The organism is Aquimarina rubra (assembly GCF_042684305.1).
Lineage (GTDB): Bacteria > Bacteroidota > Bacteroidia > Flavobacteriales > Flavobacteriaceae > Aquimarina > Aquimarina rubra.
In genome coordinates this window covers 473,716-531,386 of record NZ_JBHULE010000002.1, presented here as the reverse complement: position 1 = coordinate 531,386, position 57,671 = coordinate 473,716, and the positions used below count along the sequence as shown (strand labels likewise).

Below are 57,671 nucleotides of genomic sequence, written 5' to 3'. Positions count from 1 at the left end.
GAAGAGGTAGCTTCTGAAGAGGAAGAATAAAATTTAATTTTATAGTATTAAAATCCTGTCTTTATGAGATAGGATTTTTTTATTTAGAATGTTATGAATTCATTTTCAGTTTTTTACACTGTTAAAGAATTATGGATAAGTTATATGAATATTGCAATGTTTTGAATGTACTGTTTGGGTTCTTCTTTGTATTTTTGCGCAAAATTTAAACACAACCGAACTAATAGTTAAGTTTACATGGCTAATACCAAATATGTTTTTGTAACCGGAGGCGTATCTTCTTCATTAGGAAAAGGAATTATAGCAGCTTCTTTGGCAAAATTGCTTCAGGCAAGAGGATACAGAGTTACGATTCAGAAACTGGATCCATATATTAATGTTGATCCGGGAACATTAAATCCTTATGAGCACGGAGAATGCTATGTAACTGATGATGGCGCAGAAACAGATCTTGATTTAGGACATTACGAGCGTTTTCTTAATACGCCCACGTCACAGGCAAATAATGTAACTACCGGTAGAATTTACCAGAGCGTTATTGAAAAAGAACGTCGCGGCGAATTTCTAGGAAAAACAGTTCAGGTAGTACCGCATATTACAAATGAAATTAAAGAAAGAATTCAGATTCTGGGAAAAAGTGGTGATTACGATATTGTAATTACCGAGATAGGAGGAACTGTTGGTGATATAGAATCTTTACCATATATAGAAGCTGTTCGTCAGCTTAAATGGGAGCTTGGAGATACTAATGCCTTGGTAATTCATCTTACCCTGATACCTTATCTTTCTGCTGCTGGAGAATTGAAAACGAAGCCAACACAACATAGTGTAAAAACCTTAATGGAAAGCGGTATAAAAGCTGATATTTTGGTATGTAGAACAGAACATGAATTATCAGAAGATCTGCGCAGAAAGCTGGCTTTGTTCTGTAATGTAAGGCAAGAGGCCGTTATAGAATCTATTGATGCTTCTACTATTTATGATGTTCCTAATTTGATGTTAGAAGAAGGACTGGATGCGGTAGTATTAAAACAATTAGTACTAAGAGATGATAATGTTCCAGATTTAGATAAATGGAATGATTTTCTGAAGCGACATAAAAATCCAAAATGTGAAGTAACTATCGGTCTTATCGGAAAATATGTAGAATTACAAGATTCTTATAAATCTATTTTAGAAGCTTTTATACATGCCGGCGCAGAAAATGAAGTAAAGGTAAATGTAGAGAGCATACACTCAGAATATATTGATGATGATACTATTGCTAACAAAATTGCACATCTGGATGGTGTGTTAGTGGCTCCTGGATTTGGAGAAAGAGGTATAGAAGGAAAGATAAAAGCAGTACAATACGCAAGAGAAAATAAATTACCTTTTTTTGGTATTTGTTTAGGCATGCAAATGGCGGTTATAGAATACTCACGTAATGTTTTAGGCCTTAAAGATGCCTGTTCTGTAGAAGTTGATGAAAATACAGCTAACCCGGTTATTAGTTTAATGGAAGAGCAGAAGAACATCACGGATATGGGTGGTACAATGAGGCTGGGAGCGTGGGATTGTGAATTAGTCGAAAATAGTAAGGTGTCTGAAGCTTATGGAGTATCTTTAATATCTGAACGCCATCGTCATCGTTATGAATATAATGATCAATATAAAGAACAATTAGAAAAAGCAGGACTTAGAACCACTGGAATTAATCCTAAGACCGGATTAGTGGAGATTATTGAAATTCCAGAACATCCTTGGTTCGTGGGAGTGCAGTATCATCCAGAATATAAGAGTACCGTTGCCAATCCTCATCCACTTTTTGTTGCTTTTGTGAAGGCAGCAGTAGAATATTCTGATTGTAAGAAAGATGCCAAAGTGGCACAAGGATCGTAACTGGCTAGATAATTGACAATAAAAAAAGTATTATAATTTTGGAAAGCCTTTCTTAATAATCATATCTAGGCTTTTTTATACACATATCAATGGAAGAAAAGAAATTTGACCTTAATACAGTAATTGGATTTGTACTGATATTTGGAATTTTTGCGTGGATGTTTTACGTAAATAAACCTACACCCGAAGAGATTGAGGCAGAAAAGGCAAAACAAGAACAAGTTAAAGCTGAACAAAAGACCGAAGAAAATAAAACAACAGAGTTTATAAAAGAAAGTGAAGCTATAGTTGCTAATCCGCAAGATTCGTTAGCATTGGTAGCTGCAAAGTCTCAGTTAGGAGCATTTGCATATGCTGCAAGTTTACCTTCGGCAAAAGAAAATGTTACCAAAATAGAAAACGAAGTTTTAAGTTTAAAGATAAATAACCGCGGTGGTTATATTGAAGAAGCTTTGCTTAAAAATTTCAAAACCTATGATTCAGTTCCTTTGTACTTAATCAAAGATGGAAAAAATGCTTCTTTCAATCTTAATTTTGGAACGACAGACAACAGAATACTAAATACAAAGGATCTGTTTTTTGAGCCGTCAGTTACAAAAAATGGCGACAATACGGTTTTATCTATGAAGCTTAAGGTTTCAGAATCTAAATACCTAGAATATAGATATGAGTTGAAGCCCAATGATTATATGCTAGATTTTACTATAAAGTCGCAAGGCTTACAGCAAGTCTTTAATAGTAGTCAGACAGTTAATTTGGATTGGAAACTACAAGCCATCAGACAAGCAAAAAGTGCTTCTTATGAGAATAGATATACTGATATTCACTATGAGTATGAAGGTGATAAGGATGATTTTACGGGACAAGGTGATTTTGACGAAGATCAAGAAGAACAGGTAAGTTGGGTTGGTTTTAAACAACACTTCTTTACTTCCATATTATTGACGGATACTCCTTTTAAAACAGCAACCTTAGCTTCGAAAAATATAGCTAATACAAGCGAATTAGATGACAAGGATATAAAAGTTACTAAAGAGTTTGCTGCATCAATGCCTTTGGAACTTCAGGGAGGCGAATTGAATTATACTATGAATTGGTATTATGGTCCTACGGATTATAAAATTTTAAGTTCTTATGATCGCAATTTAGATGAGATTGTGCCCTTGGGATGGGGGATTTTTGGAGTGATAAATAGATACATTTTTATTCCGTTTTTTAGTTTTCTAAGCGGTTTCCTTCCGTATGGAATTGCTATTATAGTAATGACCATTGTGGTAAGGATCGTATTATCTCCTGTAACATATAAGTCATACGTTTCTCAGGCCAAAATGAAAATTTTAAGGCCCGAAATAACCGAGATTAATGAAAAGTATAAGGATAATGCTATGAAAAAGCAGCAGGAAACCATGGCTTTATACAGTAAAGCAGGCGCAAGCCCGATGAGTGGTTGTTTGCCGGCTTTAATGCAGATTCCGGTTTTCTATGCATTATTTAACTTTTTCCCAAGTGCTTTTGATTTAAGACAAAAAAGTTTCTTGTGGGCAGATGATTTATCCAGTTATGATACCATAGCAAAATTACCTTTTGAAATTCCTTTTTATGGTGACCATATTAGTTTATTCCCAATTTTAGCCTCTGTAGCGATATTTATTTATATGATGATGACTACGGGTCAGACAATGCAACAACAACAGCCTGGCATGCCTAATATGAAGTTTATCATGTATCTATCTCCGTTGATGATGTTGATTTTCTTTAACAATTATGCGAGTGGATTATCTTTATATTATTTTATTTCGAACTTAATTACTATTGGTATTATGTTAGTGATAAAGAATGTAATTATTGATGAGGATAAAATTCATGCTAAGATTCAGGAGAATAAGAAAAAGCCTAAAAAGCAAGGTAAGTTTCAGACCAAAATGAAACAGTTAATGGAACAGGCCGAACAACAGCAAAAGGCGAAAAAATAATAAATTTGAGATAAATAAAAACCCCGTTTCTAATCAGAAACGGGGTTTTTATTTGGATTGTTCTTATATTAATTCGGAATTATGGTTGGGATAGTTAACAAAACTTTATCAATCACATGAATAACTCCATTTGTAGCCTGCACATCGGTCGCTATAATATTACTGGCATTTGCTGCGTCTGCTCCCTCTGGTCTTACCGTTTTAGCTGATGCATCTATAGTAATTTCTCCCATAAGAGTAGTAACATTGCCATCAGTCAAATCCGCTTCCCTAACGTTAGTACTAGGAATAACGTGAAGATTTAATGCGTTTTGCAAAACGACTTCTGGAATATCTCCAGGAACAGTCCACATATCATTTGTGGCAAGTAACTCGTCAAAAGCGGTATTGTTTGGTGCAAATACTGTGAAAGGTCCATCTCCTTGTAATGTATTTACGTAATCAAAACTATAGGCGGTTAATCCTTCTACAAGTCTTGAGAAATTAGGGTCAGCCGTTGCAAAAGTTGTTACGTCCGGTAATCCTATTACCGCATCTATTTTATGTATAATACCATTTGATGCGGCGATATCTGGTGTCGTTACCGTTGCTCCTCCGTTAAAAACTACTCCGTTGGAGGTATTATAATACATACTTATAGTACTACCATTTGGGCCCGCAGTAGAAGATGTTTGCGTGTAACCAGCTCCATTGTTGGTAAGCATAGTCGAACTTACTTCACCTGGGATTACATGGTTTAATAAAATTTGTTGTAACTGATCCGTTGGAACCGCATTAATGTCGGCATAATTATTTGCAGTAAGAAATGCTTGCACTGCGGCATCCGTAGGAGCTAATACAGTAAAAGGCCCAGCTCCACTTAACACAGATACTAAATCCCCATCAGCTGCAGCAAGTGCAGATACTAATAATGATAAGTCTGTATCTGCTGTAGCAGTCACCACTATGTTATCACCGGGAATAATGATATTACCGTCATCATCATCACTACAAGATGAGACCCCTAATACTAATGCAGCAATAATAGCTACATTGACAATCTTTGAAATAATTTTCATGTTTTTGAGTTTTAAAAGTTATTATTTGTTCAGGTGTTTAACGTAATTCTCTTTTTACATATTTCCAATAATTTGTTAAACAAAAGTTAACAATGAGTAGTTTTAATATAGCTTAATTGTTTTTTATGAAGTTTTAATGATTTTTTTGTAAGATTTTTTTCATAAAATAGATTTGAAATTTTCTTTTGATTGTATTTTTTTAGAATATTGGTATGCTTTTTGGAATATGAAGTTATCAAATAATTAGAATAAACTATGCGAAATAGATTTTTGTTTTTCTTTTTCTTTTTTGTTTGTGGGATTACAATGGTTAATGCTCAGCAGTTTAATCTGTTTGATGCTGAAGGTAAGAGACATGGAAAATGGCAAAAGAAGTATCCAAATAGTGACCAATTGCGCTATGAGGGGACTTTTGATCATGGAAAAGAAATAGGTGAGTTTAAATTTTACAAGCCTAGTAGTGGAAAATCTCCCACAGCGATTAAAGTATTTTCCAAAAACACGGATACAGTAAACGTAAAATATTTTACTGAGAAAGGCAAGGTAATTAGCGAAGGTAATATGATTGGCAAAGAAAGAGTTGGTGTATGGACATATTATCATAATGGATCGACTAAAATAATGATGACCGAGGAGTATAGTCTAGGAAAATTACATGGAGAACAAAAAACATATTTCGAAAATGGACAGTTAACCGAAAAGACAACATATCAAGAAGGTAAAAAAGAAGGTAAACGATTTATGTACTCAGATAAAGGTACGGTTATTAAAGAGTTTACATATGAAAATGACCAATTACACGGAATTACTAAATATTATGATGCGCAGGGAAAGGTGAAAATTGAAGGGAATTATAAGCGAGATCGTAAAGATGGAATTTGGAAATACTATGAAAATGGTAAGCTAAAGGAGCAAAAACGATTTCCTGTTAGTAAGAGAGGTTCTTAATATCAATTTTAAATAGAAACAGATAGAAAAAGCTTTAAGCAATGCATTAGCATTGCTTTTTTTATTTGTTATTTTTGTACACAATTTAAAAACGGTGATGCTGTTATTTTTGGTTTTAAACCAAAGTTAAAAATACAGACAAAATAATAGTAATGAAAAGAGTTATTGTAGGTTTATCGGGTGGAGTGGATTCTAGTGTAGCAGCATATCTATTAAAAGAACAGGGATATGAGGTGATAGGTCTTTTTATGAAAAATTGGCATGATGATTCGGTAACGATCTCGGATGAGTGCCCCTGGTTAGATGATAGTAATGATGCTTTGTTGGTTGCCGAAAAATTAGGGATTCCGTTTCAGACCGTAGATCTAAGTGAAGAGTATAAAGAACGTATTGTAGATTACATGTTCAATGAGTATGAAAAAGGCAGGACTCCAAATCCGGATGTTTTATGTAATCGTGAAATCAAGTTTGATGTTTTCTTAAAAATAGCATTGTCTTTAGGAGCAGATTATGTAGCTACCGGACACTATTGCAGAAAAGATACGATCATCAAGGAAGGTAGAGAAATTCACCGCTTGTTGGCAGGAAAAGACCCTAATAAAGACCAATCATATTTTTTATGTCAGTTGTCACAGGATCAATTGGCAAAAACACTTTTCCCTGTTGGAGAGTTGTTAAAACCTGAAGTTAGAGAAATAGCAAAACAGCAAGATCTTGTAACCGCTGATAAAAAGGATTCTCAGGGATTGTGCTTTATCGGAAAAGTTCGGTTGCCAGAATTTCTACAGCAAAAATTACAACCTAAACAAGGAGATATTATTGAGATTCCTGCTACAGAAGAAATATATAATAAAACGTTTCCAAAGTTTAATTCTAAAAGGGAAGAGTTAGCATTTCTATCTTCAAAATACACCTATGATATCAATGATGGTAAAGTAGTAGGTAAACATCAAGGTGCACATTATTACACAAAAGGACAAAGAAAAGGTCTTGCTGTCGGGGGAACGCCAGAACCACTTTTTGTTATTGAAACTGATGTAAAAACAAACGTTATTTATACGGGACAAGGTAAAAGCCATCCTGGTTTGTATAGAAAAGCACTTTTTATAAGTAATGAAGAATTACACTGGGTACGAGAAGATCTAAAGCTAGATGTAGATGAAGAATTGACTGTTATGGCCAGAATACGATATAGACAACCTTTAGATAAAGCAACCTTATATCAAGTAGATTCAGGTATGTATGTAGTTTTCGAAAATGATCAGAGTGCCATTACCGAAGGTCAATTCGTTGCCTGGTATATAGAAGATGAATTAGTAGGATCTGGAGTAATTTCATAATTTTTAAACAGATACCTCACCTAACATAGTTAAGACATCAAAATACTAATGAATAAAGTCAAAGAACTCTTTAATATACAATATCCTATTATTCAAGGTGGGATGATTTGGGCAAGTGGATGGAAACTTGCAAGTGCAGTAAGTAATTCTGGTGGTTTGGGCCTTATCGGGGCGGGTTCAATGTACCCGGATGTTTTACGAGAGCATATACAGAAATGTAAAAAAGCAACAGATAAGCCTTTTGGGGTTAATGTTCCTATGTTATATCCCAATCTTCAGGAAATTATTGAGATTATTATAGAAGAAGGAGTAAAGATTGTTTTTACGTCTGCAGGAAATCCAAAAACCTACACCTCTTACCTAAAAGAGAAAGGAATCACTGTAGTTCACGTGGTCAGTAGTCTGAAATTTGCACTAAAAGCACAAGATGCTGGCGTAGACGCGGTGGTTGCCGAAGGTTTTGAAGCTGGAGGTCATAACGGAAGAGATGAAACTACTACTTTGACCTTAATTCCGATGGTTGAAGAGAAAATAAATATACCCCTAATTGCTGCTGGTGGTATTGCATCCGGAGCATCTATGTTTGCAGTGATGGCTTTAGGAGCAGATGGAGTTCAGATAGGGAGTAGATTTGTAGCAAGCGAAGAAGCTTCTTCTCATATAGACTTTAAAAAAATGGTGGTGGACGCTAAAGAAGGAGATACTCATCTTACATTAAAAGAGCTAGCACCTGTAAGAATGCTTAAAAATAAATTTTATCAGGATGTAGCAGCTTTATATGCTAAAGGAACATCTATAGAAGAGCTTAAAACGTTATTAGGACGTGCCAGAGCAAAACGAGGAATGTTCGAAGGTGATTTGGTTGAAGGCGAACTTGAGATTGGACAAGTTTCTGGTTTAATTCACGATATTAAACCTGCAGCGAAAATCATAGAAGATTTAATGAATGATTTTGAAACGACCCGACAAAAAATGAGTGAAGTCAAATTTTGACCCACAGTTACTGAGATATAAGATTTTGGATATGTTGTTCACATATTTTTAAAGTATCATAAGTAGCAAGCTTCCTTTGGATATTTTTAATATTTATATGGTAGGATTTTGTATTCATAATTTTGTTAACAGCATTTTGAATTGAAACCACTCGTGGTTTTTCTGTATTTAGATTAATAGCTATTTCAGAATAATCCATGCGTGCACAAATTTCATTTTTCCCTTCATTAATTCCCGCCATGACCATTGGTAACCCATTTTTGATACTTTGCATTGTACTTCCATAACCTCCATTAGTAATAAAAATATCGGCAAGTGGCATAACAGTATCATACGATATGTAGTCTTCGATATAAATATGGTTTTGAGGATAAGACATTTTTAAGGATTTGGTATCGTTATATCCTGTTGCTACAAGAATATTGTAATTAGAATCTTTAAATGCTTCTAATGTTGGTATGATTAATTTTTTGTTGTTTTTATCAACAGTTCCCTGAGATACTAGGATGGTCTTTTTTGATAAATCCAGAATATTTTTCCAATCTTTCTTTGCTTTTTTAGATTTGCTATTCCAGGTATTTAATGCTCCTACATACTTTATAGATTCAGGGATAAAATGTCTTGGGTAGTCTAGTTCTGGTATACCACTTTGTAAAAATAAATCAGATTTTAAAGGAGCCGCATCAAAAATATTATGGTTCTCTTCTGGCAAGCCTAAAGATTTTAATAGATTATTATAAGAAATCTTAATATCATTAAAAATAAGTTTATCCGCCATTAACTTGATGAAGTTTTGTTTTCTTTTAGCTAAAAAAGTAGATGCAGGTTGGTGACCTAATCCATATTGTGGTAGATCTGGAGATGAAAGCGTTAAAGGGTCAACCCCGATACTCACCGCTAGGGTATTTAGTTTGTCCTTGATTATTGTACCAGGAAAAGCATTGTCACATATCACTATATCAAAAGGGAAGGATGTTGATAGTTCTGCTATATCTTCATAATAATCTTTAATTCTATTAATAAATAAGTTAATGATATCGAATTTGATATGAGATACACCTTTTAATTTTTTACGCTCAGGATATGCTTCATCTAATTCAGAAATTTTAATTTCTTTTGCTTTTCGGAAAGGGATATATGGGACACCCATTTGTTTTAGTTTACCCTCATAAGCCTTGCCGGTATACCATCGTACATCGTGACCTTTCTCTTTGAGATATACTGCCAACTCAGTCATTGGATTAAAATGTCCGTCTGCAGGGATACTTGCAAAAAGAATTTTTAGTGAAGCCATCTGATAAACTTATTTTATTTCATTTTTAAAAAGTCAAAGCTATACTTTTTTCTAATAAAATTACTTTTATTATCAAATTATAGGTTGCATCTTGTTATCCTTATTTTTATACAAACAACGGCTATGAATTCAAGAGAAAATCAACTAAAGGCTTTTGATCGATTACTTACTATAATGGATGAATTGCGTGAGCAATGTCCTTGGGATAAAAAGCAGACCCTACAATCATTACGTCATCTTACTATAGAGGAAACCTATGAATTAGGAGATGCCATTTTGGATAATGATCTTGATGAAGTTAAAAAGGAGTTAGGAGATCTGTTGTTGCATATTGTTTTTTATGCCAAAATTGGAAGCGAAACAAAGGATTTTGATATAGCCGATGTGGCTAACGAAATATGCGAAAAACTTATAAGTCGTCATCCACACATTTATGGGGATGTCAAAGTAATTGACGAAGAAGATGTGAAGCGAAACTGGGAAAACTTAAAACTGAAAGAAGGTAAGAAAAGTGTTTTGGAAGGAGTTCCAAAATCTTTACCAGCTTTAGTAAAAGCCAGCAGGATACAAGACAAAGTTGCCGGAGTAGGATTTGATTGGGAAGAACCGCAACAAGTATTTGAGAAATTACAAGAAGAATTGGCAGAATTACAACACGAAATTGAGGAGCATAATCAAGATAAAATTGAATCAGAATTTGGAGATGTCTTGTTCTCAATGATCAATTATGCCCGTTTTTTGAAAATCAATCCCGAAGATGCATTGGAGCGAACCAATAAGAAGTTCATTAAGCGATTTCAATATTTAGAAGAAAAGGCGAAAGAAAAAAGCAAAAGTTTAAAAGAAATGACATTGGCAGAAATGGATGTCTTTTGGGAAGAAGCCAAAAAATTATAGTACATTTCGATACATTGGTTCAGGTTTTTATTTTTCAAATGAAATAGTAATAAAAATATCTTAGAAGAGCCATTATTGACATTTTTTTACAGTTTAACGTCTCATTAGTATCGATTTTTCATAAAAATTTTACGGTAATACCATAGCTTTCACAAATTATTTATCACTCTGGATACCCTATTTTTACTGGAATTTTAAGTAAGATATTATCGGGAAATCCGTTGTTGTGAAAAATTTATGAAAAAGTTATCGTAAATTAGGAAGTATAATTATTTAGTAATAATTGTGTGGCTAACTCAAAAAAAAATAAACTAAAGACTCTATTGAGTGTTCTTGTTTTATTGTTTGTTTCATCGAATATATATAGTTCGAATTTTGAAATAACAATAGACAAGGATAATAATAGTGAACTCTCTTTTTTATCTTCTCAAGACGAATATGATTCTAAACAATACCAAACGGTTATTGAAAAGTATCTTAAAGAATTAGAAGAGAAAAAAGCAGATTCTTTATCTATACTTAAAAAATTAGCCTTTACCTATGCAGAAATAAATAGACCTGAACGTTCGGTAGAGTATATTAATAGGTATGTAAAGGCAAGTTTAGATGTTGCGTTTGTCGGGCATAGTTTTTTTGACAAAATTAGCGATTCAGAGCCGTATCAGCTTTTGGCAGATCGCTATCTGAAAAAAGTGAATCTATGGTCAGTTTTCTGTTTGTATGCTGGTTTTATTGGATTTTTTGTAGCAATAGTATTAAATCTCAGAAGAAGATCTGATAAAGTAGCAAATCTTTTGATGAGTTCTTTTGTTTTATTGCATTCCTTTTTTATTCTGCACATTTGTGCTTTGTTGACTAATTATCAATATTATTTTTCTCACAGTTTATATATCTCTACATCATTTTCATTTCTATATGGACCACTTATATATTTTTATTTCAAAAGAGTAATCCTAAAATATAAATTTAGAACCATTGATCTGTTGCATGTAGCACCCACCATCTTCTTAGTTGTATTCTTATTACTGCCAGTTTATATTTTGTCAGGAGAGGAAAAATTAAGAATGATGTTACATGATACAACACCGCACGGAACATTGATTACTGTGGTAAAGTTAATATCCTTGGTTGTTTATGGGGTTTTGGTGATTCAGTTATATCTGAAATCTCTAAAGACCGGCAGATCCTTACAAAAAGTAGAATACCTTTGGCAAAGAAATATCGTGGCATTTTGTTCCATTTATATAGTGACCTATAGCATTTACGCTTTCTTAATCATGTCTAAAATTTATAGTGGTTTCCTATTTAATATGCAAGTAGGGGCAATGGCATTATTGGTGCTCTATGTGAGTTATACCGCTTTTGTTCAGCCAAGTATTTTTGGAAGCTTGAAAATTATTAAATCAGAACCAAAAAATAAACCATCAGGAAGTAAGTATGTGAAATCTGGTCTTACAGAAAGCCTATCTGTAGAGCTTAAAGAGAAGTTATTACATTTACTAAATCAAGAAAAGGTATATAAACAAAATAATATCACACTTCAGATACTTTCTGAATTGATGGATACCACAAGACACAATGCTTCACAAATTATTAATGAGCATTTTAATCTTAACTTTTTTGAATTGATCAATAAGTATAGAATTGAAGAAGCAAAAGAACTGCTCAAAGGCGAGACACATAGGAATTTTAATATCATTGATATCGCCTATGAAGTAGGTTTTAATAACAAGGTTACTTTCAATAAGTCTTTCAAGAAGTATAATCAGATAACTCCATCAGAATACGTAAAATCTCTTGTAGCCTAATTTCCCTAACATTTTTAGTAAGTTTTCTTCGGAAAAAGTAAAGTTTATTCGGTAAAGGTAAACCTTGATAAGGGTTGCCCAGCTTTATGATTTCTATTACTTCTTTTACACCGTAATCATAAATAGGATGGGCAATTTCTGTATAGACTTTGTTCAAGTTTTATGAAATGTAATATTTGAGTTAGCCATCAAGATATTCTTGCCATCCTTTTATGATTGCATTATTTCATTTAATGTAATTAAATTATTAGAAGTTTAATTCATTAAGTTATGCGGATAAGATGCTTAACTATAGAAGATATGCTATGCTAATCATTAATATAATGTTAATTAACACTCTTGTGTGTTAAATAAATTAACAATACTCTTTAGGTCAAGAAATTGATATTCATTGTTTTGTATTTTTAGAAAGGATTTAATTTAGTTCTGTAATCTCTAATGTGTTGGATTAATTTTATGAAAACAATTGTATGTAAGTAGTATTTTTAACAATACTTATTTTTTCAGATTATTATGTATCAAACTCAACGAAACACAATAGCTTCGTTTTTTCAGATTCTACTTCTTTGTATTTTTTGCAATGCAGGTCTATTTGGGAATGAAAGCCGGATTACTGCCATATCTAATGATTTTTCTGAAACTGAATATATACTAAGAAAAGCAGATAATTATTTTAACTTAAATAAATATAATGAGGCAATTTCCTGTTATGAACTATTATTCGATCAACAATACGAAGACTCTACGTATCTATATAAAAAAATTGCTTTTTCTTATGCTAAATCCAATCAGCCAGAACAGGCCATTGTTTATGTCGAAAAATACATTCTGGCTACATTAGATGTTTCATTTGTAAATCATAGTTATTTTGATTCTATTAAAAACGAAGAAAACTTTAAAACATTACAGAAGAGATATCAACAGAAGATTAGTGTCTGGGCATTGTTTTGTTTATATGTAGGTTGTATAGGTGTATTTATCTCTACTATTTTGATATTCAGGCAAAGGAAAGACCGAATTGCTAATTTTTTAATTGGTTGCTTCCTTTTATTACATTCTCTTTTTATTTTAAGAGTTAGTATTCTTATTACAAACTACGAATTCTATTTACCTCACTTATTATATGCATCAGCGTCTTTTTCTTTTTTATATGGACCACTTATTTTTTTCTATTTTAAAAGAGTTTACCAACAGCATAGGTTCAATAAAATAGACATATTACATTTGTTGCCAACATTGGTATTTATTGCTTTTATGATGCCTATATATTTACTATCAAGTACAGAGAAACTCCATATGATTATTCATAATGAACGACCTTATGCTAATTTGATAATGATGGCGAAATTGATCTCCTTAACAATTTATGGTATTTTGATAATTTTTATGTACTTAAAAAAAGAGGACTTCAATAATAATATAGCTAGATTAGAAAAAAACTGGATAAGAAACTTAATAATTTTTTACAGCCTTTCCACTTTGTTTTATGCTATTTATGCCTTTATCTTTAAACAATATGAAATGGGAAGTTCCCTTTTTAATCTTCAGATTTTTATTATGACCTTATTGGTATTGTATATTAGTTATAATACATTTTTTAATTTAGCGCTTGTTAGAGATAAAAATATTAGAATATTAACAAATACAGAAAAATCAGATTCATTTAAATACAGTTCTTCAAGTTTAACCTCAGAGCTGTCTGTTGAGTTAAAAGACAAACTTATAGTTTTAATGAATCAAGAAAAGATATATCGAGATAACGATATCACTTTACAAAAGTTGGCGGATCGATTAAATACTAACAGACATAATACTTCGCAAATTATCAATGAACATTTTGGGCTTAATTTTTTTGATCTTATTAATTCATATAGAATCAACGAAGCAATGTCTATTTTGAAAAAGGATAAATCCAAAGGAGTTAATATCATCGATGTTGCCTATGAGGTAGGATTCAATAATAAAGTTACTTTTAATAAATCTTTTAAAAAGTACAATCATATTACCCCTTCAGAATACTTAAGAAGTTTCGGTATTTCATAATTTTTGCCTTATTTCTACTCTTAACTCCTGATAATTAGTTTTATCGTAAGAAATCAAATTTTATGATCTGATTTTTTTGACCAAACCCTTGCCAATAAAAGAAAAGTAAAGAAGTAAAATTTCTTCGGAAAAAGGGTAAAACTTGATCAGTATTAACTATTTCAAGTCCATTTATCAGTTGTTTTGTAATAAATTGTTGGAAAGAGATAGGGGATCATTTAATCTAACAAAACTTGAACTAGTTTTCACAGAAATCATCAAATAGATTGAATTAGCCATCATTACTATACCTTCCCTTTCTCTTTCCACAATTTCTAACGGATGTCTAATTTTTATGAAATTTAATTTATGAAACAACTTAATTACAAACTGTTGTTGTTTGTGTTTTTTGTATCAGGTATTGTGTTTGCTCAGCAAAAAACAGTTACCGGTACAGTTACAGATAATGAAGGAATACCATTACCTGGAGTAAATATTGTAATAAAAAATACTTCTAATGGTACTCAAACTGATTTTGATGGAAAGTATAGTATAAGTGTAGACCGAGGCGCTGTACTGTCATTTAGTTATGTAGGCTTTGCTGACAAAGAAATTGTAGTAGGTGATTCAAACAATATCAGCGTACAACTAGAAACTGCAGCAGCGGAGCTAGAGGAGGTTGTGGTAGTTGCCTACGGATCAAAGAGTGAAAAAAAGATAGTAACCAGTATCAGCACAGTTTCAGGGGATGATATTCAAGATATTATTGCTGATTCTCCTCAAAATATACTACAAGGTCAGGCAGCTGGAGTTCAGGTGTTTTCCAGTTCTGGTGGATTGGGGGCATCACCAACCATTAATATAAGGGGTACTAACTCAATTGGTAGTAATAGTAGACCATTGTTCGTTATTGATGGAGTAGTTTTAGGAGATAATTTTACAACCTTTGGTCAAGGTTCTGGACAGGGGATTAATCCTTTGGCCAACATTAACCCTAATGATATTGAAAATATATCAGTCCTAAAATCAGCTGCGGCAGCGGCATTGTATGGTTCTCGTGGAGGTAACGGAGTGGTATTAATTACAACTAAAAGTGGCAGAAAAGACGGAAAAGTGACCGTGGATATAGATATCAACACTTCTTTTGCTTCAATAACTGATTCACCCGATTTATTAAATTCAGACCAGTTTATTGATTTTACTACGCTAGTAAGAAATGGCTCTGCAGTAGGAGCAAATCCATTAACTGATGTGGGAGGTGAGTTTGACGCATTAGATGCGATTTTAAGAACAGCTTCTACACAATCTTATAACTTTAGTGTACGAGGTGGTACCCAGAGAACAAATTATTTTATCGGAGCGACTAGGGAAGATCAAGAAGGTATAAGAGTAGGTGATAATCTTGAGAGAACTAGTTTTAGGTCTAATATCCAGACCACAGCCGGTGATTGGTTAACAGCAACTTTAAATGCCAATATATCTCATAATCGATTCGATAGAGTTCCTGCAGAGAATGCTTTTGCTTCTCCATATACGATAGCTTTATTACAAAGACCAGACGTGGAGCCATTTGATGATCAAGGTAATTTTACTACAGCAGGTAATGTGGGTGGAGGTAATGTGATAGCCCAAGAGCTATTAAACCTTAACCTTTCCACAACTACACGTATTGTAGGGAATGGATCATTAGAATTTAACCTATCTTCTTTAATAGATGGATTGAGTTTTAAACAAGATTTGGGAATTGATAGGACTTTTACAGAAAATCAACAAAGAAATGTAGAGCTATTAACCCCAGGTGGATCTGCTGCGAATTCGGTTTTCCAGCAAAACAGATACATACTTAACAGCTTACTTTCTTATAACAAAAGTTTTGGAGATTCCCACAACTTGAGTCTATTAGCGGGATATTCATTTGAAGATAATGCTTTTAGAAATGTACAAACACAAGGTACTGGATTTCTATCTGATGCGCAATTGAATATAGAATCGGCTGCAGAATTTCCTTTAACCTCATCTAGTGGAGATGCAACTAGGCTGATATCTTATTTAGGTAGGGTCTCCTATGACTATGCAAATGGAAAGTATATTTTAGAAGGTTCTATAAGAAGAGATGGCTCTTCTAGATTTGGTTTAAATAACAGATTTGGAACATTTTGGTCGGCAGCTGTAGGATGGAATGTTTCTGATGAAGCATTTATGCAGAATGTAGATTGGATCCAAGGGCTAAAATTAAACGCAAGTTATGGTACAACAGGAAATGATAGAATAGGAACTTTCCCAGCATTAGGGCTATTTACAGGAAATAATTATAATGCTACCCCTGGTTTAACTCCTTCAACCTTAGCAAATCCCGATTTACGTTGGGAAAGCACTACCACCTGGGATGTAGGATTGACAGCTGCTTTTTTCAACCGTAGATTATCTTTCAATGTAGAGTATTATCAAAGAGTTACCGATGACTTAATTTTATTCGTGCCGGTAGATCCGACATTCAATGTTGGACTAAACGGGAGGAACGAAAACATTGGAGAATTAGAAAACAGGGGTGTTGATTTCTCTATGGATGCTGTAATTTTCGATGGCGCAAACGATGGTTTCAAATGGACTTCCAGTTTAAATCTTGGATTTAACGAAAATGAAGTTACCAGTTTGCCTGAATCGTCTAGTGTAGATGAGCTAGGGAACAGATTCGTTGCTCAGGCGGGTGGATCTTTAGCATTTTCAGGGCAGAGAGCTATAGAAGGTTTTTCGGCAAATTCTTGGTATTTAATTCCATATTTGGGAGTGAATCCTCAGACAGGAGATGCAGAATGGCTGGATGCTGCCGGTAATCCTACTACAACACCTACGGATGCGGATCGACGAATCGTGGGTCAAGCCAATCCAGATGTAATCGGAGGTTTTTCGAATGTGTTTACCTATAAAAATTGGTCGTTGAATACATTATTTAATTTTTCTTTTGGGAACGATATTTTATTGACCTCAAGAACATTTACAGAAAACCCAATAAGTGGATTTAATAAATCAACTCGAGTTTTAAGTGTATGGCAGCAGCCGGGTGATCAGGCTTTCATACCAAGTCCCGATAGCCCTACTATTAATAATTTTAATCAAAACTCAACTGCACAGCTCGAAGATGGATCTTTTGTTAGATTGAAAAATGTAACGTTAGCGTATACACTATCTGATAATTTTCTGGACAAGACATTTATTAATAAAATAAGATTGTATGCTACAGCTACAAACTTAATAACTTTTAAGAGTGACGGATTAGAAGGCTATGACCCGGAAGTATCCAATGGATCCAACGGTGCAGGCGCGGTTGGGCAGGATTTCTTTACCTTACCACAAGCATCAACCTATACTTTTGGAATTAATTTTTCTTTCTAAACAGTTTAACGATATAATATATACGTATGAAAACAAGTATAATAAAAAATAATAAATTTAGTTTACTACTCATTTTGTTAGTAGTACTGTCATCTTCGTGCGAAGATAGAATAGAATTATTACCAGAAGATGACCCTGTTAATGAAGTTGTATTTTCAAATCGTGCTTTAGCATTAGGAGCTGTTACTGGTATGTATAATCGAGCCCAACAGGATGATGTATTGAATGGTACACTACAGTTTAGTTCAGAATGGCAAGCGGATAATGTAGATTTCATAGGCACATTTACAACATTTGCAGAGATACGAGATTATGCAACATTGTCCGCTAATACTTCAATCTTTGGTATGTGGGATGACAATTACGAAGTGATCGGAGCTGCAAATTTGGTTATTGATAATGTTCCTTTAGTTCCGGATGAGAGTTTTACAGATCAGGAGCGTATACAAGCTGTAGCAGAAGCTCGATTTTTAAGAGCTTTAGTATATCTTAATATTTCCACAGTTTTCGGGCAACCTCTACAAGTTGAAGATGGTGCGAACAATTTAAGCGTACCTCTTGTAACTACATCAGAACTTGGTATAGAGTTACCAAGGGCAACTTTAGGACAAGTGTATGATTTTGTAGAAACTGAACTATTAGATATTATTCCTGATTTGGCTCCTAACACCAGAATATTAGCTAATCCTGGTGCTGCCAGAGCATTGTTAGCGCGCTTATATCTATACCAAGAGCGTTGGAGTGAAGCTGCAAATTTTGCAAACGACGTGATCAACGATCCTTTTTATAGTTTAGCGGCAGATTACACGTTTTATGATTCACCAGATTCACCAGAACATATATTTACTTTAATAAATGATGCGGTTAACGGTCAAGACTCAGGACAAGGCTTTTCTGGGTTAAGTAATCCAGTACCAGAGGGTAGAGGCGATGTCCCATTCAGCCAAAATTTATTAGACGCGTATGCAGAAGAACCAGGAGATCTTAGGTTTGTTAATCTAAATCAGACAGGAGCTGGAGCAGAAGGTGCAGACAGAATATTTACCAATAAATTTCCTGATGGTGTTAATAATTCTGACGACGCACCTGTGATGAGGGTTACTGAAATGTACCTAACTAGAGCAGAAGCTAATTTCAGAGGTAGCTTATCGATAGGCGCTACACCGCTTGAGGATATTAATACTCTTAGAGATAGAGCAGGTTTACCTGATTTAACAACTGTTGATTTAGATATTATTTTAAATGAACGAAGAAAAGAGTTGGCTTTTGAAGGACAAAGAAGGATGGATCTTTTGAGAAATAACCTAAGTTTGAGAAGAACCGGACAGCCAAACGAAGCTGCATCGGCTCCCGGTGCGGATAAAACAATATATCCTATACCTCAGGGAATTAGAGATTTATCTCCTTTTCTTGATCAAAACCCTGGTTACTAATAATAATAAAATATTTTATAAAACTATAGGTCTACTGAGAAGTAGGCCTTTTTTATTAAAATAGATTTCCGACTTTGTAGTAATAATATTGTTACCATAGAAAAAATCTGCCTATTTTACCATCTTCTCATCTATTGTTTTTTTTTAAACTAGCTGTAATACGGTGCAGTAGTAGCGCCTGTATGAATCATAAAACACTCTTCTTTGACTCTGTAAGGAAATGTTTATCGGTATAGGTAAACGTTTATAGGCTTTACCCATTTTTTTAACTTCTATAGTTTCCTTTACAATACAATCATAAAAAGAATGGGCAAGAGATTGCCGATAATAATCGTGTAGTTTATTCTTATTGGTGATGTTATTGAGTTAGCCTTCAATATACTCTTGCCTTCCTTTTTTGTTGTGACTAATTATTGGAGTATAAATCTTGAAAAATTTTATTTATGAAAGTAAGCCATTACAAACTGCTGATACTTGTGTTTTTTATATCAAGTATCGCACTAGCCCAACAAAGATCGATATCCGGAACTGTTACGGACAGTAACGGAATACCATTGCCCGGAGTTAATATTATTATCAAAGACACCAATAGGGGAACGCAAAGTGACTTTGATGGAATATACGCTATTGAAGTATCAAATGGAGAAATTATTATGTATTCTTTTCTTGGTTATGTTACACAGGAAATTAGTGTTACAAATCAAAACAAAATTGATGTAGTATTAGAAGAGGATGTAAGTGCTTTAGAAGAAGTTGTTGTTGTAGGATTTGGAACACAATCCAGAAGGAAAATAACAGCGAATATTGCTTCTATTTCTTCTGATGAGATTAACGAAATTCCTACACCAAGTTTACAAAGTACACTAACAGGAAAAGCTGCCGGTGTACAGGTTACCCAATTAAATGGTAAAGTTGAAGGTGGTGTAAAAGTTCGAGTTCGGGGAATCTCGACCATATCATCTTCTCAGGAGCCTCTCTATGTAGTAGATGGAATACCAATTACCAATGCAGATGAATCTATAAACAATTCGCCAATCAACCCTCTTATTGCATTAAATCCGAATGATATAGAATCGATTGATATTCTTAAAGATGCGTCATCTGCTGCAATTTATGGAGCACGAGGTACGAACGGAGTTATTATCATTACCACCAAACAAGGAAAGCAAGGAAGAACAAAAGTCTCTCTAAATTCATCATACGGGCTTAGTACTGCGACCAATACAAGAGATTGGCTGAACGCCGACCAGTACGTAGAGTTACTAACCGAGTCTGCTTTGAATTCAGGTTTTAGTCAGGCAGGTATTGAAGGACAGTTTGATTTTTATGCTAACGGATTGGATTGGAGAAATGGAGAAGTAGATACAGATTGGCAAGAACTTGCCTTGGTAGATGGATCTGTTCAAGATTTTGGTGTATCCGTTTCCGGAGGAAGTGAAAAGACCAGATTCTTTATTTCCACAGCGTACAACAATACTGACGGTATTGTGCGTGGAAATCAATTAGAACGTTATTCTTTTAGAACGAATATTGATCATAACCTCTCAGAGAAATTCAGAGTGGGAACAAACGCAAGTGTTTCAAAATCGATCATAGATAGAATCTCTAACGATAATGCGTTTGCAACACCACTACAGGCAATTGCCCAAACACCTTTGTCTCCGGCTTATTTGGCAGACGGAATTACTCCAAATAATAACACTACAGAATACTATAACTTTTTAACAGAAGAGTTTAATGGAAGTTTTAAAACCAATATTTGGAGAGTATTAGCAAATGCGTATGCAGAATATCAAATTATTCCTGATTTAAATTTTAGATCTGAAATAGGATACGATTTGCTTTCACAAGTAGCAGAACGATTTTCAGGAAGCCTTACAGAATCAGCTTCAGTTGGAGGTTTCGGTACCACAAATGCCGTTCAAACAGAAAAATATAATCTGAATAACTATTTTACATATAATAGGGTTTTTGATAATGCTTTTGATGTAGAGGCAACTTTAGGGATGAGTTATGAAGATAGCTTTAGGAGATTACAATTTCTACAAGGACAGGGTTTCCCGTCTGATGATTTGCAGACATTAAATAGTGCAGCAGAGATTGTTGCAGGAGGATCTAGTCGTACTAGATTTAACTTTCTCTCTTATTTTGGTAGGGCGACTCTTTCGATTGCTGATAAATATCTGTTAAACGCAAGTATACGATATGATGGTTCATCAAGATTTGGTGAGGAGAATAGATTTGGATGGTTTCCGGCAGCTTCTATAGGGTGGATTATTTCAGAAGAATCTTTTCTTAATACTTCAGAAGTAGTTTCGTTACTGAAATTACGCGGAAGTTGGGGGGTTACAGGTAATGCCGGTATCGGAAACTTTGCAAGTTTAAGTTTATTTCAAGGATCACCCTATAACCAAAGAGCAGGATTGGCTCCAACACAATTAGGTAATCCTGCATTGAAATGGGAAAGAACTACCCAGGTTGATGTCGGATTAGATTTTGGTTTCTTAAATAATAGAATTTCCGGAGAAATAGATTACTATGTTAAAGACACAGAAGATTTGCTATTAAATGAACCTATTCCTGGGACCTCAGGGTTTCCTAACATCACCAGAAATGTGGGTGAAATGCAAAATAAAGGGTTTGAGTTTATTATAAACACAAAAAATATTGTTTCTCGGGATGCAAGTTGGAGTACATCAATAAACCTCTCTACGATTGATAATGAGGTAACTAAATTGCCAGGTGGTGATATCATTGCAGGAAGAAACATTGTAAGAGAAGGCGAAACTGTATCTTCATTCTATTTGGTGGAATTTGCAGGCGCTGATCCGGCGAATGGAGATGCTTTATTCATTAGGAATACTGTAAATCCTGATGGTTCAATCGATAGAAGTACCACAAATAATTTTAACGAAGCTGATAGAATTATAGCAGGAAAACCGTATCCCGATTTTATTGCTGGATTAACGAATAATGTTACGTTTAAAGGAATTGATTTCTCTTTTACTTTTCAGGGTGAATGGGGAGCTTCTATATATAATAATGCAGGACGTTTTCAATCCGGAAATGCAAGATTTTTTGATAATCAAACTACAGATCAATTACGAAGATGGCAGCAACCAGGTGATATTACAGATGTCCCTCAAGCAAGATTGTTTAGTACCAATGGTCAACAGGCTTCTACTCGATACTTACAAGATTCAGATTTTATAAGGTTAAGAAACTTGACTTTGGGGTATACCATACCAAAAGAGGTGACAAAAAAGTTTTATATGGAACGGGTTAGAGTTTATTTTACCGGGTTTAATCTATTGACTTTTACAGATTTTGATGGTTATGATCCAGAGTCTACGGCAGATTTTAACGGTAATAATAATATTCAGGTAGGAGAAACTTTTTATTCTGCGCCGCCGGCTAAAACGTATACATTAGGTATAAACATTGATTTTTAAAAAAAACATGGATATGAAAACATTAAAATATATAATACTGACATTGCTGATAACGGCAGTTTCAATTACAGGATGCGAGGATAATTTGGAGTTAGAACCAGAGCAAAGTTTATTACCGGAAGTTGCGGTGTCCAGTCCTGCAAATTTACAGAACATATTAACGGGTATTTATGATGAAGCGGGACAAGTTGTTTCTTATGGAGGACAAATAAATCTAGCGTCAGAGTTACTGGGTAATGACACCGATCTTTCCTGGAATGGTACTTTTGAGCAACCCGCTCAATTGATCGAAAAACAATTAGTACCAGACAATACGTTTGTACGAGATTATTGGCTAAATGCTTACGAAGTTAATAATCAGGCTAATATTGTAATAGCGAACCTGAATGTATTTGATGATCAATCAGAAAGAGATCGGGTAGAAGGAGAAGCTAAATTTCTTAGGGCTTTAGTTTATTTTGATTTGGCCCGATTATTTGGTCAATCTTATGAAAGTGGCGGAGGAAACTCTCAGCTTGCAGCTCCAATTATTCTAGACGCTGTGCTTGATCCGAGTGATATTACATCTCCTTCGAGAAACACCGTTGAAGAAGTGTACGCTCAGGTAATTATCGATCTACAGGATGCCGTTAGTTTATTGCCTGACACAAATGGAATATTTGCAGATAGATACGCAGCCCAAGCGCTTTTAGCCAGAGTATATTTACAACAGGGTAATTATGCGGGAGCAAGAGATGCTGCAGATGATGTTTTACAAAATAGTGGTCATTCACTAACGGCTACTTACGACGGAGCCTTTAATAATGATGGGGATTCTAGTGAGGATATTTTTGCATGGCAAATTACCAGCCAGGATGGTGTAAATCAAATGAATACTTTTTGGGCAGGTCAGGCTTTTGGTGGTAGATCAGGTAATCCGGATGTTTCTATCAATGGATCATTTTTTAGCATTTTTGATGATGCAAATGATGACAGATCCCAGTTTTTCTATAATACTTCAGGAGGTACAGCTACTACAAAATGGCAATCTCAATTTGCTAACATTCCTTTTTTGCGTATTGCAGAAATGCATTTGATAAGAGCAGAATCTAATTTTAGATTGACTACCTCTATTGGATTAGATCCGTTAGTAGAAATTAATGCTTTACGTGGTAGGTCTAATGCCGGAGCGCTTGGTGCTATTACTTTACAGGATATTATCGATGAGCGTAAACGAGAGCTGGCTTTCGAAGGTTTTACGTTACATGATATAAAGCGTCTACAAGGCACCGTTGGTACATTAAATTATGATGACAACTTTTTGGTAATGCCTGTTCCCCAGAGAGAACGAGATGCAAATCCTAATTTAATGCAAAATCCAGGCTATGGGAATTAATTGTTGAGTTTTTTATACTTTTCCAAGACTGCCTGGAAATTGGATTAGATTTCATCTTTAGAGTGGAATGAAAATAATCAATCCAAAAGTACTTTTCAGGCAGTTTTAATTTATGATAAAGTATAATAAATTGATCTTGAATCCTTTTTCTATCTTAAAAAATTACCTGCTTAAATATTGTATTTAAGCAGGTAATTTAATGTTAAATTCAGCTTTTAGTATTACAAATTATTGCTTTAGTATTTTTCGAGTGGAAGATTTTCCATCTATAGTAATTTTACAGAAGTAAATACCGCTTGCCAAAGCTTTTTCTCCAAGTTTATATTGATGGTCTCCCAAATTGACTTTTTTATTTATGACAGTTTGTGAAGCTCCATAAACATTGATAAGCTCTATTCTTAGGCTACTCGTAGGTTTTGTAATATTTAATTGTAAAACAGTGTTTTTAGTTATTGGATTAGGAAATACCTTAATATTTCTATCAAATATTTCATCTTCTGGATCATTATCATTCAATCTTAAAGTATTCGGTTTTTGATCATACCAGACACCATTATAATACCATCCGTCTTGACATCGGTTAAGATCTGATGTTTGCGATGTTCCATTGTTACTAAAAATAAGATTAGAGCAGGAAGTATTGGATAACGTATATCGATACCAACCATCTACATCACTAATCATTGATTCTCCAGGCCAGGAAGTTGTTAAATCAGAAGGAGTAGTATTCCAAAAGTAAATAGTAGGAGATGTATATGTATCAGATTTAAAGTATACAGTTAACTCTTGATTTTCTTCTGGATTACTGTCGTACCATGCTCCGTTGTAATACCACCCATCTCCGCATCTTTGAAGATCTCCGCTTTGGTCAGCTCCGTTGTTACTAAAGATTATATTAGCACAACTAATACCATTAAAAGCGAATGAATACCAGCCATTACCGATATACGTCATGGTGACTCCTGGCCAAGGTACAGTTGCCGAAGCTGGAGATGTATTCCAATAATAAATGGATGGGTTTGGTAATGGTCCTTTATAATAAATAGTCATTGCATCTGTTGTATCCGAAAATGTAAATGAATTACTAATCACAGAAGATGATAATCCTTCTGTGTCATATGCTATAGCTTTTACACTAGTATCTGACGTCAAAGAAATTGGAGAGGTATACCTAGTAGATGAGGTACTTGGTTCCTCTCCATTCAGCGTGTAATAAATTTCAATTCCCTGAGAAGAATCATCAGTTGCGTTTAATGATACAGTAATGGTTTCTCCTTGTGAAAAGGATCCACCTTCTGGGGACATTGATAAAACTGGAGGGGTATTTGCAGTATTTCTTGGATCGGTATCATACCAAATTCCATTGTCATACCAGCCATCCCGATCTCTTGTTAAATCATCAGTTTTGGCTCCACCATTATCATTAAATAACAAGTTAGTACTTTGAACTCCTTCAAAAATATACTCGTACCATTCTGAGTTATCAATTTGACTCATTTGTGGCCCGGGCCAGTTACTTGGTGGTAAAACATCAGGTGATTCATTCCAATAATGAACATTAGCTTGAGTCCACGAAGGTGGTTTTTTAAAATATACATGCAATCCTTCTATTGGGCCTATCTGGTAGTTTTTTGTAACAATATCGGATGCCGTACCATCTTTATCAAAAGCAATTGCTTTTATAGTAGTAGACGCTACAATGGTAAATGCACCGGTATATTGGGAACTAGTAGAATTTGGATTTGTTCCATCCATAGTATAGTAAATACTGTATGGAGCACCAGCTCCTCCTACAGCTTCTATGCTAACTTCTATAGGGTCCTCAGAGTTTGGTGTGCTCGGATTGATGATTACTACAGGATTACTTGGTCCATTAACGCAGTTTTCAAAGAATCCGCCTCCACAACCTCCAATAAGTCCTGGTCCATTTAGTACATAAATTCCTGCTGATCCAGAAGTCACAGTGAAATTTAATACTCCATTTTGTGCTGCAATTTCACGTCCGGTTACGGCATCTCTATACAATCCATTGGTCATTCCTGAAATACTAAATGAAGCATTTCCATCCTTAGCTAATCCCACTACAACCTCGCTATTTTGAAATACTCTGCGATAAGAAACTGCATTACCTGGAGCTTCTTTCCAGTCCCAACTACCTTTTTGTAATGCCGGAACAGCTTTTCTAATAGCATTTAACTTCTTAATATGTTGGTATATCTGATGGTTTGGAGCTTGATCTATAACGTCTCCATAATATGCTCTTCCTGTTTCATTGATGGATTTTTCAATACCTGATGCATCGTGAATGTCATTAAACTCACCAGCTTTGAATCGCATTTCAGTTCCGTAATATACTGTTGGAATTCCGCGCCAGGTAAACATAAAATTCATACATGCTGCTAAGTTTTCATCAGAGCCTCCATAACGTCTGTTCCAATCATTATTAGGGCCAAAATCGTGATTGTCTAACCAAGTCACTAATGTTGATGGATCGCTGTATAAATGATCGTATCGGGCAGCGGCTTTTACAGAAGGGAAAGATTGCCCTTCTTCAAAAGTACCGTGAAAAGTAGCTTCTCCAAAGAAGTCGATTACTGCAAGGTCTAAGGGCTGAGAATTGTTTACTTCACCTCTCCAGGTATAATAATGTGGATTTATTTCATCTACAGGATGCAATTCGTGACGTTTTTGAGCTACCTCTCCAAAAATGAATAGATCAGGATTAATAGCTTTAAATGCATCGTAGAAATAGATAATATCTTCTCTGCTCATATGCTTCACTGTGTCCCAACGGAACGCATCTACTCCCATATTAATATAAATTGCATAAGCATTAACCAGATAATCTCTTACAACTTGACTTCCTGTATTGAGGTCAGGTGTATCTCCGGCCAGTGCACGGTTTTGTAGATTTTCTATGTCATCAAATCCTTGGGCAAAACCATTACCGGAATGATGATACCAATCAGGGTCAGAAGTATCAACATAACTTTCTTTTCCAGGAAAATTATGTTGTGATAAATCCTGATTATATGGTGGCGGCATTTTAGCCAAATTGGCTCTACTCCATATCAAACCATCCTCAGGGTTGGGGGTTAATCCATCATATTCCCAATTAGGATTATCGGGTGCAAACCAAGGTTTTGTAGGATCTGTATTATATTTTATTTCGGCTACATCCTTTATCCCGAAACGCCCGGCGTGGTTAGTCACCACATCCAAAACGATTTTCATGTCCCTTGCGTGAATTTCATTTATTAAATCCTGAAATGTAGCTCCCGGAGATTCTAATCGAGGATCAACCTTGGTGAAATCCCAGGCGTGATATCCGTGATAATCTAACGGACTTCGGTTATGGACTATGGGAGTAATCCAAATAGCCGTAAAACCGAGATCTTTAATATAATCTAGTTTTTGAATTAACCCTTTGAAATCTCCTTTCCAGGTTACATCATCCGGATCAGTAATAGTAGGATTTATTGTTGGGTCAGGATTGTAAGAAGACCATTCTGTTGGAGCATTATTACTGGAATCTCCATCAAAGAAGCGTGTGGTCATTAAAAAATAAATTGTTTCTTCTCTAAAATCTGTTTGTGCAGTTACTATAAAAGAATTTAATAGTAAGCTCCATAGGCATAAAATACCTAAGAGTTTGGGTAATGAGTTTTTCATAAAATTTTAGTGTTTGCGTTTGTGTTTTGTGTGAAATCTTGCTTTCTAATTAGAGATCTATGTTAGGATTGTTATGTATAAACAAAAAATCAAAAATTATTGACGTAATGTCATTTTTTTAATAAAAAAATTATTGAATACGCAATGTAGCTAATAATTATTTGGGTATATAGTAACCGGAGTTACTCAAACGTTTTCGTGTTGATAAGATTTTGTGTAGTAGATTTTTGAGTATATAATAATGCAATCAAGTAAAGAAAAGGTTTACACTTTATTTTTTAAATATGATAAGTTTTTTGGATACGATTAGTTCACTGAAGTTGTAATGCTTTTGAATCCAATTCAATGTTTTTTTAGTGTAAAAGAATACGTGAGTAGGGTCATTCTTATACCACCAGGAATCAAAATCTATGGATTCATTATAAAGATAGGTTTTACAATATAAGCTTCCTTTGTCTTCTAATAGTGAATATAATAGTTCAAACTCTTTGCTTGGGTCATAAAAGTGTTCCATTACTTCGCAGCAAGCTATATAATTATAGCTAGTTTGAAGCACTTTAGAATCTGGATCAAAAAATGGATCATAGGTTTGGATTTGATATTCTAGATTCCTTAGCATATCAGTAATAACTGGGCCACTACCGCTTCCAAAATCTAAACCCTTATCGCTTTTATCATAATCTTCTAAAATTGAATTGACTATCGGAGAAACAAAATTTTGATAACCGGGATCAGTAACATCGTTATTATGCGTTTCATATCTTTTTCTTTCCTCATCATTAGAAAGAAAATGCGATGGGGCAAGCGAAATACCATCGCAATTAGAACAATGATAATATGCTCTTTCTTTTACAATAGTTAATTCGGTGGTTTTTGAAGCACAAAGCGTACAAACCATTTTTGCAGATTAGAGTTCTTTTATTTTCTTCAATTTGTTTTTCCAGACCTCTAGGTTTTCTCTATGTTTACCAATATTTTTTCGAACTTCGATTACCATAGGGTTGTCGTCGTCGGTATGTTTAAAGAATTGAAGATTGTTTTCTAATTGACGTATTTCGTTATGAACTTCTTCAATCTTTTTTCGAATGAAGTTTTGCTCATTTCTAAGTGCTCTGTCATCAGACTGATTTGCCAAAGAATTGAGTTTGTTCTCGTATTTGATCATTTCAGTCTCTTGTCTGCTTAGGTTTAGTTGTTCAAATAAGCTATCAAGAATTTTATTATAATCAGACTCGATATTTCGCTTTTTATATGGAACTCTACCCAACGCTTTCCAAGCATTTATATTTTCTTTAATGGTAGCAAGATCATTCTCAGGAACACCTGATAGCTTTAAATTTTTTAGTGACTCTATATGTGCTAATTTTTTTTCGTACGCTTCTGTCTCTTCTTTGTTGATCTCATTTTTTTCTGCGTGGATACGATCAAAATAATAATTACAAGCGTCTTTGAACCTTTTCCATATTCTGTCACTGTCTTTACGTGGTACGTGGCCTATTTTTTTCCAATCCGCTTGAATTTTTTTCATTAACGGAGTGGCGATAGAAAAATCATCACTGTCTTTATTGTCTTCAGCAATTTTGATGAGTTCCATTTTCTTATTTAAATTTTCGAACTGATCTTTTTTCAGACTTTTATAGAATGCGTTTTTGTTTCTGTTAAAATCTCTTACAGCGCTTTTGAACTGACTCCAGGTTTCTTCATTTGCACTCGATGGTACTTTTCCCGCCTTAAAAAAATCTTCTCGCAACGCTTCTATTTCTTTAATCTTTTGTTGCCAACCTCCATGGTTTTTTGGATGATCAGAAGTAACTTCAATGATCTTAGTGATAATTCCTTGCTTAACTTCTAAGTTCTTTTCGTATACTTTGTCCTGTACTTTGAAAAATTCCTGACGATTCTCATGGATCTGTTTAGTGAGTGCACTAAATTTTTCCCAGATAGGTTCTCTATATTCTTTTGCAACCGGCCCTAAATCTTCTTTCCACATTTTATGGAGGATCTGTAATTCTCTAAACGCCCTATTTACATCTGTTTCTTGGGCTAACTCAGTCGCACGCTCAATAATCTTAAGTTTTTGATCTAAATTATGTTTAAAGTCAAGATCCCTAAAATCTCTGTTCAGGTGCAGAAAGTCATAAAAATTCTCTGTATGGTGATGGTATGTGTTCCAGACAGTGTTATACTTATCTCTTGGGATTGGACCAGCATTATGCCATCGTTCTTTAATTTCTTTAAAGTGATTGTATGTGGTATTAATATTTTCTTCTACATTCAATAACCCTTTTAGCTCTTCTATTATATCTAATCTCTTCTGAAGATTTGCTTGAAGGTCTTTTTTTAGGTTTTGGTAGTAAGCACTTCTTTTTTCTTTATAATCGAAATAAACAGAGTTAAATTGCTTTTTAAGCGGAGTAGAGTAGTAGAAGTCAATAATGTCTCCGCCATCAGCTAAAAATTCATCTTTTTTCTGTTCTACTTCTTCATTAAACTTATCGTTAAACTCTGTTTTTATTTCCTCTACGTGCTCTTTGATAGCCAGAATTTTCTCATTTTTGATGAGATGACGTAATTCTGCGATGAGTTCTTCTTTGCTCATTGCATGGTAATCTTTCTTCTCGATATCGTGACGCTCTAATTTGCTGGTATCCTCACTGTCCTTAGCTACAGCGTCATCCATTTCACTTTGGATTTCATCATCAGGCTTTGCATCAGCTTCGCTGCTCTCTTTTTCTACCTCAGTATTTGGTGTATCCTCATTTACAACAGGCTCTTCAGACGGGATGCTGTCCTCAACAGGAGACACCTCTACATCAGCGTTTTTATCAGATATAGCATCCTTAGATTCTGATGCTTCAGAATCCGGTTCTTGTACTTCAGAAATTGGATTTTCAGTTTTCTTCTCTAAAGTTTTTGTCTTGTTCTCTTCATTTCCATCTGCCTCGGGCAGGTTATCGTGTGTGGACATTATATAAAATGTTTTTGTTTGTCTGAGGTTAACGATTGACTAAGATACTAACATCTTATATAAACTCAAAGCAAATGGAAGCTTTTAGGAATTCATTAGGTGAGTTTTGGGATGTAATTTTTATGTCTAAAAACAAAAATATTACTGATTCCAGATTTCCCATGATTTTTCTGCCTGTAAAACCAGCATCTTTAATCCGTTAGCAATTGTAGCTCCCTTCTCTTTACCCTTCTTCATAAATGTGGTTTCTTCTGGGTTATAAATCAGATCGTATAAAACGTGATGCTCTCCTAAGTATTCATAAGGGATATCCGGATGGTTTTCTACATTTGGATGTGTCCCTAATGGCGTACAATTGATGATTAATTTGAAATCGTTGATGATGTCTTCATCAAGATTGTTATAGCTTAATTCCTCAAAATCAGGATTGCGAGAAACAAAGGTGTATTTTATTTTTAATTTGGTTAATGCAAAAGCAATGGCTTTGGATGCCCCGCCGGTTCCTAAAATTAATGCCTTTTTTATAGCATCATTAAGTAAGGGTTTTAGAGATTCTGTAAAGCCATAATAATCGCTGTTGTAGCCTGTAAGTGTTCCATTATTTTCGAACTTAATTACATTGACAGCTCCAATTTCTTGGGCAACAGCATCTAATGTGTCTAAATACGGAATCACTTCTTCTTTATAAGGAATAGTTACATTCATTCCTTTTATGTTGGTGTTTTGAATGATTGTTTTTAGTGCATCAATTTTTTGAAGATCAAAATTCTGGTACTGACAGTCTAAATTCTCTTTTCGGAATTTATCGGAAAAATAGTTTCGGGAAAAAGAATAGCCTATATCTCTGCCTAATAATCCGTATATATTCATTTTGGTTTGGTTTTTAAAGTCCTTTCTCCATACCATTCTAGCCATAGAACGATTGCTATACCTACCAAAATAAAGAAGAAGGCAATGTATGTTGGTGCTATTGTTAGATCAGGGAGATACCGGTCATAATTGTCAAGAATGGGGTTACCTTGTGCATCAATTAAAATTTCTCCTAAATCATTTTGTTTATACATTTTATATTTCCAAGGCCAAACAACACCTAAGGACCCTGTGATAAACCCGATAATAGCAGCAAAAGTGGCATTTTTGTAATGTTTCAAAACATATCCTAAAAAATGTGACAATGTTACCAATCCGGTGATTGAACCTAAACTAAATACCACAAGTACTTTTAGCAATCGTATTCTCTTAGCATTTTCCATAAAGGATAAATCCCATCGTATAAGATCTGCAATGGTATCATACAATGCATTTACCGCATCAACTAATAGTAGTACATAATTACCAAAAAGTATAAGAATAAAAGAACCTGACAACCCTGGTAAGGTCATACCTGAAACACCCACAATACCACAGAAAAACACAAAAAATAAGTTATCATTTTCTTTAGCAGGTTCTAATAAACTAATACTTATTCCTACAATGGTTCCGATAATTATAAATGCGATATTACGTCTGCTCCAATCGTTAAAGTCTTTTACGATATAATATATAGAACCAATAATCATCCCAAAAAAGGCGGCCCAGACATATAATTCATAATGAATGATAAGGTAATCAAGAATTTTAGAAACACTAAAATAACTGATGAGCATTCCTAAGATTAATAGTGCCAAAAAACGACCATTAATATATCTCCAAAAACTCCTAAATCTAAAATTCACAAAGAGCTTAAATGCCTTAAGATTTATTTTCTGTAAAGAGTAAATAAATTCTTCATAAAAACCTGCTACAAAAGCTACAACTCCTCCAGAAACACCAGGTACTTTGTTAGCTGCTCCCATAGCCAAACCTTTAATGACTAAAAAAAACTTATCGCTAAACGTTCTTGTGTTTTCTGACATTTTATTAATTCTCTTTTTTTATTGCAATGCGTTCTAATATAAGAATTAATAAAAAACCGATAGTAACAAAAAGCAAAGTCCAGATGATCCTTGGATCGCCATCAAAATTGGCAGGTAGGATGCTTTTTTCTATAAATGGAACTTCAATCCCTTCAGAGTTGGTTCTCCATGATAGTACTTTTTTCCAGGGCCATAGCTTATTTAAAGAACCAATCATAAATCCTGTAAGTAATGCCAAGGTCATATTCTTATGGTTATTGAACATCCAATTTAACACTTTGGAAAACAATTTTAAACCGGTAATCGCACCAATACCTATAAACAGCAATTTGTAACAAGCTTCCCATAGTAAGTCAAAATCTAAGGATGTAATGCCTTCTCTTAATTGGTTAAGAATACCGATAAAGGTTTCATAAGCTCCTAAAATTAATAAAATAAAAGCTCCGGAAACACCGGGTAAAATCATCGCGATAATTGCAATAAATCCACAAAAAAGCAAATACCAACTACTCTCAGGAGATGCTATAGGCTCTGCAATAGTTAAAAAATAAGAAGCGACTGCTGCTATAATAATGCTAAGAAAAACTTTTGGATTCCAAGAAGTTATTTGCTTACCGATATACAAGATGCTGGCTAGTACTAAACCAAAGAAAAAAGCCCATAATAACAAAGGCTCATTATGTAAAAGCCATTTAATTAATTTGGCCAATGAAAGAATACTGATAGCTATCCCCGTAAAAAGAGCGAACAAAAAAGATAGGTTGTATGTGCTCCAGGCACTACTAAAACCTTCTTTTTTCCAAGTTTTAAAAAAATTAAAATCTAACGTATTGATAGTGGAAATTAGTTCTTCATATATTCCTGAAATGAAAGCTATGGTTCCCCCTGAAACTCCCGGAACAACATCTGCAGCTCCCATAGCGATCCCTTTTAATGAGATGACCAGGTAGTCCTTAAGACTTCTTCGCATTCTTTTTGGTTTAGCAATTGTTATACCAACAAATGTATGTATTTTTTGTTGTAAAGTATATGGTTACTCTAGCGAAATTAGAGTAACTAACTAGATTTTAATTTTCAATTAAATTTGAAGATTAAACTTTATATTCTGAAATAATATTCTGAACCAATGAAAGATTAAATACCCGTTCAAATAATTCCTCAAGAACGATAGAATATTCTATATCTAACTCTAAGGCTTTTCGAAGATGAAATTCCCCTTTGTCATATTCTTGCTTTTCATAATATAATCCTGCTAGTCTATATTGCACTTCGGCATTTTCCGGATAAAACTCTATCGCCTGATGCATGTTTTGAATGGCTGCATCAGATTCTCCGATAAATTTTAAAATATCGGATCTGTTAAGCCATGTTTCCAGTTCATAATTACCTAGCTCTAACGCTTTTCTATATCCGCGTTCTGCTTCTTCAAAAAATGCTAAACGGTTGTTGATTTTAGCATAACGTTTCCAGTATAAAACATTTTCTGAATCAATACTAATAGCTTTGTTCGTATAATAAAGCGCTTTTTGATAATTACGTTTTCGCATGTAAAAATCTGTGATCGCAATCCAGCCCTTATCTAATAAAGGATCTTCATGTACAGTTTTAGAATAATGCTGGATGGCAAGGTCATCACTACCTAATTTCTCATAACATTTTCCTATTCTTAATAGCGCAAAAGATGTAGGATCATCAAGTTCTAAAGTTATTCGATAGTTTTCGATAGCCTCATTATAGCGTTTTAGTTTCTCCAGAACTTTTCCTTTTTCAAGGTAAGCACCTATAAAATATTCATCACTAATAATAGCAAAATCAAATGCTGCTAAAGCCTTTTCGTAATCTTTTAGATCATAATATTGCTTTCCAACCTGATGCCAGGCAACTTCGCAATATGGGTTTTTGTCCAAAAACATATTTAAGTATGTAATGGCCTCTTCGTGCTGTTCTAAAAAATCAAAGCAATAAATGATGTTATATAATGCTGAATAATCCTGATCGTCCGTTTCCAGACATCTCATAAAGTTTATTTTCGCGTTTTCAAAATCATCCATAAAAAGATATTCCATTCCGATTAAAGAATAGACGTCTGCTTCATCTGCAGTATATTGCAATGCAGTGCTTAACAATTCGATCGCTTTGACATGATCATTTTGCTTAGAAAGAATATTTGCTTTTTGGATATATATTTCTTCATTTTCAGGTTCTAAAGCGTGCAGTTGAGCCAGAAGCGTATCTGCCTTGTCTAACCGATCCTCGAAAACAAGAATTTCTACTTGTAGTAGCTTTAAGTTTATCGAAGACGGATGCTGAGAAAGTCCTAAAGAAATTGCTTTTTTAGCTTTAGCGATTTTTCCGTTTTCCAGATAATGATGAATGATAGATTCAAACTCGTCAGAATCAAAAAACTTAACATCATTAGATCTCAACATAGACTCGTAACGAGTAATTGAGAAATTATTATCTCCGAATTCTTCGTGGTTAAATTTCATCCGTTCGTGTTTATTTTAAATAAATGTCAGATGGAATTCGCATATCAATCCTTCCAATATTTTTGAAATTCATAAGTATGCTCATTTCATACACGTTGATTAAAGATGCCATATAAATTACAAATGCGTTGCAAACCTTTTTTGTCTTCCCCAACAAGTAAGAGTGTTACAAACTTCCATTACTCAATTTATTTTTAGCATTATTGATTTCCTCAGTATTAAAATTACAAATGAAATGATATGATACTACTTCAGAAATCAATTGTTTTTAACAAACTAATTAACAAAATGCGTACCAATACCCATGAATGGATTAGCATTTTTTTATATTATAAGCCACTAGATACTATTGAATGTGTGAAATGGTAAGATAGTCTACTAAAGATAAGGGTTTTAGATGAATTAATCATTATGTTATTCAGGCTTTTTTTGATTCTGAATCCCGTTTAATACTTCTATAATGATTTGGCAGCCCTCTCTGATTTCTTCTTCGGATATCGTTAAAGGTGGCGTAATCCTTACTGCCTTGGGTTCAAAAAGCAACCAAAAAAGGATCAATCCTTTGTCTTGGCACTTGAAAACAATTTCATTAGTGATCTCTGGAGATGTGGTAATAAGTGCAAGCATTAACCCAATACCTCTTATTTCTTTGATTAGAGGATGTACTAATAAGGATCTTAATAATTTTTCCTTTTTTAAGGTTTCTGCCATTAAGTCACCTTTTGTAATTTCCTGTAATGTTGCCAAAGCGGCAGCTGCAATTACCGGATTTCCTCCAAAGGTAGTGATGTGTCCAAGTTTTGGGTTGTCTTGTAGCATATCCATCATAGCAGAAGAAGCTGTAAAAGCGCCAATAGGTAATCCGCCTCCCATACCTTTACCCATAACGACAATATCCGGGATCATATCATAATTCTGAAATCCAAATAATGTTCCTGTACGTCCAAATCCAGGTTGTATCTCATCCAGAATCAATACGGCTCCAACTTCATCACAACGTTCTCTGACTTTTTTTAAATAATCATTTGTGGGTTCAATGAATCCTGCACCTCCTTGTATTGTTTCCAGAATAACACCTGCTGTTTTTTCTGTAATTTGCTGTAAATCTTCTTCTTTATTGAAAGTTATGAAAGATACATCTGGAATTAAGGGTCTGAAAGCTTGTTTTCGTTCTTCGAAACCCATTACACTCATAGATCCCATTGTGTTGCCGTGATATGCAAGTTTTGCAGCTATGATTTGACTTCTTCCTGTGACTCTTCTTGCTAATTTGAGTGATCCTTCAATGGCTTCGGTTCCAGAGTTGGTGAGATATGTTTTTTCTAAAGGATGGGGTAGAAGAGATGCCAATAATTTTGTGAGTTCTACAGCGGGTTTTTGGATGTATTCTCCGTAAACCATTACGTGTAAATACTTGTCAAGCTGTTCTTTAACAGCATTTATGACGTTGGGATGTCGGTGTCCCAGGCTACAAGCAGAAACTCCTGCTACGAAATCCAGATATTTTTTGTTATCTGTAGAAAAAATATAGCTTCCTTCTGCATGAGAAATTTCCATGGCCAGTGGATGCGGTGTTGTTTGCGCCTGGTATGTAAAAAAGTCTTTTTTCACCTTGGCAAAGTTAAGCTAAACTATTGGAGTTTTATTGTGTGAATAGAAGAAACTCTTTTAATTCTAGACTGATCCCGTGTTAAAAGAATAACTTACTTAAAGGTCAAGATATTTAATTTGAATATCCTTTATTAGTATAAAGTAAATTTTGTATGTCATTCCAAACTTGTTTTGGAATCTCATTATAACTAATATTTAGACTATTGTGATGAGAAGCTGAAATAAGTTCAGCTTGACGATAAATAGGTGCTTTTCATTGCGGATAATCATTATTCTATTTTTCTTTATTAATGCTATCTGCTTTTTGATTTTTTAAGGTAGTTACTGTAATGCTATCTCTTTGTCTTGCCGAACGGTTAAGATCTGGATCTACAAAGGCTGTTTTTTTAGACGGCTTCTTTTTAGAACTTGTATCCTTTTTCTTTTTAACTTTTAGATCTTCTTTAATTTTTTGCTTCGCTTTAGGTATAGAATCTAGTTCTTCATTTGTTTCTTTTAGTTCTGCATCTTCCAGCTTTTGCTCCAATAAACGCGAGCCTTCAGATTTATTATCTTCAAGACGCTTTATTGTTTCTTCGTCAAAGAAATCATCATCTTCAACAGGTAGGGGTATTCCTGTTATTTTTGTTAATTTCGGAGGTGCTTCGCCTCTAAAAAGATCTTTTTTACTTAATATTTGCTCATCTCCACGCCATTTAAAACCAGATAATTCTCTTGCGTTTTCGGGTAAATCAATTTCTCTATACAAGGTCCCATCTACATTTTGATAGTAAAAAACGTCTACAATTTCTCGTTGTTCCAATAATAATTTAATTGAACTTGATAATACTTTATTAATACCAATCAATTTCAATTCTCCTTCACTTTCTCTCTGGTAAAATATGGTCTCCGTATTTTTATCAATATCTACCTGATAGATTTCATTGTCTTTAAATAATCCATACAAGGTCTGACCCTTTACTTGATTATATCCAGCTTTGAGCGTGTCTTCTTGCACTAAAAATGCATTTTGATATACCATAAGAGAATCAAGTTTCTCAGTTTCTGTATTAGAAATGATTTTGATCGTATCTCCTGTCATTTGATTTCGTTGTGACCAGATAATAGGTTTGCCAATCATTTTAGTATATCCTGTAGTTTGATCAACGTTGATAGAATCACTCTTACCGCTCATATTACTTTTAAAAATCCGAACATCATAAAAACCATTCATGATTCTTCGATCTGGTTTTCCTGTAACCATGAGTGTATCACTATGAATATAGATAGAATCCTTCTCTTGTAAAGTTGCTGCTAATGCTCTTTTGGTAATAAATACAGAATCTTTGTCTTTAAAAACTTCAGCATAATGACCAGTTATTACAGAATTGTTAGCGGTATCCAATACTTTGATATTATTAGTAGCTGATGCAAATTGAATAGCACTATTGTAGAATATACTATCACCAAAAACAGTACGATTGTCGTAATCAATACGTGCATTTTTGATGGCATAGCCCGTCTTTACTTTGGTGTCATAAAAACCACGTTCGCAATACAAGGTACTTTCTTCCCCCTTTACAGTTGATGGACCATATAAATAGGCGTGACCGTTATCTGTATAATAATCTAGTCGATCAGAATCTACCGTGTTTTCGGGATTAACAATTTTTACATTTGTATTAAAGGAATATTGTTTTCTATCCATAAAATACCGACCAATTTTACTCGTCAGTGTATTGGAAGAATCTTTTACTGTTCCTCCACTGCGATAATAAGCTTGTTGACGCTGACGGTCAAAAAACAAAGTATCTGTCGTAAGTGTATTAGACGGTGTTTCCAAAAACACTTTTTCTCTGGCGTAGGCAAACTTACTATTTCCGTTGTATTCTGCATACGCACTGGTCATAGTAAGCGTGTCTCCCTGTTTCATTTTTACATTACCAAGAGCTCTAACAAACTTGTCTTTTCCATAATGTACAGCCCTGTCACACCAGATCTCAATACCATCATGCTCAATATACACCTGTTTATTTACTTTGGCTAAGATAGTAGCTCCAGGAAAACGTTCTTCATTTTTGATGGTACGGTCTGATTGAACTTTAATTTTTTTACCTTCTTGCGCAAACGTGATGGTAGAAAAAAACAATGTAAAAACTATATAGAAAAATGTATTTTTCAAGTATCTGATATTTGTCTGCAAAATAACGAAAATTGTATGTAATGATTGTACGGGTTCAGGTATAAATACTTATTGAATATTGTTTTGTTGCATTTTTAGACATACAATCTAATTCATAATGACTAAGCCGAAGGTTTATCGCTAAGCTTTATACCTTCATATCCAATAATAGCAGTTTTTCTATCACTTCCCCATCTGTAATTTCCTAAATGTCCGGTTTGTTTGATGACACGATGACAAGGAATTAAATATGCAATTGGATTTTTACCAATAGCAGTGCCAACGGCTCTCTGGGCAGTTGGCTTATTGATATAAGAGGCAACATCATTATAGGCTAATAATTGTGATGAAGGAATTGTTAATAATGCTTTCCATACATTAAGTTGAAAAGAAGTTCCTTTTAGATCCAACACAATGGCTTCAAGGGGAATGTCCCAGTTTGCAAAATACTGCTTTACTTTGGCGCCGTGAATTCCTAATTGACAAATTAAATCGGCTTCAGGGTATTCAGACTTTAATGTGGCTAAAGGATTTGTAGTTTCTTCTATAAACACCAGTTTACAAATTCCAATAGTAGTTTCTGCGATTAATACATTTCCAAAAGGAGATGCTATCACATCATATTGTATAATAATACCTTTTCCTCTTTTCTGAAATTCTCCTGGTGTACAGCCTTCAATTTTTATAAATAGATCGTATAATCTTCCATTTCCTGATAATCCTACCTTATATGCCGTTTCTAGAGTTGATCTGCCTTTAGAAAGACTTTCCTTAGCTTGTTCTGTAGTAATGAATTGCAAAAATTGTTTCGGGCTAACACCAGCCCAATCTTGAAATACTCTTTGAAAATGAAATTTGCTGAGATGAACGGTCGCTGCAATATCATCCAGATTAGGTTGGTTTCTATAATTGCTAGTGATGTAGTGAATTGCTTTTTTTACAATATCAAAATGGTGATTGTTTTCCATTATTCAAAGATATAGCCAACTCATTTTTTTAGCAATCCGATTATTGCTGAATTCTTTCTATTTCGGTTACTCTCTTAGCATACATTGCTATGATCATGTTTTCATCCCATTCTTCATCTTCTGTTTTTCCATGTCCAAGAGATATAGTGGTGATTACCCTATTATCTTGAATATAGAAATCGCAGTTCCATTTCATTTGTTCGAAACTATTAATAGGTGTATAATTTTGAGTTTCTCTTGCATAGGTTAGTTTTCCTTTCTTTTCGAAATAAATTTCTTGAAAATAAGTGGCTTCGGCATGAGATTCTACCTGAATAATTCTGTTTCCATTTTTTAATTCACAAATCTTCCAAAACTCGGTTTTTCCATTAAAATTAGTGACGCCATTTTTACTGTAAAATGAACAATTACTGTAATTTTTGATAAACTCTGTATGGATTGAATCTCTAATTTTTCGCTCTATTTCTCGATGGTTCTGAGAAAAGCCATTACCAATTGAACATAGCAAAAAGAATAGTATCAATAGTATAGGATTTAAAATAGATTTTCGCGGATTCAATGCATTCATAAGATGCAAACGTTAGTATTATTCTAAGATTTGTTTAGATTAACTTACATTTTAGGTAAATATTCTTTTGGAATAGGATTTTCCTCGGTTTCCTGAGTCCAGTAAATATTTATTACCCACCATCTTTTTCCGTCATTAAGTAGCTGAATGCTATTAATACCTCTCATGAATGGTTTATCATCAGCTTTGCTTTTAAAAGATTCATAGGTGCTAAAAACTTGGGTGATGTTACCAAAAGTATTAACTGTTCTATGAATCTCCTTTTCAAAAAAGCCATTATCAACAAGCCATTTTCCGGAACTTGTTATATAATCATCAGGAGACATATAGCGTACGCCAAAAACACCTTCCTTATTTTTTCCTGAAGGGATCAGTTTTGCTTTTGGCTTGAATAGAAATTTAAATAATTCCCAGTTCCTAGCTTCTCCTTTTTCGCCAGAAATGACTCCGTATAAAGTCTCTAACGTACTATCCAGCGTTTTTACTTTCTGAATATAATCTGTCGTTGATTCTTGTGCCCGGACTGTGGTTGTTATGATAAAACAGAACAGAATTATTTTTATATAGTTTTTCATTATTTTGATTTTTACTAATATATAATAATTTGTAATCCATTAAGATATCCAAGGGTGATCGATTGGATCTCTACTTTTTGTATTTACATTTTTTTTTGATCAGACTCTATTATTCTAACGCTCCTATTTTCTTTATTTTTATTACTTTCACTTAAATCAAACCAGCTTGATTAACAAAGCCTCAAGGCTCTATTTATAGTTTCCTAAAATTAATCTTTTGGTAGCTTATTTCTTTTCGCTATGAGCCAGATACTTAGTAGAAGTTCTGCAATTGCCATGGTTGACATTATAATCACCTGAAGTGTTTCGGGTAGATGAAAATCTATAAAAAACACTATATATGTAAAAGATGCAACCAATAACAAAATCCCAAGGCTTTTCGGGATATATTCTGACCTGAAGATCGAATAACCAAGTATAAAGATGTGCAAGGCAAAAAATACATATCCTAAGAGTTTTATAGATGCATAGTCGTAAACATCTATAATTTGAAATGCCAGAGCAAACAGTCCGATTATCAAAGTAAAAGCATATAGCAACCTTAGAACTGCCGTTAGCGACGCAAGATTCTTATTTGCGGGTTTAAGAATTACATAAAGTGCGAGTCCGATAATAGCATCCAGGACAAGTACCAGTAAATATCCAACAACAGCAAATTCAAAGCGTCTCTTATTAGACTCAATATCGCTGGCTAAAGCTTCTGTATCACCCGGTACTACAAAATTGGCTAAAATAAAATCATCAACTAAGGTTACGATGAAAACAGAGGTTATAAACGCAATTCCTACAACCATTGCCGCTTTGCTGATCGATAAATTAGTGATGAAATTTTTCATATTGTTTTCTTTTAACCTGTTAGATGTTTGTCAATTAAAGTAATTCATTCTTTAAAATATTTACACCACAATTTAAAAACCTTACCAGAAGCTCTACCTATTTTATCAAGACATTCTTAACAAGATTTTTCCTCCAGTCATTTGGCTTTCATAATTGCGGATGGCTTCTTTCACTTCTTGCATTGGATAGATTTTTCTGATTTCACTTTTGAGATGGCTTGGTATTTGTTTCTGTGAACGTTTCCACAACCGCATCATTTTAACTACATTTTGTTGGCTCATCCAAGGGCCTAGCCAGAAACTGTCAATCCTCTTATTTTCAAATATTAAAAGATCAGGGCTCGCTTGAACTGTTTGTTTAGAAAGTGCGCTATAAACAATAACCTTGCTATTTGGAGGCATAGCTTTTAATAGCTGATTCGTTAATTGACCTGCCACTGCATCAAATGCTATATGAGTATTGGTTTCATGACATGCATCATATAGTTGTTGTTCAAATCCTACACCATTACTGTTCAGAACAATCTCAGCTCCTTGGGCCTTGAGAAGATCCACTTGTGCATCTCTGCGTACTATATTGACTATTTGAATCCCTTCGCTTTTCGCCAGACTGTTTACCATTTTACTAAGTGAACTTGCAGCAGCAGTCAATGCAATGGCTTTATGCTCTTCTTTTTTCGAAATGTCTATAAAAGCACTGGCTGTTAGAGGATTTATTATGGACATTGCTCCTTGCTCTAAACTTAATGATTTATTCAAAGGTAAAACTCCTCCTTTTACACTTTTTACTACATACTCTGACCAAACACCTCCGCCTTTTCCCCAACCACCACAGGCAACTCTTTTACCAAGGAAGTAGCTTGCGATAGCTCCCGGTCCAGCAGAAACAACTTCTCCAGAACATTCTCCACCTGGGATAATAGGAGTAGGATTTTTTAAGCCATAATAACCTGTTAAAGTTGCTAAATCTGAAGGGTTTATTGGTGCAAAGGCAACTTTGACTAAAACTTCATTCTTTCCAGGTTTTGGTATAGGGCGTTGCTCAATACTTAAGGCATCAGCACCAGAATAAGAATTCAAAACAATGACTGTCATTGTATCTGGTATTTTTATTTTTTTCATTTTATTCTGTTTTGTGAACTAAACCATCGGCCCAAAAATTATAACCTCATTGCAATTCTCAATAAGTTCACAACTTTTGGAAAAGCTGCTGCCATCGAGTTCAATATGGAACTATGCGACTTTCAGTACCAGTTTACCCAATTTTTCTCCTGAAAATAACCTTAGAAATGCTTCATGAAAATTTTCTATTCCTTCAACAATGAATTCTTTAGACTTTAACTTTCCTTCCATCAGCCATTTACCCATTTGCCTGTGGGCAGTCTGATAATCCTTGGCGTAATCTATGACAACGAACCCCTCCATTCTGGCCCTGTTAACCAATAATGAGTAATAGTTATCAGGTCCTTTGTGTTTCTTGTTGTACTGGGAAATTGCACCACAAATAACAATTCGCGCCTTTCTATTGATCTGAGTGAGGGCTATATCCAGTATTTCACCACCTACATTGTCATAATAAATATCAATTCCATTTGGACATAGCTCCTTCAACCGTGTTCTGATATCCTCACTTTTGTAATCAATTGCGCCATCAAAGCCAAGTTCGTTTACGATGTAATCGCATTTTTCTTTTCCTCCAGCAATTCCTACAACATGGCACCCTTTGATCTTTGCTATTTGGCCGACTGTACTTCCAACCGCACCAGCGGCGCCGGAAACTAACACTGTCTCTCCTTCTTTTGGTTGGCCTATTTCGAGCAATCCGAAATAAGCCGTACGCCCTGTCAAGCCCAATACACTAAGATATTTGGGTAGCGGAGCCCTGTTCGGGTCAACTTGAATCCAACCTTTGCCATCGGTCGCTACATATTGATGGACGCCACCCAATCCGGCAGAATAGTCACCCACTTTCATATTCGGGTTATTGGACTCAATTACTTTACCTACGCTACCGGCACGCATCACGTCTCCAACTTGTACAGGAGGAAGATATGATTTTGTATCTTTGATCCAGCCACGCATGGCAGGGTCAATGGATATATATTCTGTTTGAATTAGAGCTTCACCTTCACCAATAACTGGAATAGGTTGTTCTTCTAATTTCCATGTTGATTCATCAGGTAATCCTTCTGGTCTTTTAGCCAGTAATACTCGCTTATTCATAAGTTTGATTTTATGAGTTTATATTAAAAACTCAAGTCTCCTGTACCACATTTTGTGGTGTAAACTCGACTATTTTCATAGTTTTTCTTTTATAGTTTTTAGCATTTTTGCAGTGTGAGCAATAGGTATATCCCAAGCTTCCCTGATCTGACCATTGATAATACACCATACCACAATGGCATCAATCTCCATTGATTTACCTTTTAATAACATTGTGTCTTTAACACGTGTAATGACTATTTCATCTCCCATAGGAATTATGGATATAGGATTTACCTTAAAGGAACCACTGGTAAGACCTCCGAGTCTTTTGAAGAAATCCGTTAAACCGGAGAGGCCAAAATAGTCTCCTTCTAAAACGGATAGTTTCGGATTAATATAATGCCAAACGAAATCTTTGGCTAATACCTCTGCCAAAGTATTTGGATTTGCAGGGTTGAACCTCTTTAAAATACTGATATTTGGATGTTCTTGATTCATGATAATACGTTTTAACTGTGTGCTTTTTCAATTAATAACCTTCATTATCTGCTTGACTAAAAAAGGATATAGAACTTAGGGTTATGTGTACATATGTTATGTTTTTATTTTATTAGTGTTGAGCTAATATTTTAGATATTAAACCTACTATATATCAATTGTTTATACAATGATATAAATCAGAATACCTGCTTTTAAGATTCCTGTTTCTAAATGGATTTGTTAGCAAATAGCGTTAGTAATTACTACAATTACGAATGCACCTAGAATAAAATTGAATTGAAAGATGTAACTATTGAATTTTGAAGCATTTTTTTACGCTCTGGTCTGGATATTTAGTCACTGTCTTTACTCTAACTTTTGTTAGATTTTTTTAGAATTATGAAGCCTTTGTTCAGGACGGAAATAATTGAGCGTAACAGTTTGGGTATGCAACGTAGAGTGTAAAGAAGATGCTGAATTTTTGGATTTGCCTATCGGTAAGAAGGTTAATGCAGATTCCAATTTTCAATTTGGATATTTAATTTTCCTACCTAAATACTAACAAATTAAATATTTGAAGACCTTTACGAATCAATACACGTCTTTCAGAAAACACTATATCAGCTAAGTTTTTCCACGTTTTTCCAATAGTGAATTTCGTTCTGCCTATCCTATATTAATTTTTTTCCAATTTTCTCTTTTAGTTCTGACCAAGCTAAAAATCCAGGTTCTCGATTGATTTCTTTTAAATTCAAAATTCCCAAAATGGATAAAAGTGGTATAATGGAAATATCAAAAACCTGCACTTTAATGATCCAGATGAACACCGCACTAACTATTGATATCATTAGTACAAAACTTAGTATTATGTTACTTTTGTTTTTTATTAGTAGCGGAATGTAAAGAAGATATAAAGGATTACACCAAATAATGTTTAGATTGGCTTTGACTTCTTCGTGTCCTGAAAATATCCATAGCATAAGGATGAACAAGCCTGTGAATCCAATACCCAAACTGATTATTATTCTAAAAGATTTCGGAAACTTAAATAGAAATAATACTGCTAAAAGCGAAAAGAGTACTATTGGAGAGAATATCTTTTGAACATTGAATCCAACCTTGTTTTCTATCGAGTTTAGAGTTTGTTCGGACTTAACCAATCTTTTACCTTTCAATGTCGAAGCATCAATTTCTTTTTGAAGATAGTCCGGCAGAAACATACTTTGATTACGATTGGAATTTCTGTCCAGAGATTTTCCCAATACCAAATTAATTCCAAGTTTTAGCCATGGCATTTCATTTAGGTATGAATTGATTAAAGATCGATTGGATTTTTCAATTTTTTGATTTTCAAAATCTACACCGATGTATGTTAATAATTCTCGGGTTTCTGTAGAGCAGTTTTTCTCTAAGAAAGAGTAGAGGTAAAATCTATTTTCTGGTTTGTAAAGGAACCGAAGTCTGTCTAAAATTTCCCTTTTCTCGTCTGCGTTCAGGTCTAAAATTTGCTCGGTAACGACTCTTCTTTCGTATGTGTAGATTTTTATGAAGTCCTCCATTTGTTGAACGCCTCGATGATATTTTAGTTTACCTTTTAGGTATTTATATTCGAAATTTGGGGTGTCAAAGTCGAACATTCCGAAATTGTAAACCTCGTCTATATTGTTACTTCTGTCAACAATTCTAATAGCGGTATGACCGAAAACGGAATAGACTTCTTGGCCAACAGAACAAGTAAGGATACTTATTTCAATATTTTCACTGGCATAACTTAATTGGCTAAACAGAATTATGATTGATAGTATATTCTTCAACTTTCTTATGTTCAGTTAGATTGCAGATTTACCGTGAGGATTTTCCAAAGGAAAAATCAGATGTAACAAAAGAGCACGACTCACGAGTTAAGCACCTAATTTAGCATTATTTTCGTGAATTGACGTCCAACCTTTTTTATTTACTTTGTTTTTGGCAATTTCAGGTGTCATTGTTCGTTTTCTGAAATGTTATACAACCTATAGTTATAGTTCCAAAAGATAATTATATCTCTATGATATAGCCGTTTATAAATATATTATAAAAATTCAATTCTATAGTTATCTGTCGTTTTGATACTAAATAGAAAAGAAGTATCCCCTAAATGGATAATAAAGGGGATACTGTTTTGTATAAGGTAAATAAATATTAAGCTTGCAATCCAGGGATTTCTACCACCTCATTTACATCCTGATTGTAATCTACTCCAGCTACTTTGAAACCAAATAGATTAAAGAAATCATTACTATATCCCTCTAGATCACCGATAGACACCAAAGTTTCGGTAGTGGCATTATCCCACAATTCTTTTATTTTAGCTTGGATGTCTTCTCGCATTTCCCAATCATCCACGCGTATTCTGCCTTCATCATCAGTCTCAATTTCACTATTGTTATATAATCTATCAGCAAACAATCGTTGCATTTGTTCTATACAACCCTCGTGGACATTATTTTCTTTCATCACTTTGTATAACAAAGAAATGTATAAAGGAATGACCGGAATTGCAGAGCTAGCCTGTGTCACCAACGCTTTGTTTACAGAAACATAGGCTTTTCCATCAATATCTTTCAGCGATTTGGTAATATCAAATGCAGTTGCTTCAAGATGATCTTTGGCACGACCTATTGTACCCTTTCTGTATACAGGTTCGGTTAATTTTGGACCTATGTAAGAGTACGCAATGGTTTTGGCTTCTGGAGCTAATAAATCTTCTTTTTGTAAGGCATCCATCCAGAACTTCCAGTCTTCTCCACCCATAACCGTAATGGTATTCTCTATATCTTCTTCTGTAGCGGGATCAATTGATACTTGTGATATATCACCTGTATGAAAATCCACTGTTTTATTGGTATATGGATCACCAATTGGTTTTAGAACAGATTTGTGTTTCACTCCGGTTTCGGGATGTACACGTACAGGAGAGGCCAAACTATAGATAACTAGATCGACTTGTCCTAAATCTTTTTTGATCAGGTCAATGGTTTGTTGCTTGATCTCCTTAGAAAAAGCATCACCATTGATACTTTTGGCATATAATCCTGCCTGATGTGCTTGATTTTCGAAAGCAGCACTGTTATACCAGCCAGGAGAAGCAGGTCTGTTAGGTTTTGGAGGCTTTTCTAAAAACACTCCAATAGTAGCGGCATCAGAACCAAATGCAGCAGTAATTCTTGAGGCCAGTCCAAACCCGGTAGAAGCACCAATGACCAGTACTTTTTTTGGTCCGTTAATAGCTCCTTTGGATTTTATATAATCGATTTGGTTTTGTACGTTTTGTTCGCATCCAATTGGATGTGCGGTTAGGCAAATGAATCCGCGAGTTCTAGGTTCTATAATCATTGTGTAATTTCTTTTCTGAGCATACGAACATAGCCCAAAAAGTATCGATTTCCAAAGAAATAATCGGGATATTAACTATTTTCTTAGCTTCTGTACGATTCTTATTAGATTCTGGATTGTTGAGGGAAATTAGAATTGTTTAATTTATTGGTTTTTAGTAAATTAGAAAATAATTATTTGCCACTTTCCTACTGTTGTATATTAATTGTTGGATTGCTAATATTGCTGTCAATATGTTAAGGGTATTTTTACATACATAGAAAATCGTTTTTTACATTTATTTAAAATCTTAAAATTATGGGGATTAGTACAACAGAATCTGGGAAGTATATAGGATATACTATGAGTTGGGATAATTTTGACAAGCCTACATTATATTTTGAACATGGGCGATATACTCAAAGTCATAAACATATTACTAATATAGGTTGGCACCCAAATGATCAGTATCATTATGCGGGAAATATTTCTAAAGAAAAACATGATTATTATAATTCTATAAGAGCAGAGAGAAATCCAGGAGATCGTGAGGCAAAGGAAAAATTTAAAGAAGAGTTTATGGGAGGGCATTATAATTCTGAAGCTGATGATGCGTTACTTTTTGAATGTTCTTCTAACAACCATAGAAGCTGGGCAGGCCATCCATCTCGCTCTAAATTGATTAGAGTTGGTGACGGTGGTTTTAATTCTAAATATGATGACGAGTATGCTAGAGGAGTTCTTAAAAATGGAAAAATAGCTTAAAAAACTAAGATCTTTTGTCGGATTACTAAAACGGTAATAAATCCGGCTCTAAATATTCCGTTTTAGCTTTTTCAGAATTAACTATATCAAAACTGTAATGAGAATACAGCAAATCTTTAAAATTATATTTCAATCTTGGGAATTCAGCAATGAAATCCTGGAAACAGTTTGATTTAGATTTTAGAACGAAGTGATTCACGGTTTTAACTGCTGCAATAGTAAGTGTTTTGTTAAATTTATCGGTGGCATTTAACTGAGTTACATATGCTAAAATTTGTGTAGAAATTTCACGACAGGCAGTATGGATATCATGTTTGTTAAGATATATCCATGCTAATCTTATGTGCGCTTCATGATTAAATAATGAAGGATCAAGAATGCCCTCTTTAAACTGTTTTTCGAATTCTGAATTGGTAAGATCAAAATGTGTTTTCATTAGTAATAGTATTAGGTTTTCTGATTTCTAACCGTAAACATAGGTAATGAAACTTGATATTTCACAACTAGCAGTCGTATCACAATAATCAACAGTGTGGTAGCAATATATGTGATATTGATAGGTGCTTTTAGTGCATGTAATATCATAAAACAAATTCCTCCGGCTATAGAAGCGGTAGCATATACTTCTTTTCTGAAAATTACCGGGATTTCATTACATAAAATATCTCTGATTACTCCTCCAAAACATCCAGTCATTGTTCCTAATGCAATACATATAATGGGATCAAGATCGGTTTGTATTCCTGCTTCTACTCCTATAATCGTAAAAATTCCTAGTCCAATTGTATCAAATAAGAAAAGGGATTTTTTAAGATAATCCAATTTATTCCTAAAGATGATGGATACACCAGTAACGCCTCCAATTAGATACAAGTTTATCGTGTTTTGCATCCATGATACTGGTGTTGCCCCTATAAGTACATCTCTTAGAGTTCCTCCTCCAATAGCAGTTACAAAAGCGATAATAAAGATTCCGAAGAGATCCAATCTTCTGTTCATAGCGCTCAATGCTCCTGAAATCGCAAAGGCAATTGTTCCCAAAATATCCAAAGTATCGAAAAGCGTCATTTTTCTCTATTTTGGAATAAATGTATGATATATCATCTTTAAATAATAGTATTCAATAGCGGTTTTAACTTTACTATATAAACTCTCTATTAATTAATAACAATTCTTAATAACTTTACTGTAAGGTTTCTCTTCAAATTGCTACTTTTACATCAGAATAAACCGAATAAGATTATGTCAGATACTATAGAAAGAATAAAATGCCTTATTATAGGCTCAGGACCTGCAGGTTATACTGCGGCAATATATGCAGCAAGAGCAGATCTTAAACCGATTATGTATACCGGTATGGAACCAGGTGGTCAATTAACTACTACTACAGAGGTTGATAATTTTCCTGGATATCCTGAAGGTATTGATGGACCAACAATGATGGTTCAATTACAACAACAAGCAGAACGTTTTGGTACTGAAGTAAGAATTGGAATGGTTACTTCTGTAGAATTTAGTAAAGAAGTAGGAGGAATCCATAAAGTTACCGTAGATAATACAAAAGAAATTGAAGCTGAAGCTGTTATTATTTCTACAGGCGCAACAGCTAAATATTTAGGATTACCTAGTGAACAGAAATTACGAGGAGGTGGAGTTTCTGCCTGTGCGGTTTGTGATGGGTTCTTTTATAAAGGTCAGGACGTTGCTATCGTTGGTGCCGGAGATACTGCGGCAGAAGAAGCTACGTATCTTTCTAATATTTGTTCTAGTGTTACCATGTTGGTACGTAAAGATTACATGAGAGCTTCTAAAGCTATGCAGCATCGTGTGAATAATACGCCTAATCTTAAAGTATTGTATAATACCGAAGTTGATGAGGTATTAGGAGACCAAGTAGTGGAAGGTTTACGTATGGTGAATAATCAAACTGGAGAGAAATCAGAGATCTCAATAACTGGTTTATTTATTGCAATTGGCCATAAACCAAATACAGATATTTTTAAAGGTCAGATCGATATGGATGATACCGGATATATCATTACAGAAGGGAAATCTACCAAAACTAATATCCCTGGTGTTTTTGCATCTGGTGATGTTCAGGATAAAGAATATAGACAAGCAGTGACCGCAGCTGGTACCGGTTGTATGGCAGCATTAGACGCAGAAAGATATCTAGCCACGGTAGAAACTAGTGAAGAAGTTTCTGCGTAATAAGTATCAAACTAAAAACATTTTTAGACCTGACAGGTTTCCAAAATCTGTCAGGTCTACTATTTTTAAGAATTTCTATTTTAATTTGAGTCGACTCTGACTATAGTCAATTTTTTTCTTGTACAATGTAGCTTCATTAGCGAACATTGTCATGTTAATTTTTGGCTCACCAAGTAAATAAATTTCTGTTTCATCTTTAGCTTCGATAGTGATTTCTTCATTTACCAACACATAGCATTCACTAGAACCTTCAGCAATAATAAACGTTTTATCTGAGGTCAATTTTTCACCATAAAAATCAGTATCGCCATCAGCCCTTACCAGCATTGATTTGACATTTCCTTCTAATTTTGCATATCCTTTTTGATACAAATCTATCTTTAGACTATCAGCGGTTATGATTCCTTTTAATTCTGAATTTTCATTTACCTGATAAAAAGCTTCTTTAGCATCTGCGTGTAGGTCAATATTTGATTTTCCGTTTGCAATACCTGTTATACTACCCGCATCTATAGACAAAAATACTTCTGAATTATCATTGGCTTCAACACTAAGTTTCGAAGATTTTATAGGTGCCAGAGATTTGAGGTTTACTTTATTATATGTTTTAATTTTTTTCAATTCTGAAGAAAAGGAAATAGTGATATTTAGTGCTTTGGCGCGTCTGAGTTCTTTTGTAGATTTTATTTTTAAAATGCTATCTTGGATGGAGATTTCAATAAATTCCTGAAGATTGCTGTCTGCTTCTACCTTAACAATTGGATCACTGTCTTCATCAATAGAAACCTCAAAATTATCGTATAGCTCAATAGAGTGAAAAGCATCAACGATTTTTTCTTCGGTCATGACTATTTTATTGCCTTTTACTCTTTCTTTCTGAGCATATATATTTCCTAAAATGAAAATTGAAAATAATGTAAATAGAAGTGATCTCATTTTATGTGTGGTTTTATTTTTTAAACACTGTTTTTTGTGTTTAAGTATATTTCATGATTAAAATTATGTATTTAAAGGACAGGTTTGTAAAAAAACTGTTACAGTATAGAAGTTTCAAAAGGTATACCAAAAAAAGTATAGCCCCTAAAAAGAGACTATTTTCTTCGCCATTGGCAAAGATCGGTTAAGTGAAAAATGGTGTTTTATCGATATTAATAGGATTGTTTTAAGTATTAGAACAATCCTCTGACTCTATTGTATAAATTATGCCATCTATATCCAACTTTTTGGCTAAATGTATTTTTGGGATTATTGATAAGAATGTGATCACCTAAGCTCACCAATGTTCTGTAAATCCATATATGATTAACTTTATTTAATTCTGATGCCCCTGTATTTCCAATAAAAATATAACCTAGTTTGTTAACAGGGTCAAACCACATCATGGTATTGATACAGTTATCTCCACCATTGGAACCTGTTAATTGATAAGTGATTCCATATTGATTTCTGTCAATCATCCAAAATAATCCTGTATTATCTACTTCTTGATTTGTTACTGAGGTATCTAGTTTTGGATCGAGCATGAGTTCATAGGAATGATCGGATAATATTTTATGATTTTGCGAAAGTATAGCTTGGCAATATTTAGTTAAGTCCATTATATTGGTAAGGATATCTCGAGCAGGATATAATTGAACACCACTAGTTTTAAATTCTGTAATTGTAGAATTTTTTTCAGGAGCATAGTACCTAGATAGCTTAGTACTATCTGATGCTGTTTCAAACCAATTTGTATTTTCCATTTGTAAGGGATCGAAAATATATTTATGGGTGAATTCTGAAAATGGCATCTTAGCTGTATGCTCAATTATGTATGCTGCTAATCCAGCTCCAATATTTGAATAATTCCAGTTCTTACCAGGTTCGTGATTTGTAAAATTTACTACACCATAATAATCATTGACAAAATAATTTTTAATAAATTCTTCTATAGACTTATCCTTCTCAGCTTCATCTATGTATAAAGACTCAACAACTTTTTCGTTATAATCCAAAGAGGAAGTATGGGTAGCCAAATGTTTTATAGTTATTTGATGGTTTGGAAATTGAGGATTTATTACTTCAAATGGGAGGTGTTTGTTAATGGGATCATCAATATGTAATAAACCCAATTCCTGAGCTTTTAATAAAGCAACACCAATTGTTGTTTTTGAGATGGAAGCAATATATTGAATAGTATTTGTAGTATATGGAATATCGTGCGCCATATCAGCATAACCAAATCCATTAGAATATATAATACTATCGGTATTAAAAACAGATACTGCAAAACCAGCCATCCTTTCTTTATTATAGAAAGCTTGTAATTTTGCATCAATATTACTCAAGTTAGCATCGACTTCGTCTTTTGTTTCGTTGAGAATAAATGCAATAAACCCAGTGCATACTATAATCAATGTTGAAAAAATAATTTTCAGATATTTTTTTATTTTTCTTTTGATTGTCATGAGGATAGTTTTTAGAGGTTTATTTTCTTTACTAGTGATTTTTTATTTCACTTTTTGGGCTTCTTCTACTATCTTACTATTCTCTCTGACAAGCATCTTTGATACTTTTTTGTCGTTCTCTTTTATAAACTCAAAAGTGAGTGGGCTTTGTTTGTGAAAAAATAAATTTTCTTTTTGAGGATACACAATGGCTTGCATTTGATCTGCTTTTATCTCTAAAAGATTATCTTTTTTGGTGATAACAATAGTTCCGGTTTGAGGAGCCTGATATGTTCCGGTATATTGATTCAGTATCTCATCAGATAAGGAGATTTCTTTTTTATCTGTATTCTGTGGAGCTGGCTGGTGATCATAACTTAATACTCGGGTCATTTTCCATTGATCATTTTTATGTTGCCAAACATGGGTGAATTTTGCTATTTCTGCAAGTCGTTCCTCTTTACCTTTTTCTGAGACATAAAAAACGTGTTCTCCGGTAATGATAGCTCCATAATTATTAAGAGGAAATACTTCGACACTTCCTTCCTCCACTTCTCGGCGTACTCTTGGATTTTCTGGGTTGCATAATCCATTTTCTACACTAGACATCATTTTTGTTAGTCCGGATGTAAGTCCTCCTTTATCGTGATAAAACTCAAAATCTTCTACAAAGAATGTTCGAAATGTTTCGATATCACAAGTATTATAGGATTTCCAGAATTTTGCATCCAGTTTCAGAATTGTTTGCTGAAGTGATTTGTTTTCTTGTGCATTTGATATAGGTGATATAAATACTGCAAAAAGAAATAAAGTGATTTTGATTGAAATTGTTTTTAACATAATAGTTCGTTTTTTGATTTATCCTTAGTGGATAGATTGATTGATTTTTTGAAATATAAATGGTAAACCTTTTCTGAAAATAGTCCAGATCAGGAATGATCCTATGATTAGAACAGTACCTATGCCAATTGGTAAAATTCCTCCAAAAGTATAGGTAAGACCAATAATAAACCCTAGAAGGTTACCAGGAAGGTGTACTCGCAGGAAAAGTGCAATTGGGATTGGTAACAAAATAGCATATGAGAGAATGTTTTCTAATCTAAATTCCCATAACAGAGATATTAGGATACCAAAAACCAGACCTCCAATAAAACCATTTGTGATTTTTGATATACTATAGGTAGTTTGATTTTTATTATGTAACCACTTGCTTAATGAAATTAAAATCCAGCTCAATAAAGGAATGGTTAAAAGTCCCCACCAGTTAGATATCCCGGGTAAATCTTCTCTGGCTAATAGGTAATGTGTCGTAACTCCTCCGTTAAAATACTCCCACAGAATATGCAATCCAACTAGAACCGTAACGGGAATTATAAAAAGGAATTTGTTCTGTAAAATTTTTTGCGTGATCATTTTCGGGTATTTAAAAATATGTAAAAAGAAAATTGAATATCCTTTATTAGCCATAAAGTAATTTTTGTGTCATTCCAAACTTGTTTTTGGAATCTCATCATAACTAATATTCAGACTACTGCCATAAGAAGCTGAAATAAGTTCAGCTTGACGAAAATAGGTGTTCCTAATTTCGGATAATCACAAAAGAAAACCACCCGAAAAGCATAAATATCTAAATAACTTGTCTGTCAACAAATGCTGCTTTTCTGGTGGTTCTTTTCTGGTTGGTGAGGTTGTTGGTCGGTTAGTTTGTATTTATTGGTTAGACGTTAGCCTGATTAGTTTCTTCTCACATTTCCTCCAGAATTGTCGCTTTCAGAAACTGTTTCTGGATTGCCATAATATACAACATCTGCACCGCTTGTTGCTTTTCCTGTAAATTGATCTTTAGCATGGATTCTTATAGAGGCTCCACTGGTAGCTTTTGCACTGGAGTTAAGACTTAATAATTCATCTGCTCTAATATTAGCGCCGCTTGTAGCACTGGCATTATGATTATTTACTTTTCCGGATAAATCCATAATAGCTCCACTGGTTACCGAGGTAGTCAATGTTTCTGCTTTCACATTTAATTCTATATCGGCCCCACTTGTAGCGCTGATAGCAAGATCTTTTTGAACAACGGCTCCCTGAGACGTAACTCTAGAACCACTTGTAGCAGATATTTTACCTAATTTGTCATAAGAAACATAGACTGTTTTTTCATCGGCCTGATAAATATTTTTATCCGAAGTAATATACAGTGTTTCTCCTTCTACATAAACTTCAATGTGTTGATGAAGATTCTCGTTAGCTTCAATAATTACTTTTCGATCTTTTTTATTTGTCAATACTACATCTAAACCTCGACTTGATTTGATAGTGTCAAAGTTTTCGTTAATGGTCTTTTCCTTTCGGATTACTTCTCCTTCTCCTCTAATTCCGTCAAATGCGATGTTACAAGAACAACATAAAGCTGTGAGACAAAGGGTTACGATGATTTTAGCTACTGTGGCCATAATAAGAGTGATTTAATTTGTTAAACTGTTCGTTTTGTTGATCCGCCTTAGGCGGACAGATTGATTAATTATCGGTTTTGATTTTGATTCCGTTCTCGTCTATTTTTATATCTACTTCTTCGCTTTTGATTTGTACTCCGTCTTCATCAATTTTAAGATTGGCATTATCTTCATCAGAATTTATATTGATTTTTACTCCTTCATTATCATCGTCATCTTCCCACTCATTATATTGCCATTCATCTTTTGGACAATCCTGACACCTAAGTTTACCATCTATCAACTGTAAATACTTTCCTTCTTTACCATCTATGGTAAGATAATCATCGTATTTCCAGGAGTTATTAAAACCAGAAGTATTATCATCTGCCAATAGGGTCATACCTTCTGGTATAGATATAATAATCTCTACTTCTTGGTCATTGTACTTATTTGTATAATCAGTAATCGCATATCCATCTAATAGTAGAGAATTACCTTTGATATCGTAGTCGTATTTTATGGCTGCAGCTCTTTCTTTAGCTTCATCATAGCTACTTCCTTCTGCATTCTTTCTAATTGTAATTTTTGGAATAGAATCTTCTCTGTTTTCTTTGATAAAAACTTCAATATCCTGAATCACTATGACCTTGTTATCATTTTCATCTCTTTTGATTTTAAAATCATTTCTATGATATAAGTTTCTTGCATACCTGTTATTACCTATCATTTTGATATTTAGTGTATCACTAGGTGCAATGTATAAGTCTCTGGTATCTTCAATTACTTCGGCGTCATACGCTTCCTGGGTTGCCTGACGTATTCCAACTATTGTAAGTCCTATGATAGAAAAAATCCATACGGCTAACAATGCAAGTTTGGCTGGTGTACCTATTGACTTCAGATTATTGATCACAATCTTTAATCCAAGAATGAATAAAAAGAAGAATGGGATACCTACTGCAAACAATGTAAGTAATGAAACTAACCATAGTGGAACATTAGGATGATTTACAACATCGATGTATTCTGTAAAAGGAGTTTCGATCATTCCAAAAGTACCAACAGTAAATAAGCTAATAAATAAACTTATTAAAGTGATTCCTGCTACTAGAATTAGTATGACTCCTATAAATTTTACGAATATCTTCAATACAACTAATAAAACATCTCCAAGCGCATCAAAGAAACTGGTAGATCCACTTTTTACTTTATCACTATATTTTTGATAATCGACATCCTTTACTTTATCCGCAACATCGTTAAATCCTTCTTTAATTTTTTTTTCGATATTACTAATGTTAACAGCTTCTCCTTTCATAGCAAGATAATCCGCTGTGCTTTTTGCTTCTGGAACAAAAATCCAGAACGCTATGTAGATAAGGATGAATGCTCCGCTGGAAAATACGGTAAAAAGTATCCAAGCAATACGTAGCCAAATAGGATCGATACCCAAATAATGGCCTAAACCAGAACTTACACCTCCAACATATGAATTAGAAGTATCTCTAAATAATTGTTTAGATTTTGTAGCTCTTTGGTACGATGATTTTGGTTCGTCTTCAAAAATCTCTTCATCTAGTCTATAATCTTCGGGTTGTCCCATGACTTCAATTACTTCGTCTACTTCTTTTATCCCGATAACTTGTCTTTCGTCTTTTATTTTTTCACTGAAAAGCTCAGCGATTCGAGCTTCGATATCAGCAATAATTTCATCTCTTCCCTGAGAGTCAGTAAATGAACGTTTTATTGCCTCAATATAGCGCTGCAGCTTTAAGTAAGCGTCTTCATCTATATGAAAAAATATGCCTGCTAAATTTATATTGACTGTCTTGTTCATTTTTGTTTCTTTTTTTGTTTAGTAACTATGGTTACTGCATTTTGTAATTCGTCCCAAGTGGTATTTAATTCTTTCAGAAATAGTTTTCCTGTTTCTGTAAGTCCGTAATATTTACGTGGTGGTCCTGATGTGGACTCTTCCCAGCGATAACTGAGTAGTCCGGCATTCTTAAGTCTGGTTAGTAAGGGGTATATTGTGCCTTCTACAACTAACATCTTTGCGTCTTTAAGGGTTTCTAAAATCTCTGCTACATAAGCATCATCGTCCCTAAGAATTGAAAGTATGCAATATTCCAGAACACCTTTGCGCATTTGCGCTTTTGTGTTTTCGATCTTCATAAAACTGATT

Annotated in this window: 44 protein-coding genes (1 of these 44 running past the window's edge); 15 read left to right on the top strand and 29 right to left on the bottom strand. The window is 34.1% G+C overall.

The window, feature by feature from the left end:
• The 3 genes from ACFSR1_RS02815 to yidC all read left to right on the top strand — a co-directional run.
• On the top strand, window positions 1-30 hold the 3' end of the coding sequence (locus tag ACFSR1_RS02815) for a DUF5606 family protein (protein WP_378289409.1). 390 nt of this gene lie to the left of the window's left edge; the window shows 30 of its 420 coding nt (coding positions 391-420); its start codon lies beyond the left edge, outside the window; it ends in the stop codon at window positions 28-30.
• Window positions 31-237: 207 nt separating this feature from the next.
• Complete coding sequence (locus ACFSR1_RS02810; RefSeq protein WP_378289407.1) at window positions 238-1,881, top strand: CTP synthase; 1,644 nt, start codon at window positions 238-240, stop codon at window positions 1,879-1,881.
• Between the two features lie 89 nt (window positions 1,882-1,970).
• Window positions 1,971-3,854, top strand: a complete 1,884-nt coding sequence (gene yidC, locus ACFSR1_RS02805; protein ID WP_378289405.1) for a membrane protein insertase YidC — start codon at window positions 1,971-1,973, stop codon at window positions 3,852-3,854.
• A gap of 68 nt (window positions 3,855-3,922) precedes the next feature.
• On the opposite strand, the gene ACFSR1_RS02800 is transcribed toward yidC, so the two are convergent.
• Window positions 3,923-4,912 carry a fasciclin domain-containing protein gene (locus ACFSR1_RS02800; RefSeq protein WP_378289403.1) on the bottom strand — a complete coding sequence of 330 codons (990 nt, stop codon included), beginning with the start codon at window positions 4,910-4,912 and terminating at the stop codon, window positions 3,923-3,925.
• 255 nt (window positions 4,913-5,167) lie between these two features.
• On the opposite strand from ACFSR1_RS02800, the gene ACFSR1_RS02795 reads away from it, so the two are divergent.
• The 3 genes from ACFSR1_RS02795 to ACFSR1_RS02785 all read left to right on the top strand — a co-directional run bounded on the left by ACFSR1_RS02795 (window position 5,168) and on the right by ACFSR1_RS02785 (window position 8,193).
• Window positions 5,168-5,860, top strand: coding sequence for a toxin-antitoxin system YwqK family antitoxin (locus tag ACFSR1_RS02795; RefSeq protein WP_378289401.1), 693 nt, complete (start codon window positions 5,168-5,170; stop codon window positions 5,858-5,860).
• A gap of 152 nt (window positions 5,861-6,012) precedes the next feature.
• Window positions 6,013-7,200, top strand: coding sequence for a tRNA 2-thiouridine(34) synthase MnmA (gene mnmA, locus ACFSR1_RS02790; protein WP_378289399.1), 1,188 nt, complete (start codon window positions 6,013-6,015; stop codon window positions 7,198-7,200).
• Between the two features lie 48 nt (window positions 7,201-7,248).
• Window positions 7,249-8,193 carry an NAD(P)H-dependent flavin oxidoreductase gene (locus ACFSR1_RS02785; protein ID WP_378289397.1) on the top strand — a complete coding sequence of 315 codons (945 nt, stop codon included), beginning with the start codon at window positions 7,249-7,251 and terminating at the stop codon, window positions 8,191-8,193.
• Between the two features lie 7 nt (window positions 8,194-8,200).
• Here the strand turns inward: ACFSR1_RS02785 and ACFSR1_RS02780 are convergent, their stop codons facing one another.
• Window positions 8,201-9,487: a glycosyltransferase gene (locus ACFSR1_RS02780; RefSeq protein WP_378289395.1), complete on the bottom strand. Its 1,287-nt coding sequence runs from the start codon at window positions 9,485-9,487 to the stop codon at window positions 8,201-8,203.
• 123 nt (window positions 9,488-9,610) lie between these two features.
• On the opposite strand from ACFSR1_RS02780, the gene mazG reads away from it, so the two are divergent.
• The 7 genes from mazG to ACFSR1_RS02745 all read left to right on the top strand — a co-directional run bounded on the left by mazG (window position 9,611) and on the right by ACFSR1_RS02745 (window position 23,867).
• On the top strand, window positions 9,611-10,384 hold the full coding sequence (gene mazG / locus ACFSR1_RS02775) for a nucleoside triphosphate pyrophosphohydrolase (protein WP_378289393.1): 774 nt from the start codon (window positions 9,611-9,613) through the stop codon (window positions 10,382-10,384).
• Between the two features lie 323 nt (window positions 10,385-10,707).
• A complete protein-coding gene (locus ACFSR1_RS02770; RefSeq protein WP_378289391.1) occupies window positions 10,708-12,192 on the top strand; it encodes a helix-turn-helix domain-containing protein in 1,485 nt (494 codons plus the stop codon).
• A 513-nt stretch (window positions 12,193-12,705) separates the two neighbouring features.
• Window positions 12,706-14,235, top strand: a complete 1,530-nt coding sequence (locus ACFSR1_RS02765; RefSeq protein WP_378289389.1) for a helix-turn-helix domain-containing protein — start codon at window positions 12,706-12,708, stop codon at window positions 14,233-14,235.
• A gap of 348 nt (window positions 14,236-14,583) precedes the next feature.
• The gene (locus ACFSR1_RS02760) at window positions 14,584-17,607 is read left to right on the top strand and encodes a SusC/RagA family TonB-linked outer membrane protein (protein WP_378289387.1); all 3,024 of its coding nucleotides are present in this window, start codon (window positions 14,584-14,586) and stop codon (window positions 17,605-17,607) included.
• Window positions 17,608-17,633: 26 nt separating this feature from the next.
• Window positions 17,634-19,040, top strand: coding sequence for a RagB/SusD family nutrient uptake outer membrane protein (locus tag ACFSR1_RS02755; RefSeq protein WP_378289385.1), 1,407 nt, complete (start codon window positions 17,634-17,636; stop codon window positions 19,038-19,040).
• A gap of 443 nt (window positions 19,041-19,483) precedes the next feature.
• Complete coding sequence (locus ACFSR1_RS02750) at window positions 19,484-22,492, top strand: SusC/RagA family TonB-linked outer membrane protein (protein ID WP_378289383.1); 3,009 nt, start codon at window positions 19,484-19,486, stop codon at window positions 22,490-22,492.
• A 13-nt stretch (window positions 22,493-22,505) separates the two neighbouring features.
• On the top strand, window positions 22,506-23,867 hold the full coding sequence (locus ACFSR1_RS02745; RefSeq protein ID WP_378289381.1) for a RagB/SusD family nutrient uptake outer membrane protein: 1,362 nt from the start codon (window positions 22,506-22,508) through the stop codon (window positions 23,865-23,867).
• Between the two features lie 228 nt (window positions 23,868-24,095).
• Here ACFSR1_RS02745 and ACFSR1_RS02740 read toward each other — a convergent pair whose 3' ends face one another.
• The 18 genes from ACFSR1_RS02740 to fabV all read right to left on the bottom strand — a co-directional run bounded on the left by ACFSR1_RS02740 (window position 24,096) and on the right by fabV (window position 47,670).
• Window positions 24,096-27,539: a starch-binding protein gene (locus ACFSR1_RS02740; RefSeq protein ID WP_378289379.1), complete on the bottom strand. Its 3,444-nt coding sequence runs from the start codon at window positions 27,537-27,539 to the stop codon at window positions 24,096-24,098.
• 271 nt (window positions 27,540-27,810) lie between these two features.
• Window positions 27,811-28,437, bottom strand: a complete 627-nt coding sequence (locus tag ACFSR1_RS02735) for a class I SAM-dependent methyltransferase (protein ID WP_378289377.1) — start codon at window positions 28,435-28,437, stop codon at window positions 27,811-27,813.
• A 9-nt stretch (window positions 28,438-28,446) separates the two neighbouring features.
• A complete protein-coding gene (locus ACFSR1_RS02730) occupies window positions 28,447-30,507 on the bottom strand; it encodes a DUF349 domain-containing protein (RefSeq protein WP_378289375.1) in 2,061 nt (686 codons plus the stop codon).
• 141 nt (window positions 30,508-30,648) lie between these two features.
• Entirely contained in the window at window positions 30,649-31,377 is a 729-nt protein-coding gene (locus tag ACFSR1_RS02725) for a shikimate dehydrogenase family protein (protein ID WP_378289373.1), read from the bottom strand.
• A complete protein-coding gene (locus ACFSR1_RS02720; RefSeq protein WP_378289371.1) occupies window positions 31,374-32,402 on the bottom strand; it encodes a DUF368 domain-containing protein in 1,029 nt (342 codons plus the stop codon). Before ACFSR1_RS02720 ends, ACFSR1_RS02725 begins: the two co-directional genes overlap by 4 nt.
• A 4-nt stretch (window positions 32,403-32,406) precedes the next feature.
• The gene (locus ACFSR1_RS02715) at window positions 32,407-33,372 is read right to left on the bottom strand and encodes a DUF368 domain-containing protein (RefSeq protein WP_378289369.1); all 966 of its coding nucleotides are present in this window, start codon (window positions 33,370-33,372) and stop codon (window positions 32,407-32,409) included.
• A gap of 121 nt (window positions 33,373-33,493) precedes the next feature.
• Window positions 33,494-34,891, bottom strand: a complete 1,398-nt coding sequence (locus tag ACFSR1_RS02710; RefSeq protein ID WP_378289367.1) for a tetratricopeptide repeat protein — start codon at window positions 34,889-34,891, stop codon at window positions 33,494-33,496.
• A gap of 414 nt (window positions 34,892-35,305) precedes the next feature.
• A complete protein-coding gene (locus tag ACFSR1_RS02705; protein ID WP_378289365.1) occupies window positions 35,306-36,502 on the bottom strand; it encodes an aspartate aminotransferase family protein in 1,197 nt (398 codons plus the stop codon).
• 274 nt (window positions 36,503-36,776) lie between these two features.
• Complete coding sequence (locus tag ACFSR1_RS02700) at window positions 36,777-38,663, bottom strand: OstA-like protein (protein ID WP_378289363.1); 1,887 nt, start codon at window positions 38,661-38,663, stop codon at window positions 36,777-36,779.
• Window positions 38,664-38,785: 122 nt separating this feature from the next.
• The gene (locus ACFSR1_RS02695; protein WP_378289361.1) at window positions 38,786-39,631 is read right to left on the bottom strand and encodes a bifunctional helix-turn-helix domain-containing protein/methylated-DNA--[protein]-cysteine S-methyltransferase; all 846 of its coding nucleotides are present in this window, start codon (window positions 39,629-39,631) and stop codon (window positions 38,786-38,788) included.
• 40 nt (window positions 39,632-39,671) lie between these two features.
• Window positions 39,672-40,199 (bottom strand): hypothetical protein, encoded by a 528-nt coding sequence (locus ACFSR1_RS02690; RefSeq protein ID WP_378289359.1) that lies wholly within the window; start codon window positions 40,197-40,199, stop codon window positions 39,672-39,674.
• A 44-nt stretch (window positions 40,200-40,243) separates the two neighbouring features.
• Entirely contained in the window at window positions 40,244-40,774 is a 531-nt protein-coding gene (locus ACFSR1_RS02685; protein WP_378289357.1) for a hypothetical protein, read from the bottom strand.
• A 209-nt stretch (window positions 40,775-40,983) separates the two neighbouring features.
• Window positions 40,984-41,610 carry a DUF4386 domain-containing protein gene (locus ACFSR1_RS02680; RefSeq protein ID WP_378289355.1) on the bottom strand — a complete coding sequence of 209 codons (627 nt, stop codon included), beginning with the start codon at window positions 41,608-41,610 and terminating at the stop codon, window positions 40,984-40,986.
• Between the two features lie 105 nt (window positions 41,611-41,715).
• Window positions 41,716-42,732 (bottom strand): alcohol dehydrogenase catalytic domain-containing protein, encoded by a 1,017-nt coding sequence (locus tag ACFSR1_RS02675; RefSeq protein WP_378289353.1) that lies wholly within the window; start codon window positions 42,730-42,732, stop codon window positions 41,716-41,718.
• 111 nt (window positions 42,733-42,843) lie between these two features.
• The gene (locus ACFSR1_RS02670) at window positions 42,844-43,833 is read right to left on the bottom strand and encodes an NADP-dependent oxidoreductase (protein ID WP_378289351.1); all 990 of its coding nucleotides are present in this window, start codon (window positions 43,831-43,833) and stop codon (window positions 42,844-42,846) included.
• A 75-nt stretch (window positions 43,834-43,908) separates the two neighbouring features.
• Complete coding sequence (locus tag ACFSR1_RS02665) at window positions 43,909-44,313, bottom strand: nuclear transport factor 2 family protein (RefSeq protein ID WP_378289349.1); 405 nt, start codon at window positions 44,311-44,313, stop codon at window positions 43,909-43,911.
• A 653-nt stretch (window positions 44,314-44,966) separates the two neighbouring features.
• A complete protein-coding gene (locus ACFSR1_RS02660) occupies window positions 44,967-46,109 on the bottom strand; it encodes a lipoprotein N-acyltransferase Lnb domain-containing protein (RefSeq protein ID WP_378289347.1) in 1,143 nt (380 codons plus the stop codon).
• Between the two features lie 367 nt (window positions 46,110-46,476).
• Window positions 46,477-47,670 (bottom strand): enoyl-ACP reductase FabV, encoded by a 1,194-nt coding sequence (gene fabV, locus ACFSR1_RS02655; protein ID WP_378289345.1) that lies wholly within the window; start codon window positions 47,668-47,670, stop codon window positions 46,477-46,479.
• A gap of 297 nt (window positions 47,671-47,967) precedes the next feature.
• Between fabV and ACFSR1_RS02650 the strand changes: the two genes are divergently transcribed.
• Window positions 47,968-48,414, top strand: coding sequence for a hypothetical protein (locus ACFSR1_RS02650; protein ID WP_378289343.1), 447 nt, complete (start codon window positions 47,968-47,970; stop codon window positions 48,412-48,414).
• Between the two features lie 25 nt (window positions 48,415-48,439).
• On the opposite strand, the gene ACFSR1_RS02645 is transcribed toward ACFSR1_RS02650, so the two are convergent.
• Both ACFSR1_RS02645 and ACFSR1_RS02640 read right to left on the bottom strand, forming a co-directional pair.
• Window positions 48,440-48,850: a hypothetical protein gene (locus ACFSR1_RS02645; RefSeq protein WP_378289341.1), complete on the bottom strand. Its 411-nt coding sequence runs from the start codon at window positions 48,848-48,850 to the stop codon at window positions 48,440-48,442.
• Window positions 48,851-48,861: 11 nt separating this feature from the next.
• Complete coding sequence (locus tag ACFSR1_RS02640; RefSeq protein ID WP_378289339.1) at window positions 48,862-49,482, bottom strand: trimeric intracellular cation channel family protein; 621 nt, start codon at window positions 49,480-49,482, stop codon at window positions 48,862-48,864.
• 174 nt (window positions 49,483-49,656) lie between these two features.
• On the opposite strand from ACFSR1_RS02640, the gene trxB reads away from it, so the two are divergent.
• Window positions 49,657-50,625: a thioredoxin-disulfide reductase gene (gene trxB / locus ACFSR1_RS02635; RefSeq protein ID WP_378289337.1), complete on the top strand. Its 969-nt coding sequence runs from the start codon at window positions 49,657-49,659 to the stop codon at window positions 50,623-50,625.
• A gap of 75 nt (window positions 50,626-50,700) precedes the next feature.
• On the opposite strand, the gene ACFSR1_RS02630 is transcribed toward trxB, so the two are convergent.
• The 7 genes from ACFSR1_RS02630 to ACFSR1_RS02600 all read right to left on the bottom strand — a co-directional run bounded on the left by ACFSR1_RS02630 (window position 50,701) and on the right by ACFSR1_RS02600 (window position 57,661).
• Window positions 50,701-51,561, bottom strand: a complete 861-nt coding sequence (locus tag ACFSR1_RS02630) for a GIN domain-containing protein (protein WP_378289335.1) — start codon at window positions 51,559-51,561, stop codon at window positions 50,701-50,703.
• 233 nt (window positions 51,562-51,794) lie between these two features.
• The gene (locus tag ACFSR1_RS02625; RefSeq protein ID WP_378289333.1) at window positions 51,795-53,072 is read right to left on the bottom strand and encodes a serine hydrolase domain-containing protein; all 1,278 of its coding nucleotides are present in this window, start codon (window positions 53,070-53,072) and stop codon (window positions 51,795-51,797) included.
• A 42-nt stretch (window positions 53,073-53,114) separates the two neighbouring features.
• Entirely contained in the window at window positions 53,115-53,891 is a 777-nt protein-coding gene (locus ACFSR1_RS02620; protein ID WP_378289331.1) for a nuclear transport factor 2 family protein, read from the bottom strand.
• A gap of 24 nt (window positions 53,892-53,915) precedes the next feature.
• On the bottom strand, window positions 53,916-54,464 hold the full coding sequence (locus ACFSR1_RS02615; protein WP_378289329.1) for a hypothetical protein: 549 nt from the start codon (window positions 54,462-54,464) through the stop codon (window positions 53,916-53,918).
• Between the two features lie 320 nt (window positions 54,465-54,784).
• Window positions 54,785-55,504 carry a head GIN domain-containing protein gene (locus tag ACFSR1_RS02610; protein ID WP_378289327.1) on the bottom strand — a complete coding sequence of 240 codons (720 nt, stop codon included), beginning with the start codon at window positions 55,502-55,504 and terminating at the stop codon, window positions 54,785-54,787.
• A gap of 64 nt (window positions 55,505-55,568) precedes the next feature.
• Window positions 55,569-57,323: a PspC domain-containing protein gene (locus ACFSR1_RS02605; RefSeq protein WP_378289325.1), complete on the bottom strand. Its 1,755-nt coding sequence runs from the start codon at window positions 57,321-57,323 to the stop codon at window positions 55,569-55,571.
• Window positions 57,320-57,661 (bottom strand): PadR family transcriptional regulator, encoded by a 342-nt coding sequence (locus tag ACFSR1_RS02600; RefSeq protein ID WP_280935442.1) that lies wholly within the window; start codon window positions 57,659-57,661, stop codon window positions 57,320-57,322. The genes ACFSR1_RS02605 and ACFSR1_RS02600 overlap by 4 nt, the downstream gene beginning before the upstream one ends.
• Window positions 57,662-57,671: the final 10 nt, after the last annotated feature.

Bases quoted from the DNA above. Each gene is read 5' to 3' on its own strand.
- ACFSR1_RS02810 (WP_378289407.1), top strand. From the start codon at position 238: ATGGCTAATACCAAATATGTTTTTGTAACCGGAGGCGTATCTTCTTCA.
- yidC (WP_378289405.1), top strand. From the start codon at position 1,971: ATGGAAGAAAAGAAATTTGACCTTAATACAGTAATTGGATTTGTACTG.
- ACFSR1_RS02800 (WP_378289403.1), bottom strand. From the start codon at position 4,912: ATGAAAATTATTTCAAAGATTGTCAATGTAGCTATTATTGCTGCATTA.
- ACFSR1_RS02795 (WP_378289401.1), top strand. From the start codon at position 5,168: ATGCGAAATAGATTTTTGTTTTTCTTTTTCTTTTTTGTTTGTGGGATT.
- mnmA (WP_378289399.1), top strand. From the start codon at position 6,013: ATGAAAAGAGTTATTGTAGGTTTATCGGGTGGAGTGGATTCTAGTGTA.
- ACFSR1_RS02785 (WP_378289397.1), top strand. From the start codon at position 7,249: ATGAATAAAGTCAAAGAACTCTTTAATATACAATATCCTATTATTCAA.
- ACFSR1_RS02780 (WP_378289395.1), bottom strand. From the start codon at position 9,487: ATGGCTTCACTAAAAATTCTTTTTGCAAGTATCCCTGCAGACGGACAT.
- mazG (WP_378289393.1), top strand. From the start codon at position 9,611: ATGAATTCAAGAGAAAATCAACTAAAGGCTTTTGATCGATTACTTACT.
- ACFSR1_RS02765 (WP_378289389.1), top strand. From the start codon at position 12,706: ATGTATCAAACTCAACGAAACACAATAGCTTCGTTTTTTCAGATTCTA.
- ACFSR1_RS02760 (WP_378289387.1), top strand. From the start codon at position 14,584: ATGAAACAACTTAATTACAAACTGTTGTTGTTTGTGTTTTTTGTATCA.
- ACFSR1_RS02755 (WP_378289385.1), top strand. From the start codon at position 17,634: ATGAAAACAAGTATAATAAAAAATAATAAATTTAGTTTACTACTCATT.
- ACFSR1_RS02750 (WP_378289383.1), top strand. From the start codon at position 19,484: ATGAAAGTAAGCCATTACAAACTGCTGATACTTGTGTTTTTTATATCA.
- ACFSR1_RS02745 (WP_378289381.1), top strand. From the start codon at position 22,506: ATGAAAACATTAAAATATATAATACTGACATTGCTGATAACGGCAGTT.
- ACFSR1_RS02740 (WP_378289379.1), bottom strand. From the start codon at position 27,539: ATGAAAAACTCATTACCCAAACTCTTAGGTATTTTATGCCTATGGAGC.
- ACFSR1_RS02735 (WP_378289377.1), bottom strand. From the start codon at position 28,437: ATGGTTTGTACGCTTTGTGCTTCAAAAACCACCGAATTAACTATTGTA.
- ACFSR1_RS02730 (WP_378289375.1), bottom strand. From the start codon at position 30,507: ATGTCCACACACGATAACCTGCCCGAGGCAGATGGAAATGAAGAGAAC.
- ACFSR1_RS02725 (WP_378289373.1), bottom strand. From the start codon at position 31,377: ATGAATATATACGGATTATTAGGCAGAGATATAGGCTATTCTTTTTCC.
- ACFSR1_RS02720 (WP_378289371.1), bottom strand. From the start codon at position 32,402: ATGTCAGAAAACACAAGAACGTTTAGCGATAAGTTTTTTTTAGTCATT.
- ACFSR1_RS02715 (WP_378289369.1), bottom strand. From the start codon at position 33,372: ATGCGAAGAAGTCTTAAGGACTACCTGGTCATCTCATTAAAAGGGATC.
- ACFSR1_RS02710 (WP_378289367.1), bottom strand. From the start codon at position 34,891: ATGAAATTTAACCACGAAGAATTCGGAGATAATAATTTCTCAATTACT.
- ACFSR1_RS02695 (WP_378289361.1), bottom strand. From the start codon at position 39,631: ATGGAAAACAATCACCATTTTGATATTGTAAAAAAAGCAATTCACTAC.
- ACFSR1_RS02690 (WP_378289359.1), bottom strand. From the start codon at position 40,199: ATGAATGCATTGAATCCGCGAAAATCTATTTTAAATCCTATACTATTG.
- ACFSR1_RS02685 (WP_378289357.1), bottom strand. From the start codon at position 40,774: ATGAAAAACTATATAAAAATAATTCTGTTCTGTTTTATCATAACAACC.
- ACFSR1_RS02680 (WP_378289355.1), bottom strand. From the start codon at position 41,610: ATGAAAAATTTCATCACTAATTTATCGATCAGCAAAGCGGCAATGGTT.
- ACFSR1_RS02675 (WP_378289353.1), bottom strand. From the start codon at position 42,732: ATGAAAAAAATAAAAATACCAGATACAATGACAGTCATTGTTTTGAAT.
- ACFSR1_RS02670 (WP_378289351.1), bottom strand. From the start codon at position 43,833: ATGAATAAGCGAGTATTACTGGCTAAAAGACCAGAAGGATTACCTGAT.
- ACFSR1_RS02665 (WP_378289349.1), bottom strand. From the start codon at position 44,313: ATGAATCAAGAACATCCAAATATCAGTATTTTAAAGAGGTTCAACCCT.
- fabV (WP_378289345.1), bottom strand. From the start codon at position 47,670: ATGATTATAGAACCTAGAACTCGCGGATTCATTTGCCTAACCGCACAT.
- ACFSR1_RS02650 (WP_378289343.1), top strand. From the start codon at position 47,968: ATGGGGATTAGTACAACAGAATCTGGGAAGTATATAGGATATACTATG.
- ACFSR1_RS02645 (WP_378289341.1), bottom strand. From the start codon at position 48,850: ATGAAAACACATTTTGATCTTACCAATTCAGAATTCGAAAAACAGTTT.
- ACFSR1_RS02640 (WP_378289339.1), bottom strand. From the start codon at position 49,482: ATGACGCTTTTCGATACTTTGGATATTTTGGGAACAATTGCCTTTGCG.
- trxB (WP_378289337.1), top strand. From the start codon at position 49,657: ATGTCAGATACTATAGAAAGAATAAAATGCCTTATTATAGGCTCAGGA.
- ACFSR1_RS02630 (WP_378289335.1), bottom strand. From the start codon at position 51,561: ATGAGATCACTTCTATTTACATTATTTTCAATTTTCATTTTAGGAAAT.
- ACFSR1_RS02625 (WP_378289333.1), bottom strand. From the start codon at position 53,072: ATGACAATCAAAAGAAAAATAAAAAAATATCTGAAAATTATTTTTTCA.
- ACFSR1_RS02620 (WP_378289331.1), bottom strand. From the start codon at position 53,891: ATGTTAAAAACAATTTCAATCAAAATCACTTTATTTCTTTTTGCAGTA.
- ACFSR1_RS02615 (WP_378289329.1), bottom strand. From the start codon at position 54,464: ATGATCACGCAAAAAATTTTACAGAACAAATTCCTTTTTATAATTCCC.
- ACFSR1_RS02610 (WP_378289327.1), bottom strand. From the start codon at position 55,504: ATGGCCACAGTAGCTAAAATCATCGTAACCCTTTGTCTCACAGCTTTA.
- ACFSR1_RS02605 (WP_378289325.1), bottom strand. From the start codon at position 57,323: ATGAACAAGACAGTCAATATAAATTTAGCAGGCATATTTTTTCATATA.
- ACFSR1_RS02600 (WP_280935442.1), bottom strand. From the start codon at position 57,661: ATGAAGATCGAAAACACAAAAGCGCAAATGCGCAAAGGTGTTCTGGAA.